This is a genomic window from Bacillus paramycoides, assembly GCF_001884235.1.
Taxonomy (GTDB): domain Bacteria; phylum Bacillota; class Bacilli; order Bacillales; family Bacillaceae_G; genus Bacillus_A; species Bacillus_A paramycoides.
Genome location: NZ_MAOI01000122.1, coordinates 1 through 43,767, shown reverse-complemented (window position 1 = coordinate 43,767; position 43,767 = coordinate 1). Strand labels below are relative to the sequence as shown.

The window sequence follows — 43,767 nt, the reverse complement described above, 5'->3', positions numbered from 1 at the left end:
GTAAAAGCCCGATTGGTGAGGGCTGATAATCAGTGGGGGATGAACAAAACCCCCACTGATTAAAGTTTCACTTTATCAAAAATGAACATTGAATATTCAGTTTATTTGTATTATGATTAACTTATTATCGGATGACAGTGATTAGCCTCTCTGTAAGCCCGGAGTTACTTTTGTTCAATTTAATAGCGGAGCTTCTTTCCACTTGAGCTTCCTTAGCAGGAGGACGAGCCATAAGGATAGAGACAGTAAAATCCAATGTAAATGTGTACATTGTTTTTCTGGCTCTTTTTATTTTTTTTAAAGCAGGAGGAGATTTAAAGAAAGCACTATCAAGTCCAAGGGGTAATGGAATATAGTGCGTGTCCACGCTAATGGAGGGGCTGGTGAATTGTTTGGCTAAAGCGAAAAAGGAGTTACAAAAGGATTTAAAAACTAGGCATATAACAATGATTTCGATCGGCGGGGTTATCGGTGGAGGCTTGTTTGTAGGAAGTGGAACGATTATTCAAGCGTCGGGGCCAGCAGCGATTTTGTCCTATATTATCGGCGCTTTAATGGTTGTGCTCGTGATGCGGATGTTAGGAGAGATGGCAGCGGAAAATCCTGATAGTGGTTCTTTCGCGACTTATGCGAATAAAGCAATTGGACCGTGGGCAGGGTATACGATCGGTTGGTTATATTGGTTTAATTGGGTCATTATTATCGCAATTGAAGCGGTGCTTTTAGGTGTGATGATTAACAATTGGTTTCCTTCGGTTCCAGCATGGATTGCGAGCTTATGTATGATTCTTTTAATGACAATGACGAATGTATATTCAGTAAAATTGTACGGAGAGTTTGAATATTGGTTAGCGTTTATTAAAGTTGTGGCGATTGTTGTGTTTTTAATTTTAGGAGTTTCGATGTTTTTTGGACTTGTTCCAGGAGTGGAGAGACCGAGTCTTGCTATTATTACGGAAAATGGAGGCTTCTTTCCAAATGGGATTGTCCCTGTATTACTGAGCGTAGTGTTTATTTCTTTCTCGTTATCAGGGAGCGAAGTGGCCGCTATTGCAGCCGGGGAATCTGAAAATCCAGAGAAAAATGTTATACGAGCTATTAATAGTGTAGTATGGCGCCTTATGCTTTTCTTTGTCGGGTCGGTAACGATTTTAGTTATGTTTATTCCGTGGACGGATAAGGAGTTATTAAAACTTCCGTATGCAAGTTTATTCAATATGGCAGGAATACCTGCAGCCGCAGAAATTATGAATGGTGTTGTATTTCTATCGTTACTTTCCGTTATGAACTCGGGTATATATACGAGTTCACGTATGCTATTTTCACTTGCTAAAAAAGGTGATGCTCCGGCTAGTTTCTCACGGTTAAATGGTAGAGGGACGCCAGTTATAGCGATATTTGCAAGTATCGTATTTGCATTTATTTGCGCGATGTTGAAATTTATATCTCCTGATAAACTGTTTGCGTTTTTAGCGAATAGTTCAGGTGGTGTAACGATGCTTATGTATATGTTCGTTGCAGTTTCACATATTCGGTTAAGACGAGAAAGGGAAAGAGAAGGGGCTGGAAAGCTAAAAGTGAAAATGTGGTTATTCCCTTATCTCACATATGCAACGCTTTTGATGATTATTACAATATTTGCTTCACAAGCGTTTATAGAAGATATGCGTATGCAATTTTACATGACATTACTAGCTACTACCCTAGTAATAATAAGTTATTTTCTAAGAGTTAGAAAGTTAGATAAGCAAAAGTTGAATGATTTTACGATTATACAAGATGCGGAAGTTAGTTTAGAGAAAGAATAAGAAAAGGGGTATGTTCCATGTTGAAGGAGAAGAAAGATATTACAACTACAAAATCTAGCATATTACATGAAAGAAGAAAAAATGCAGTGCCAGAAGGGCCTTACAATATTACAGAGTTATATGTGCAATCAGCAAAAGGCGCAATTATTACAGATGTAGATGGCAATGAACTAATCGACTTTGCGGGCGGAATTGGTATGCAAAACGTTGGGCATTGTCATCCGAAAGTAGTAAAGGCGATTCAAGAGCAAGTAGAATCTTCTATTCATAGTTGTTTTCATGTAGCGCCGTATGAAAGTTATATTGCATTAGCTGAAAGACTGAATGAATTAACGCCAGGAGATTTTAAGAAAAAAACGATGTTTGCTAATAGCGGAGCTGAAGCAGTGGAAAATGCGGTGAAGATTGCTAGAAAAGCAACTGGAAGAAGTGCTATCGTTTCGTTTGAGCGCGCTTATCATGGGCGTACACTTATGACGATGTCACTTACAAGTAAAGTGAAACCGTACAAGCACGGATTTGGACCGTTTGCACCAGAAGTATATAAATTGCCATATCCGTATTATTACCGTGCTGACGAAGGACTGACGCAAGAAGAAGTAGACGCGCAAATTTTAGCGTACTTTGAGCGTTTTATGTTAGAGGAAGTGGCAAGTGATAATATTGCTGCGATTATTTTGGAACCGCTTCAAGGAGAAGGTGGATTTATCGTTCCGACGACTACGTTCATGCGAGGCGTCCGAAATATTTGCGATAAATATGGAATTGTTATGATTGCGGATGAAATTCAAACAGGTTTCGCTCGTACGGGTAGCTTATTTGCAATGGATCATTTCGGTGTAGCTCCTGATTTAATGACATTTTCAAAATCAGTCGCTGCCGGCATGCCGCTGAGCGCAATAACAGGAAGAGCGGAATTGATGGATGCATCTGGCCCAGGTCAATTAGGTGGTACTTTTTCAGGAAGTCCAGTCGCTTGCGCCGCTGCATTAGCTGTTTTAGATGTAATAGAAGAAGAGAATTTAGTAAAGCGTGCGATAGAAATTGGTGAACGTATGATGGAAGTATTTAATAGTTGGAAAGATAAATATGAAGTAGTTGGTGATGTTAGAGGGATTGGCGCTATGACAGCAATTGAGCTTGTAAAGGATAAAGAAACGAAAGAGCCAGCAACGGAAGAGGTTAAAGCGATTATGAAGGAAACGCATAGTAAAGGGGTCATTACAATAAGCGCTGGTATTTATAGTAATGTACTTCGCTTCTTGCCGCCTCTTGTTATAACAGATGAACAACTTGAAGAAGGGCTTACTATTATTGAAGCTGCTATTGCGAAACTATCAAAATAAAAAAATGGTGGGGGCAGGGGAATGAGGTTTTTCAATTATATAAACGGTGAGTGGAAAGAACCTTCCACGAATGCATACGTTAAAAATTATAATCCGCATAACGGGGAAGTACTAGGTGAATTCCCGTTCAGTTCAGTAGAAGATACACGAGTAGCCATCGCATCAGCGAAAGAAGCTTTTCAAAAATGGCAACGGTTATCGTTTCAAGAAAGAGCAAGTTATTTATGGAAAGCGGCAGCTATTTTGAAAGAAAAGGTAAATGAAATTGGGCAAGATGTAACAAGCGAAGAAGGAAAGACGATTGCTGAAGGAATAGGAGAGACGAAGCGTGCGATTAGCATTCTTGAATATTATGCAGGGGAAGCAAATCAGCCGATAGGTGAGCTCATTCCATCTGCTAATGAAAGTACAATGCTTTACAGTAAACGAGTAGCAGTAGGGCCAGTTGGATTAATTACGCCGTGGAACTTTCCGATTGCGATTCCAGCGTGGAAAATGGCGCCGGCACTTATTTACGGAAACACGATTGTCATTAAGCCGGCTGAAGTTACGCCAAAATCAGTGTACCACCTTGTAAATGCATTTCATGAGGCAGGTATTCCAGCAGGCGTTATAAACTGTGTATTCGGCAAAGGTTCTGAAGTTGGAGCAGAGTTAACGGGGAATCCGGATATACAAGCGGTATCCTTTACTGGTTCTAATCACGTTGGAAACATCATTCAAAAAGCAGCCGTTGAAACTCGGAAAAAAGTACAATTAGAAATGGGCGGGAAAAATCCGTTAGTTGTATTAAAAGATGCTCATATTGAAAAGGCGGTAAATATTGCGATAAAGGGTGCATTTATGTCAACAGGACAAAAGTGTACAGCAACAAGTAGAGTGATAGTGGAAGAGGAAATTTATGAAGCGTTCCGCGATCAACTTTTGCGGAGCACCGAGGCTCTTACAGTTGGGAACCCGTTAGAACCTGATACATTTATGGGCCCATGCGTTTCAAAGGGGCAGCAGCAATCTGTTTTATCGATGATTGAAGTAGGAAAACACGAGGCTTCTTTACTTTATGGAGGCAGCGTGCCGAAAGAAGCAGAATTGCAGCGAGGGTGTTATGTTTTACCGACCATTTTTGAAAATGTAGATCAAGATGCACGCATTGCGAAAGAGGAAATTTTCGGGCCTGTTATATGTTTATTTAAAGTGAAAAGTTATGAGGAAGCCGTTTCTTTAGCGAATGATACTGAATATGGGCTAAGCGCATCTATTTGTACAAATAATTTAAGTTTATCGCAAAGGTTTATTGATGATATGGAAGCTGGAATGGTTCATGTGAATTCAGAAACGGCAGGGGCAGAACCACAAGTTCCGTTTGGCGGAATGAAAAACTCTAGTGCTGGACCGCGTGAACAAGGAAAAGCGGCTAAAGAATTTTATACGAGAATAAAGACAGTATACGTAGATCAAGTATAAGTGATAAAAAACATAGTAACGGAGGATGAAATATGCGTAAAGGGACTTTTTTTATGGCGGGACATTCGAGACTTCCGAAAGGGATGGCTGTTCGCAGTATGTATGAAACATTAACAATTACAATTGAGGCAGATCATAAATACCATGTCATTATTGAAGCGTCATGTACGCTTGCGACAGAGCACGGTAGAGACTTCGTCGCTCAAATTTTGAGAGGACATAGTTTGCGAGATGGTATTGAAGAAATCGTTCAAGATATTACAGATCATTATCAAGGAAAAGCGCAAAATGCTATCGTTAGTGCGGTAAAAGATTTGCATCGCCAATATGTAAGTTATTTAAATGATGAACAGCCTCAAGGTGAGTACGAGGAAACAACTCCATAATAACTGTCTAGTTTATCGTATGTATGTCCATAAACAAGAGCCAGTTGTATTTCCTTTAAAGGGATACGACTGGCTTTTTATATTGAGGAGGAAAGGAACATGAAAAAAATAAGTGAAGTTCAAGTTGTAAAACAAGAGGAGAAAAAAAGAGGGTGTGCGGAAAGTAAAGGGATTTGTAAAATGTGTAAAGTGTGCAGAGAAAAAAGTAAAAAACGAATTGACAGTTAGAATATTTCGAATTATTATTTAATTAATAAGATCCATACGAGAAATTAGCCTTCTCTATATCCGATCTTTCTTTCCTGTTTTACACATATTTTCATATGAACTGTCTATTATTATTGTACTTTAAGAGATTAAAGACACTCGTAATGATAAGCCAGTTGTACGTTTTCACGGTTTTATGTCGTGGATGCGTATGACTGGCTTTTTGCTGTTAGGGCAGTAAGACCGAATCTCGGCATAAAGAAGATAAGGATAACTGTCTGTAAAAAGCGTCAATACGTTCTTCATATTTCATTTAGGGAGGAATTAAAATGTCGATTATTACAGAACAAAATGCAAAGATGAAGTTTGCAAAGAAATATGAGGGATATGAGATTGTTCCTCATCCAGAGCATAAACGTTTATATCATATTGTGTTAAATCAGCAATTGCTTAGGCAGTTTTTTGAAGAGGTAAAAGGGCATTCAGAGCAGTCATTACAATACATTCCGTACTCTCGATTTAATCTTGCGGATGGGATGAGAAAGATTTTTGGGCAATCATTTATGGATAACATTCGCGGAATTATTCATGACCGTGAAACGGGCGGATTTACAATTGGGGTGCAAGGTGAAACGACAGATGCAGCGGACTATGTGAAATTTGCAACGGCATTAACATATTTAATCGGGACGCCGAACTTTGATGCAATGACAGGAACGTATTATGCGAGATTTAATGTGAAAGATACGGATAGTAGTGATTCTTATCTTCGCCAAGCGTACCGTTTATTCACACTTCATACAGACGGTACATTTGTTGATGAACCGACAGATTGGCTTCTTATGATGAAAATTGAAGAGCAAAATGCAGTAGGGGGAGAATCCCGTTTACTACATTTAGACGATTGGGAAGATCTTCAGAAGTTTAGAGATCATTCGCTCGCATCTGTTAAGGTTACGTATAAAGCACCACCAAGTAAAAATGCACAAGAAATCGTCTATCGTGAAACATTTTTTGATGTAAATAACGCACCATGCATTTGTTTTATTGATCAGTTCGCTTATCCGGATAATATTGAACAAGCAAACTATCTGAAAGATTTATCGTATTCTGTTGAAAACTCACCAGCAACGCATGCATTAAAATTACCAGTTGGTGATTTAGTTCTTTTAAACAATTTATTTTGGATGCACGGAAGAGCTGCATTTGAAAAAAATAAAGATTTATATAGAGAACTAATGCGTCAGCGAGGTTGTTTTTCTAAATAAGTTTGTATGGCGGGTCTAAAAAAAGGCCTGCCTTTCATCATATTAAGGGGGAAGTAGGATGTATGACTTTATAATTATTGGCGGAGGAATTGTTGGTCTTTCAACTGGAATGGCTTTAACGAAAAAATTCCCTCGTGCGAAAATCGCGATCATTGAAAAAGAAAAGGAACTTGCACATCATCAAACTGGACATAATAGCGGAGTAATTCATTCTGGAATTTACTATAAACCAGGGAGTTATAAAGCAAAGTTTGCAAAAGAAGGAAATGCAGCTATGGTTCAATTTTGTAAAGAAAATGACATCGCTTATGACATGTGCGGGAAAGTAATTGTCGCTACAGAAAGAGAAGAACTTCCTCTTTTACATAACTTATATGAGAGAGGCTTACAAAACGATTTACATATTTCTAAAATTAGTCAGGAAGAATTAGCTGAAGTTGAGCCACATGTAAAAGGACTTGGCGCAATCCGTGTTCCTTCTTGCGGGATTGCTGATTATAAAGGAGTAAGTTATGCATTTGCTCGCTTAATTCAGGAAAACGGGGGAGAAGTACATTTAGGAACGGCCGCAGAGCAGATTGCTGAGAAAAAAGATGTCGTAACAATTGAGACAAACAAAGGCGTATTCAAAACGAAATTTCTCATTAACTGCGCTGGATTACATAGTGATCGTATTGCGAAAAAGACAGGAATATTAACGGATATGAAGATTGTTCCGTTTCGTGGTGAATATTACGAACTTATCCCAGAAAAACGTCATCTTGTAAAACATTTAATCTATCCAGTCCCAAATCCAGAATTTCCGTTTTTAGGTGTTCATTTCACAAGAATGATAAACGGAGACGTACATGCAGGACCAAATGCAGTATTAAGCTTCAAACGCGAAGGCTATACGAAAACAGACTTCAACATAAAAGACTTCATGGAAACAATGACATACACAGGATTTTGGAAAATGGCGATGCCAAATATGAAAGAAGGCATAAAAGAGATGGTGCGCTCATTTAGTAAACAATCATTCTTAAAAAGCTTACAGCGCTTAATACCAGAACTGACAGAGAAAGATATCGTACCAACCCATGCAGGTGTAAGGGCACAAGCTATTTTATCAAACGGAAATATGGTTGATGACTTCTGCATTATCCCTGGCATAAATTCTTTACATATTTGCAACGCACCATCTCCGGCGGCAACGGCTAGTATAAAAATTGGTGAGGAGATTGCTAAGCAAGTACCGGATGTAGTAGCGGTGAGGGTATGATGGGTCCCCCGAGGTTTCGGGGGATTTTTTTGGTTGGGGTTTGGTGAGTGTGTGGGTGATTGGAGGTTAATAATATCCCACTGTCTACTGTATAAAAAAGTAGACAGTGGGATATAAAATTCTTTACATTTTTCAGAAAAAGTGTAAATAAATTAGCGATCTGTACTTTGGCATAGTACTTGCAATGAAAATAGTATCAACATATAGGGGAGAGATAGAAATGAAGATTAGTAAAATATACACAACAATTGATGCTCACGTAGCTGGGGAACCACTTCGAATTATTACGGGCGGAGTGCCAGAGATAAAAGGAGAAACGCAACTTGAAAGACGCGCATACTGTATGGAACATTTGGATCATCTTCGCGAGGTTCTTATGTATGAACCGAGAGGGCATCACGGCATGTACGGTTGTATCATTACTCCGCCAGCAAGTCCCCATGCTGATTTTGGTGTATTATTTATGCACAATGAAGGCTGGAGTACGATGTGTGGTCACGGAATTATCGCTGTTATTACAGTAGGAATTGAAACTGGTATGTTTGAAGTGACAGGAGAAAAACAAAAATTCATTATAGATAGTCCTGCTGGAGAAGTCATTGCGTACGCAAAATATAACGGGAGCGAAGTAGAGTCGGTATCGTTCGAAAATGTTCCTTCGTTTGTATACAAGAAAGATGTTCCTATCAAAATAGATAACTATGAATTTCAAGTAGATATCGCGTTTGGCGGAGCATTCTACGCAGTTGTAGACAGTAAAGAATTTGGTTTGAAAGTCGATTTCAAAGATTTATCTGCTATTCAAACGTGGGGCGGAAAAATTAAACATTATATTGAAAGTCAAATGGAAGTAAAACATCCACTTGAAGAAGATTTAAAAGGAATATACGGCGTTATTTTCTCAGATGAACCGAAAGGAAAAGATGCCACTTTACGAAATGTAACAATCTTCGCTGACGGGCAAGTAGACCGTTCCCCTTGCGGCACAGGAACTTCCGCAAGAATCGCGACCCTTTTTGAAAAAGATGCCTTACAAAAGGGAGAAATTTTCATCCACGAATGTATCACTGACGGCCAATTTGAAGGAGAAGTATTATCCGTAACAGCGGTCGATAAATATGAAGCAGTCGTTCCGAAAGTGACGGGGCAGGCATTTATTACAGGATTTCATCAGTTTGTAGTAGATCCGAGAGATGTTTTGAAGCGGGGGTTTTTGTTAGCTTAATGTTTTCTTAAGGGAGGGACCTTTGGATGAAGTGGTGGCGAAAACAGAAGTTACCTGTGAAAATTTTGATAGGGGCATTAATCGGTATTGCTTTAGGGGTAGCATTTGGACCGAAAGTAGCGGTTTTAAAACCGATTGGGGATATATTTATTCGTTTATTACAAATGATTATCGTTCCTTTAACTTTTTTAAGCATCGTCTCAGGTATCGCACAACTTGAAAATCCGAAAATGTTAAGGACAATTGGCGGAAGAATTTTCATTTACTACGCTATCACAGTAGTATTAGCGACAAGTATTGGCGTAGTAATCGCTTTTATTATCAACCCTGGTAAAGGAGTAGAAGGTCTTCTTGCGAGTGGACAGAACTTTAAAGAAGAGAAGTTTAGTTTTATAGATAATATTGTGCAATGGTTTCCTTCTAACGTTATTCAAGCAGCTGCAGAAACGAGTATGCTTCAAATTATTATCTTTGCTATTTTTGTCGGCATGGCACTCATTCTTCTTGGCGACCAAGCGAAAGGAATTCGTAAATTAGTGCATGAAGGATCAGGAGTCATGATTAAAATTGCAGAGCTCGTTATTGGATTTGCACCATATGGAATTATGGCGTTAATTGCTCATGTAGTTGGTACATTTGGAGCAGACATGCTTACAGCGGTCGTTAGTTATGTAGTAGCTGATTATTTATCATTGTTACTCATTGTGTCCATTATGTACCCAATTATATTGAAAGTTTTCGGGAAAATAAGCCCAATTCATTTTTACAAACAAGTGAGTCCAGCTATGATCGTAGCTGCTAGTACGACATCAAGTAGCGCAACCCTTCCAGTAACGATGGAAGTAGCGCAAAAAAGACTTCGTATCCCTGAATCGGTAGCTGGTTTCACCATTCCGCTTGGAGCTACTGTTAATATGAACGGACTATCCGCAGCGCTCGGTGTTTTAGCGGTTTTCGCATTGAATGTATACGGTATTCCAATTACATTTGGGCTTATTATGCAAACTGTATTTTTAGGAATCGTCCTTGCAGCGGGCTGTGCCGGAGTAAAAGGTGCAGACGTTATTACTGCGACCATTTTACTTTCTACACTCGGCCTGCCGTTAACAATTATCCCAATCATTGCGGCTGTTTCTCCGCTCGTTGATATGGGCCACACAGTTGTAAATATTACAGGTGATTTAGTAGGGGCACAGGTCGTGAACGAAAATATCACATCTAGTGAGGAGAAGAACTTAGAAAAGGGTGAACAAATATGCTAGTCATAAGCGCGAACGAACAAAGAAACTTAGTAAATATGAACGAAGTCATTGAATACGCGGCGCTTGCTTTAAAAGAGTTTTCCGCAGAAAGAACCATTACACCAATTCGTGCCTCATTACCATTTGCGAACGAGCAAAATACCGCATTAATTATGCCTTCAGTAGCGGAAGGGCTTGAAGCATTTGGATTAAAAGTAGTAACAGTAGCCCCGCAGAATAAAAAGATAGGAAAGAAAACGATAAACGGGATCGTTATGCTATCAGACTTTCAAACGGGAGAACCGCTCGCGCTTTTAGAAGGATCGTACTTAACGATGATCCGAACAGGCGCCTTATCAGGAGTAGCGACAAAACATTTAGCTCGCCATAACGCAAAAAACTTATGCATCATCGGAACAGGTGAACAGGCGAAAGGAATTGCTGAAGCTGTACTAGCCGTTAGGGACATTGAAAAAATCATCCTATACAACCGAACGGAAGAAAAAGCCTATGCATTTGCGCAATATATACAAGAGACATTCAACAAACCGGCTTACGTCTACGCAAGTCCAGATGAAGCAATAAGCGAAGCAGACATCATCGTCACAACAACGAACGCATCCACACCAGTCTTCTCAGAAAAACTACAAAAAGGCGTCCACGTAAACGCCGTCGGATCATTTAGACCGAGTATGCAAGAACTACCATCTCACGCCATCGCTACCGCAAACAAAGTAGTAGTCGAATCAAAAGAAGCAGCGCTAGAAGAAACGGGTGACCTCCAAGTTCCGATTAAAGAAGGTCTATTCAAGGCAAACGACATACACGCCGAACTTGGTCAAATTATAAGCGGGGAAAAGGTCGGACGAGAAAACGATGAAGAGATTACTGTTTTCAAATCGGTGGGCTTGGCGGTAGTAGATATTATAGTTGCGAAGTATTTGTATGAAAAAGCAGTGGAGCGTGGAGTGGGGAATATGATTGAGTTTTGAGGCTGCCTTTTGGTGGTCTTTTTTTGTGTGGGTGTGCGGGTTTGGCTGGATTACGGAATAAAACCTTTGTCATGAAAGTTTAAAATAAATGATGAGAATAGACAAAAGTGCTCGTTTTCCTATGGTATAGTAATCGTATAGATAAGTGGAAGATTAAGGATGGTTTCTACAGTTGAGGGGATTGATTACATATATATCAGGGATGTTTGGGGTTAAATAAAACGTTACATTTCTTCGTACTATTACAGTTGAAGAACTAACATTCTCTTATATAGAGATATACAATTTAGAAAGAGGTTTACAGGATTTGGTTTATATTGAGGTTCCAGAAGCAGAAGATTATTTTTAAATTAAAAGTTTAATGAACTGGCAAGGAGAGAGAAGTATGGCAACAATTGTCTTGAAATATAATCCTTATAAGATTGAAACTGTGGTGACTATTGATGGGGAGCCAATTAAGGGCGATAGTTATTTAGCACAGTTTAGGGATACACGTTTGCAGTTGTGGATTGACCAACTTATGGAGAAGTTAGTAGAAGAATTAAATGAAGATACCTTCTCGCTTACTTTTGAAGGGACGGAATTTGATTTTGAAGATGTGGAAGAAGTATGTACTAAATATAATAAAGAACATAATACGAATATTATAGTGAATTATATTTCATCTGAAAATCATAATAATAAAATTGACGAGTTAGAAAAATTACTTACATACACGCAAGAAGGCCCATTTGAAGAACTTAAAAGCAATGCGATTCAACAAAATGTTGATAAGGCTTTAAGTTCAGAATTTGAAATTGCTGTCGTTGCAACAATGAGCTCGGGAAAATCGACTCTTATTAATGCTCTTTTAGGAATGGAGTTAATGCCTGCAAAAAACGAAGCTTGCACAGCTACTATTGCTACAATTAAAAATACTGAACAGAAAGATCTAGTATTAGGACGCAGTTTAAATCATGAACAAGAAGAAATTGAAGGATGGAAAGAGATCAATTTAGAAATGATGGAGCGCTTTAATAACGATGAAGAAGTATCAGATATTGAGATAAAGATGAATATCCCAAACATTTCTTCAGAGAAAATGAATCTTGTTCTTGTAGATACACCAGGACCGAATAATTCACGCAATAGTTCTCATCAAGATTATACATATCGAATTATTAAAAATGATACAAAACCAATGGTGCTATATATCTTGAATGCAACACAGTTAGGTATTCAAGATGATAATGATTTGTTAAACATAATAGCAGAACAAATGAAGAGCGGCGGGAAACAATCGCAAGATCGCTTTATTTTTGTAATTAACAAAATTGATGAATTTGATATAGAGGCAGGAGAAAGTGTTAGTAAAACCATTCGTACAGTTAGGGAGTACCTTGAAGAACAAGGGATTAAAAATCCTAATATTTTTCCTGCTTCAGCATTGATGGCAAAACTAATTCGAATGGATCAAAATGGTCATCAATTAACTAAAAAACAAAAAAAGGTACTGCGAGATCATGATTTGTTTATTGAGGAAGAAGAATTGAATTTATTAAAGTATGTGCCTTTAAGTAAAAAAAGAAAAGAAAGTCTTAATACGAAAGTGCTTGAAGCGAAAAGAGAAGAAGATACTTATCAAGAGGTATTGCTATATTCAGGTGTTCCAGCAATTGAAGAAGCGATAAATGAATATCTGGAGAAATATGCAGTGACATCTAAAATTACGACAGCTGTCAATTCGTTTAAGGATGTTGTCGAAGCAACAAAAGTAGAAAAAAACTTAACAAACGAGTTAGCTTCTAATGAGCAGAAGTGTGAAGAAATTTATAAGAAAATGAAAACATTAAATGAAGAAATTGATAGGGGGCATAAAGCTCAGCAATTTAAAGAATACGTCCAGTCTAAGCAATTCGGTTATCTTGGTGCTATTAAACAAATTGAAGATAAAATAGAATCGAGATTTGAGGACATGTGTGTAGATTTTCAAGGAGAAGAAAGAATTGAGGAGGAAAAAGCGATTAAACTTGCTTCTAAATTAAAAGAAGCAATCGAATCATTGCAAAATGACATAAAAATAGAGTTAGGGTTAGTTATTGAAAAAACTTTGAAGAATGATGCGCAAGGATTATTAGAAGAGTATGCAAAATATGTACAAGGTTTAACTGAAGTAGGTGCTAATGTATTTAGCGAAGAAGAATTCCAAATCTTATTCTTAGATATTCCAAATGTTGAATTGATAATGGAAGAAGATATATATAGTGATCATGTAAAAGAAAAAGATGGAGTGTTACATAGATTAGGGTTGGATAATATTTTTGAATTAATAGGGATAGACCTTTATAAAAATGCTTCTTCAACAAAAAGATTTGTTAATGTAAAAGATATTATTGAAAAAATAATTGATCCTGTAAAACAGGACTTATATAAAGGTATTTGGAATACAAGAGATTACTTGCAAAAAAAAGAAAAAACTTTAAAAGTGTACTTCAATAAGGAATTAGATAGATTAGAGATTATCTTGGAGAAGAAAGATAAAGAAATTGAAATGCTATCGGTTGATAGTGAAGAGATTAAAAAGAAATTAACGGCAGATAAAGAGAAATATGAATGGCTACAAAAATTGCAAATTCGTTTAAATAATATTTTAGAAATGTAATAAAAAGGAAAGAGGGGAGTGTAGGTAAATGAATGGGGAGTTATCTTTAAAGTATCAAAAGGAACTAGATGTTCGAAACTATGAAGAATTAGAGAGTGGACTTCAGTTAGCAAGTAGTTTTGTACAAAAAAGTTATATAAGCGAATTATCAAGTCATGAGGTTGTACCTGTTGATGTAGACTTGGATAGTGCAATAATAAGACAGCAAATCCGTTTGTTTAAAGTAGGAAAGCTTGTTTATGACAAAAATGAAAATATTATCGATAAGTTATTAAGTGTATATAATGCTGTATTTAATGTAAGAAGTGCAATAATTATGCTTTTGGAAAGTGATGGCGAACAAACGAATTTATATTTAGGTGTCCGAGCAAATTGTGATGAGAAAAGTATTCTTGTTCCGAAAGAAACATTAGAAAAAAGTTTTTTAGGAAATTTTCCTGGTAGTGACATTGAAACCTTAAGAAATCCTCAAATTGAGGAACTATTAAATAAAAGTATTGATTTGAAACATGGTAATTCTCGTGTTATATCTACTGTTTCAGGTATCCCTTCGTTAAAAGATAGTAATAAAGAAAACTTTGTACAGGGCATAGAAAAATTAGTAGATGCGATGAGGGGAGAAACCTTTACTGCGATTTTTATTTCGGACCCTGTTCTACATAAACAAGTAGAACAGATGCAGAATGGCTATGAGCAATTATATTCACAACTTGTTCCGTTTGCGCAATGTGATTTTAACTTTAATATAAATGATAGTCAGGCAATAACAGAGAGTTTAACACTAGGATTTAATGAAACTCTTAATGAGAATCTAACGCAAACGCAAAGTTTTACAAGCGGTAATTCTGAAACAAAAGGTAGTTCTAAAACAAAAGGAAAGACAAAAAGCTTAGCTGGAGTAGCACCAATTATAGGGGCAGGATTGGGAGCAGTAGTAGCTGGATCATTTGGAGCTGCTTTTGGTGGCAGTATTGGTAGTGCGGCAGCAAGTATTATAGGAAGCAAATCTGAAAGCAAAGCTTTCAATGAATCTGATACTAAGAGTCAATCAAAAACGGAAGGTACATCTAGTACAACCGGTAAATCTAATTCTACTTCTACACAAGAGGGGAAATCAGAAACATTATCTATTGGAAATACAAAAGGTATTCAGTTGAATTTTGAAAATAAGGCTGTAACAAATTTACTTGAACAAATCGATGAACAACTAAAGCGAGTAAAAAGTTCAAATGATTTTGGAATGTGGAATACAGCGTGTTATTTTGTAGCACCAAGCCAACAAGTGGCTGAAGTAGCTGCAAGTACGTTTAAAGCGCTTATGCGCGGTGAAAATTCATCTATAGAACATTCGGCAATTAATACATGGACTTCAGAACAAAAAGACAAAGTTTCTGAAGTTGGGCGCTATTTGAAGCAATTAAGGCATCCTATTATCGATATGAAAGTAGAAAATGGATTGGATATGCCCTATGTAACGCCAGGTTCATTGTTGAGTGGTAAAGAAGTAGCGATTATGATGAACTTACCGCGCAAATCTGTAAGTGGTATACCTGTTCTTGAAACGGCGGAATTTGGACGTAATGTATTTTCATATGAAGATACAGAAAACGGTTCAAAAATAAATATAGGTAAAGTTTTTCATATGGGAAAAGTAGAACAAACAAATGTAGAGATAGATGTTCAAAGCTTAGCTATGCATACTTTTGTTACAGGTTCTACCGGTTCAGGAAAATCTAATACAATTTATAGGTTATTACATGAATTGAACCGTAAGCGTATTCCGTTTCTTGTAATTGAACCTGCAAAGGGAGAGTATAAACAAATATTTGGTGGACGTGAAGGTGTCCATGTGTTTGGGACAAACACAAAATTTACGCCATTATTAAAAATCAATCCTTTAAAATTTCCAGATGAGATTCATGTACTTGAACATATAGATCGTTTAGTAGAAATTTTTAATGCATGTTGGCCGATGTATGCGGCGATGCCTGCGGTTTTAAAAGAAGCGATTGAGAGAGTATATGAAGAAAACGGATGGGACCTTGAAACGTCACTTCACATTGAAGGGGAATCAACTTTTCCAACGATGCATGATTTAGTAAAAGTCTTACCAGAAATTATTCATGAATCTGGTTATTCTGATGAGTTGAAAAGTAATTATATAGGTGCATTAGTCACGCGTGTTCGATCATTAACTAATGGATTAGTTGGGCGTATTTTTTCAGGCGAGGAAATTAATAATCAGCAATTATTTGATGAAAACTGTTTGATTGATTTAAGCCGTATTGGTTCATCTGAAACAAAGGCATTATTAATGGGGATTTTATTTATGAGATTGCAGGAGCATCGTATGGCAAATGCGCAAGGGATGAATCAATCATTAAAGCATGTTACTGTTTTAGAAGAAGCTCATCATTTATTGCCTAAAACTTCGAATTCGCAATCACAAGAGGGAAGTAATCTTCAAGGCAAATCAGTTGAAATGATTACGAATGCGATCGCAGAAATACGTACTTACGGTGAAGGGTTTATCATTGCAGATCAATCACCAAATTTACTAGATACATCAGTTATTCGTAATACGAACACAAAGATTATTCTTCGTTTACCTGAAGGAAGTGATCGTCGTGAAGTTGGTCTTGCAGCTAGCTTAAATGAAGATCAAATCAATGAAATACCTAAATTGAAAACAGGGGTTTCAATTGTGTATCAAAATAATTGGCTACAGCCAGTATTATGTGCTTTTGAAAAATATAAAAATGAAAATCCATATGTACATAAAGAGGATGTTAAGTCTTTAAATCAAAGTAAGAAAAATACCGGTGACATTTTAAAAATTCTCTTATCTGGTCGTATTACAGAAAAACTAGATTTAAATAAGAGTGAACAGGAAATTGAAAAATTGCAAAGTTGGCTATCAAATACGAGTTTACCAACTAATCTTAAACAAAATGTGTTCATGGAACTTTCTTCTTTTAAAAACAAAGAAGAGGTCAAATATTGGGAACAAAGTTCATTTGATGAACTTTCTAAAGTGGTTTGGAATTTACTTCATGGGGATAAACTTCAAAAGTATGCGAAAGCAGCTATGTCATTTGATCAATATAACGAAAAACTAAGATTGGCGCTAAAAAGATATGTAGTTTTGGAAGAAAATTATGAATTAGAGCAATCAATAATCCAATGCTTATTGTATCAACATTCCATTGAAAAACCAGCTTTCAAAGATTTTTACTTCAATTGGGTAGAAGATGCTCGGCAAAAGGAGCGATATTTATGATTGAAGCAGTTACACAAACATTTTTAGAAATTCAAAAGCAAGATGTGATGAAAGGGACTACGGATATTCCTTCATTTGCACGGGAAATGACTCCTAAAGAGATACATAGTTATGAAGAGGCGAATAAGCCAATCCGCTATGTAGAGACAAGAAATCAGAGTTTAGAGAACGATTTGCATCCTATTACAGGAGTTCCTTTTGAAAAGAAAATAATTGAGCTACCAAGCGGTGAAGTAGTAGAAGGTGTTTTTCCAGAGTTTCCTGTGACATATGAAGTACAATTAGAGGAACAGCAATACTTAAATAGTGATGCAAGACAATTCAAGACTGCGATCAGAAATTTAGGCCAAGATGTTGAGTATAATCTAGATCTACAAAAGAAATTTACACCTGAACAGCTTGAACAAATTAAATATAGTGAAACACCAGATGGTTATGTGTGGCATCATTCTGAACAACCAGGAGTTTTACAACTCGTAGATAAAGAGTTACATGATAAAAGTGGTCATACAGGTGGACGTAATTTATGGGGCGGAGGAACAGAACATCGATAAACGGTTACTAAGTAAATAGTGAGAGAAGGGGTGAATTATAATATGAATGTAAACTGGATTATGTCCAAGCCGTTAAGGGATGAAAAAGAGGTTAGTCGCTTTGAAAACATGTTAGGGATTGTACTTCCAGAGGATTATAAGGTATGTGTTGATTATAATAACGCTGGTCGTCCCAGACCAAATGTGTTTGATACAGCTCATCGGAAAGAGTTAGTTGCAAAAGCACTACTGTCATTTGACCAATCACATGTAGAGAATATATGGACTACATATGAAAACTTAAAAAATCAGTTACCTAAACTAATTGTTCCATTTATGAGTGATCAATTTGGTAATTATATTTGCTTTGATTATAGGACTTCTAATGAAATAACTGTTGTATTATGGGATCATGAATTAAGCCATCAAAATATAACAGAAGGAATTATATATATAGCTAATAGTTTCTCAGAGTTTGTTGAAGGATTGTATGAATTGAATTAAGTGTAGTGAAGAAGGATGCCAACTTGATAGAAGCAAGTTGGCATTTGTTTTTTAGGGAAGAGAAATTATAAGGATTGAAACTAATTTGATTTAGATTTATTACTAGCTAGTGTATCTCCCGCACTCAACTCCGCCTCAATCTGCGAAGTCTTCGAAGACTCTGCCATACGCCAATACGTGATAAAGCTTATTGCGATACATCCAGCTACATAGAAGTAGAATAATGATTCCAATCCGATACTCTTTAGCCATAATGCGATGAACTCTGCTGTTCCACCGAATATCGCAACTGTTAGTGCATAGGGGAAGCCTACGCCTAATGCGCGAATTTCAGTTGGGAAGAGTTCCGCTTTTACAATTGCGTTAATGGAAGTATAACCAGTAACGATAATGAGACCGACCATCATGAGTAAGAATGCTACGATTGGTTCTGTCGTTTTTTCCAGGAAGAAGAATAGTGGTGCTGTTAGTAACGTTCCGAGAATACCGAAAGCCATTAATAGTGGGCGACGTCCAATTCGGTCGGATAGTAGCCCGGCAATCGGTTGAAGTACTACGAATATAAGTAGTGCGACAAAGTTAATCCAGCTTACAACTTCTTTCGGGAGACCGACTGTGTTTACCATGAATTTTTGTAGATATGTTGTGTACGTATAGAATGCGACAGTGCCGCCTAGTGTTAGGCCGACTACTGTTAATACTGCTTTCGGGTGTTTCATAAGAGCGCGAATAGTTCCAGCACTTTCGCGATTTTTAGATTCCATTTTTGAAAACTGCTCCGATTCATCCATCGTACGGCGAAGCCATAATACAGCTACTGCTCCCATCGCTCCAATAATGAACGGAATACGCCATCCCCAAGCCTTCATATCTGGTTCACTTAGTAATTGCTGAAGAACAATTTGAACACCTAACGCAACCATCTGTCCAGCAACGAGCGTTACATATTGAAAGCTTGAATAAAAACCACGGCGACCACTACTAGCCATCTCAGATAAATAGGTTGCTGAAGTTCCGTACTCTCCGCCGAGTGACAATCCTTGAAGTAAACGGGCAAGAACTAAAATAATTGGGGCCATGACACCAATGCTTTCGTAACTAGGTGTACAGGCAATGATTAAAGAACCACCGGCCATAATCGTAATAGAAAGAGTTAATGCTGCCCGGCGCCCGTGCCGATCGGCATAACGTCCCATTAATAGACTACCGATAGGACGCATTAAAAATCCGACTGCGAAAATAGCCGCTGTGTTTAGCAATTGACTAGTTGGATCCCCTTTAGGAAAGAACTCTGCTGAAAAATATACAGCGAAAGCAGAGTAAACGTACCAGTCGTACCATTCAATTAAATTGCCGACGGAACCTTTGAAAATATTTCCGGTGACTCGGCTAGATTTTACTTGAGCCATAATAATTCCTCCTCTTGCTATAAATAAAATAATATTTATGAAAGCGTGTTCATTGTAGTTGAATTGTACTGTTTTTGAATAGTAATCTCAATATTATGACAATTTTATTCTTTTTGTACTTTATGTACATGACATTTTTATCTTAATAGTTGATTAATATTGAGTTTTGTCATAATAATTGAATAGGAGATTGATATTTTTGAATATTTAATCAAAGGATATGAAGCATGAAAAAATCACGAAAAGTGTCACTACAAACGAAAATATTAGGATTAATCATTACATTAATTTTATTTGTCGTTCTCCTTTTAGCGGGAATATTTGTTTACATTCAGTCTGTTGATACGAAGCGCCAAGTCGAACAATTAGCTCTGCAAACGGCTAAGTCTCTTTCTTTTATGCCAGCTATAAAGGAGGCATTTCAAAATAATGATGGTAAAAGTACCGTTCAATCAATTGCGGAACAAGTTCGTGAGCAAGCGGATGCAGATTATGTAGTTATAGAAGATCGTTATGGGGTTATTTATTCACATTCTAATTCGGAGTTGATTGGTACAAAAAGCAATAATCCATATAACTATGAAGCGCTCACTTTTGGTGGCTATTATACGCTCGAAGGGAAAGGTGCAAGCGGTCCTGCCTTAATGGCAAAGGCGCCAATTATTGTTCATAACGGAGACTATGATCAAGTCGTAGGCGTTGTTACAGTAGAGTTTTTAATAAAAGGTATTGAATCTAACATATTGAACAGAACGAAAGAAATTATACTCTTTTCTTTAGCGGTGTTACTAGTTGGAGTCATTGGCGGCATACTTTTAGCGCGTAGTATTCGGAAAGATACACTAGGCCTAGAACCGAATGAAATTGCAGCGCTATACCGGGAACGAAGCGCAATACTTTTATCTATAAAAGAAGGGATTATCGCTATTGATCAAAACGGTTTTATTACTATGATGAATACGTCGGCAGAAGAGATGCTGCAGGTAAATGATGAATATGTGCATCAGCATATTTCAAAAGTTTTACCGGAATTTAGTATGGAGAGAGTGCTAGAAAACGATCAAGAAATCGCATTTCAAGATAAAGTGTTTATTTTAAACATGACACCGATACTCGAAAATAACAGTACGGTAGGCGTAGTATGTAGTTTTAGAGATAAAACGGAATTGCAGAACTTAGTTAATACGATATCTGAGGTAAGAAAGTACTCAGAGGACTTACGTGCTCAAACACATGAATTTACAAATAAGCTTTTCGTGTTATCGGGCTTACTTCAGTTAGGACATTATAGAGAAGCTATTGAATTTATCCAACAAGAATCTAATATTCATCAAAGTCAAAATCATATTTTATTCCATCAAATTCACGATGCGAAAGTACAAGCTATTTTATTAGGAAAACTCGGAACAGCGTCTGAGAAGAAAATTGATTTTCATATTGAAGGAGATAGTATGCTTCATCCGTTACCAGATCATATAAAAGTTTCACACCTTATTACGATTCTTGGAAACATGATCGATAATGCGTTTGATGCGGTGAGTACGCAAGAGGAAAAGAGTGTTTCATTTTTTATTACGGATATTGGACACGATATTGTGTTTGAAGTGATAGATAGTGGAGAAGGAGTACCAACAGAAAAAATCACGACCATTTTTCAAAAAGGATTTTCAACGAAAGGAAATAATCGTGGTTACGGGCTAGCAAACGTGAAAGAAATGGTAGATCTACTACAAGGAACAATTGAAATTCAGAACGAGAAAAATGGGGGAGCTATTTTTACAATTTACCTTCCGAAAACATTGAGAGAAAGTAAATGACAAACAGGGGGATGGCATATGTTGAAGGTTGCAATTGCAGAAGATGATTTCCGCGTAGCACAAATTCAAGAAGAGTTTTTAGCAAAAATAAAGAACGTAAAAGTGATCGGGAAAGCATTGAACGCAAAAGAAACGATGGAACTACTACAAAAGGAAGAAATCGATTTGCTTCTATTAGATAATTATTTACCAGATGGAATTGGAACCGACTTATTGCCGAAAATTCATGCTGACTTTCCAAACGTTGACGTCATTATAGTTACAGCGGCGAATGAAAACCATATGTTAGAAAAAGCAATTCGAAATGGCGTAAGTAACTATCTTATTAAACCGGTCACGTTAGAAAAATTTGTTCGTACCATTGAGGACTATAAGAGAAAGAAGCAATTATTACATAGTAACAATGAAGTAAATCAAGCACTAATCGATAACTTCTTTGGCACTTCGCAAATACAACATATGAAAAACTTACCGACAGGTGTTGATCCGTTAACACTTCAAAAGGTGAAAGGAATTATACAAGGGTTCGAAGAGGGAATTACAATAGAAGAAATGGGAGAACAAATGGGAGCTTCCAGAACAACCGCAAGAAGATATTTAGAATATTTAGTAGCGACAAACGAATGCACAGTAGAGTACACATACGGCATTATCGGACGACCAGAGCGAAAGTATCGAATAGGACGAGGATTATGAAAAAACGATTATTACTATGTATATGGATTATGACAGGAGTAATAGCTGGTTGTTCTTCGGAAAAACCTCAAACGAATACAGTAAACATAGACAAAGTAGAAATCGTTGCACCGAACGTTCAAGGGGCTGGATGGGACTTAACGGCACGGGCGATGCAGAAAACACTGACAGAAGAAAAAATCTTCACAAAACCAATCACTGTCACAAACAAAGTAGGAGGCAGCGGTGATGTCGGATGGAAATATACGAAACAAAAAGGCGGTCACGTACTTGCGATTAACTCAAGCTTACTCATAACAAATAACCTACTAGGCCACAGTAAACTAACATATAAAGACTTCACACCACTCGCAACACTAGCGTCAGATTGGGAAGTCGTTGTCGTATCAAAAGACTCAAACATAGAAAACGCAAAACAACTAATGGAACAGCTAAAACAAGGCAAGAAAAATTTCAAAATCGGCGTTGCCCCCGGCTTAGGAAACGACGATCACCTATCCTTCGTACAAGTAAGCAAAGCCTTCGGCATGAACCCTGCCGAACTAGAATTCTTCGTCTACGAAAACAAAGAAAAAATCATAAACGCCCTAACGAACAAACAAATCAACGCCGCAACCATGACCCTATCCGAAGCCGAAAAACAATACAAAGCAGGCAAAATAAAAATACTAGCCGTATCCTCCGAAAAACGCTTAGACCGACTACCAGAAACCCCAACATGGAAAGAACAAGGAATCGATGTTGTCTTCCAGCACTGGAAAGGAATTATGGGTCCGAAAGATATGACGGAAGAAGAGATTGTTTATTGGGATGATGTCATTAAGAGGATGGTTGAGAGTGATACTTGGAAGGGGATTTTGAGGGAGAGGGGTTGGGAGAGCTTTTATAAGGGGAGTGGGGAGACGAGGGTGTTTTTGGAGGAGAGTGGTTTGGGATATGGGGGAATGGTGAGGGAATCTGGGATGAAAAAATAAGAGGTAGTAATCATATGGAACCGACGTAAATTTGTTATAAACGAAAATCTCCTTCTCTATTTACATACTAATTATGTAAATAGAAAAGGAGATTATTGGTGATATAAAGATTTTAGATTAAAATAAATTATTTGTTAAGGTTATTGGCGATAACAGAAGCAATATAAGAATTGTTCAACCAATAACACTGCTTTGTAATTTGCTGATCATCAGGTAAAGTTACTTTATCGGCACCGTTGCGGGCTTTTGGTCTAATATGTGTAACACCGTTGAAAGTCATTTTCGGTAAGTTGTTTACTTCAACTTCTTTATCACCACGTTTTTTATATTCAATTTGAATACCCTCATTTATTACTTTATTAACTTCTTCCCATAGTTCACGTATTTCTTTTTCTATTGTGGGGACAGGCATGTTCCAAAGTTGAATACCTTTAAAGTAGAGTTTACGGTTTGGGTTTTCTTTTTTTGTTTGGTTAAATTCAAAAATTACGAACAAAAACTTGGTTTGATAGAAGCGTTCTCGAATTTCGCTTTCTTCCCATGATTCATTTGTCCATTGATGAAAATCAATCGTTTCAAATGACATGCTTTGTTCTGGTTTTCCGTTGGGTTCTAAACGAATTGTCTTGAATTCTATATTGGCCTTCGCAAACTCTTCAATTTTATCGAGTCGAGTTCCTTTAATACCAAGTAAAGAGCTTACTAATAATGGAACAAAGCTCTTGGTTGTAGGTTTGTAGTCGATAGATAATTTTTGAGCGATTTCTTGATCAGTTAGGCCTATGTAATTCTCAAATTTTGAATAAAGGATTTCTTCTAAAGATTTTCCTTTTAGTTCATTTGTTGTTGTAAAACTTACTAGTTCTTCGTTTAGGAGATATCTGCGAACTAGTGCTGTCATATAAGAAGGCTTTAATGAAAAAGCTCTTTGCATTGCTTGAATTTCAGAATACGGTTGTGAACGAAGTGAATTTTTATTGGAACCTTTTGTACAAGCTCCTAAATAGTTTGTATCACCTTCAGATAATTCATGTGCTTTGCCAGCACGAATTTTATTTAAGATGATTTCCCAGTCTTGTTTAATTATTTCTAAATCAGCTTCGGGATAGGTGAATAGAAGGCTTTTTGTAATATGAAAATCTTTACGGTCTACGCCAGGTACCCATTCATAGAACATTAGTAGTAGCTTTTCGTTTTTTTTCCAAAAGCTTGATGTCTCAAAGTGTGTATGAACTTCTTCCATATAGTTGATAATATTTAAGACTAGCCGTTCTTTGGCTGATAATGAACCGTTTTTATTTTGTTTAAATGCAGTTACTTTGAGTTCAATACCAAGGTGTTTAAAGTCAGCTTCTGCGTTTGAATTTACTTCATATCCAAAAAAGCTTTCCTCGATTACTTGGCCTAGTCCGCCTTTTGACTTTGCGTTTGCAAGTCGGTTAGTTGAATCAATTTCACCAAATGTTTTTCCTTCAGCTTCTCGCGCTTTTTGCATTAGTTCTTCTATTGTAGTGTAGTCCATAATAATCTCCTTTCTGTATCCGGTGCTCTGTCGTATGATTTTAAACATTACATATTAAAGTTATGCTATAATAAAAAGCTGTTTCAATTTTATACAAGTAAAATTTATAAGAAGGAAAAGTCAGTTTGTTCTATTAAATAACAGTTATATTGGATCTGTTCAAGTCAGTTTGTTTCGTTTATACTATTGATATAGTAACGAAGTATTTTCTTAACGGTTACAAGCCAAAAAAGAACTGTAAAAAGTACGATTCCTAAAATGTTATAGTTGATCTTTTCCTCACTTTTTATTATAATGAAGCATAGATAAATAAAATACCGAAAGGATGTTCGTGTATTTATGGTGAAAGTAGTAGAACTTTTTGCGGGAGTAGGAGGTTTTAGATTAGGACTAGAAGCAAACGAAAACTTTGAAGTTCTTTGGGGGAATCAGTGGGAACCCTCAACTAAAGCACAACATGCATTTAATTGTTATGCAACTCGCTTTGAAAATAAAGGAATACATGTAAATAGAGATATAACTGAAGCTTGGCCGGAAGTACCTGAGCATGATTTATTAGTAGGGGGATTTCCTTGCCAAGACTATTCTGTAGCACGTACTTTATCAAATGAAAAAGGAATACAAGGGAAAAAAGGTGTTCTTTTTTGGGAGATAATGAACATAGTTAATTCTCGCAAACCAAGATTTGTTTTGTTAGAGAATGTAGATAGATTATTGAAGTCACCAGCAAAACAAAGAGGTCGTGATTTTTCTATTATGCTGGCTAGCTTTAGAGATGCAGGATATGCAGTTGAATGGCGAGTTATTAACGCTGCGGATTATGGAAACTCACAAAGAAGACGAAGAGTATTTATTTTCGCATACTTAAAAGAATCTCATTTCGCATCTGTTCAAAGTGAAATGAAGTCATTAGGGATATTGTGTGAAAAGGGATTTTTCGCTCCGATTTTTAAAGTGCATGAAGCGCCTGAGGAAAACAAAAAAAGAGGGCAATTTGAGTTGCCGGTCGATATTATTGAGGTTTCTGATACATTTAAAGCTGAATACTATAATTCTGGCGTGATGATAGATGGACAAGTATATACCGAAGAAGTAGTTCCGGTAACTGAAAATCCAGAGACTTTAGGTGAGGTTGTTCAGAAAGTATATGATAAATTTGGTCCTGCAGATGAATCATACTATTTGAAAATGGATAAGGTTAACAAAAAGGGAAGAACGGAATTTGAGGAACTTAAGTACCTTAAAGGTCCTAAAAAAGAAGAAAGAGTATCAAAGGCGACGGGCCATAAGTATTTCTACTCTGAGGGAGGAATGGCTTTCCCTGATGATTTAAATAAGCCTGGACGTACAATGTTAACAAGTGAAGGGACATGTAATAGAAGTTCTCATGTAATTGAAGATCCTTATACGAAAAGATTAAGATATTTAACGCCAGCTGAATGTGAGTTGTTAAATGGTTTCCCAATGGACTGGACAAATACAGGTATGCCACAACGAAACAGATACTTTTGTATGGGAAATGCTTTAGTGGTTGATTTGGTGGAGCGAATGGGTCAAAGGATTTTAGAGATTAACAAAGAAGAAGAGAAAATGAAGGACTTTGTGCAGTTGAGTTGGTTTTAGTTGACAGAGCTTGTACAAGCCAATATATAGTTCTATAGGAAAGTAGCTTGATTTTGTATTAATACAAAATCAAGCTACTTTTTTTGAAATAAGATAGATGATTATCAAGATATAAGGATTGTGAAGAATCTATGCAGTTTTTCTTTATTTTGAAATTAATATTAAGTAATTGGTTATTATATTTAATTCTAATCATTAATGTTTTTTATTCCACCAGTGTCTTTATTATTGTGAAGAAAGAAGGGATTAATTGAAATAATCGTTATACAATTGGACAGAATGTTGGAATATACACATTAATTATATGTTTTTTGAATCCACCCATAATTAGCCATTTTTTGATATAATTTTATAAAGTAAGGAAGTATAACATTATGATATTAAAAGGGAAGTTCCTAAATAAAGGGAGATTAGAACCATGAGGAAAGAGTTAACATGGAAGCAGTTAAAAAGAATAATAGAGTTAAATGATGATTTAATGGATTATAGTGAATTACAAATAATGTTGAAAGATAAACCGGGACTTGCTGTTGCTTATATGGATCAAGTCTTTTGCTCCATTTCATTTCAACGAATGCAGCAGTTAGCAATCCAAGCAAGTAGTGAAGAAATCAAAGAATATTATTTTGAATTATCTACAATAGAAACAGCATGGATGCTATTAAAAAGTGAGTTTGGTATTTCCAATAAAGAATTTGATTGTGCTATGGAATACTATGGGTTAAGTAGGAAAAAGTTTGAAAATAATTTTACTGTGCAGGAAGCTCAACAAGGATTAGATTGTATATTATTAATTTCGGAAAAGTTAGTAATTGATGAATCTAAAGCGGAAGATGTTGTTAACCTAGATGTGAGCCAAATGGAGGCGGCTGCTACAATAGATGAAGAATTAAAAAAAGAAATAACGACCGAAACTACCTATTCAACGGACGAGAGTAGGTTTGTTTCACTGTTAGAAGTCTTACAATCTTCCTCGAAGGAATCTGTAGTAAACGCTAACTCATTTGGGCTTCTCCAGAATTATATGCATGTGGAACGGGATATTCAAAAAGAGTTAGAAAAAATATTGATAGAGTTAAAGCAGAAAGAAAATCCGAGTTTAATTCTCTTATGCGGGAGTGTAGGGGACGGTAAGAGTCACTTATTAGCTTATATGAATGAAAATTATTCTGAACTTTTAAAAGGCGTTATGATTCATAATGATTCAACGGAATCGTATGATCCGGATAAAAACTCGTTGGAAACGCTCGAAAAGGTGTTAGCGTCTTTTGAAGAGGGTGGTATTGCTAATAGACATGTTATTATCGCGATTAATCTTGGTATTTTACATAATTTTTATAGTCACCAAAGAAAAAACGGTAGATTCCAAGCTTTATGTAATTTTATAGACAACTGTAGGGTGTTTGATAAGGGACAGGATGTAATGAATCATGATGGTAATTTCCATCTGCTTAATTTTGCTGATACACAGCCATATGTATTAACTGAGGAAGGGCCGAAGTCTCCATTTTTCTTACAGCTCATTAATAAGGTAACAAATCAAGACTATGCAAATCCGTTTTACGCTGCGTGGGTTCAAGACAAAGAAAATGGAGTAATAAGTGCAGCACACTATAACTATTTGTTGTTACAACAACAAGAGGTAAAGGAATCAATTGTTCAGGCACTTATTGAAGCAATGGTAAAGAAAAAAGTATTTATTTCTACTCGTGCATTTTACAATTTTTTATTTGAAATCATGGTACCTACTAAACATGAATTGCTTGTAAATGATTCAGCGATGCTTGTAAACGATATGTTACCAAATTTAATGTATGGTCACCCGGATCGTTCGTCATTATTAACCACTTTAAATGAAATTGATCCGTTAAAAAGAAGGTCGGAAGGAACAGATCAATTGGTTTCAAATCTCATACTGAAAGCAGACGCATTCCAATATGTGAAGGAAGTACTGGGAGAAAAGACCAGCATTGGTGCATGGAAATCCGTTAATAATATGCATCAACAGGGGGCACAAATAGAATTTTCTAGGCTATTTGTACGACAGCATTCCTTATTATTTAAACAGGATTATGATGATGCATACCAAGAGTTTATAGCATATCTATATTCTTTCTATAAAGGGAATGAAGAAGGAATTGGTAAACTTTTTGAGTTGATTGAAAAAGTGATATATGCTTGGAAGGGTTCACCAAAAGATCGTTATGTTTTTGCAGATTCCCCTAACAAAAGTTTTCGGATGGCATTTGAAATTAATATTAATCCAGAAGTGGATGGAAATGTGTTTGGCTTAGCGGATCAACTAAATAAGGTGGAGTGTTTTACACCATCAATGAGGCTTGGGTATAGCCAAAAAGGAAAGACATTTCTATTTGAACTAGATTATAAACTTTATTCACTACTCAAACGAATAAATGAAGGGTATCGCCCTAACCGTCAGGATATACAAGATGCACTTCAATTTTATGAATTCCATGAAAAACTCCTACAATCAGCAGATAAAAAAAATAATGTGCTTCTTGTTCGTACTCATGATGGGACTATTCTTGAAGTGAAGAAGCCACGATTTTCGAAAGCGAAGTTTGAAGTCGGGAGGGTGAATTAAGATGATGTATCAATTAGACTTTGATGAGATTGACAAATTTATAGATAAAAGTGGAAAGTATACCTTCAGGAGACGTTTGGTAACAAGTGTTCTACCACTTCCAACAAGGAAACCAGAACGTGTTAAATTTGATAGGGGTTTTTCCTCTATAACGGGCGGTATAATCCGGAAAATACATGGGAAACCCCTAATTGTTGAGGCAGGCGATACCATTATAGAGGATATTATTTCTAACGGTAAATTTAATGATGAAGAGAGCAAACTCTTATTTACTCATTACTTAGAGGAAGAAATAAAGGACTTGTATCTAGGTAGGGTTACTTCGTTTTATCAGCTAGAACGTATTCCTTTGTCAGAAAATGAAGATGAACGAAAGGGACAAATCGATTTAATTAATTTCTTTTTTGATACGTTTATCAGTAATGAGGTAGCCCATGTGCAAACGATTCTACAAAGACAAGATGATTCGGATTTAATATCAGAGGTATTAGACCTTTCTATATCTGATTCTGTTGTAAAGAACAAAAGTATGGCGACTTACCATAATTTCTTTCCGCATTTAAGGGAACAGTTCATGAAGGATTTAGAGAATTTATCTAAGAATACTAGTTTTTTAGTTAATCATATTTCACTGTTCTTTGTTCACTACACATTCATTGCGATGTCTCAACTTATCCTTCAGACTAATAAGATGACCCGTTTTAGCCAAGATGAATTTTTACCTGTTTATTATATTTTACAATGGGAAACTCCTGCGAATTGGCGAAACAGCTATCGTCAGGGGAATAAAATGTTGATTGGAGAAATGGATGGATTTTTTGCACATGAACATGCCTTGAACATTTTAGGGCTGAATACGTTCTCGAATAAAAAAAATCAGTTCTATCATGATATTCAAAGTCAATTAAAGGAAGCTGGATTCGAAGCTGAACGTGAATATATTCAATCTATTTACAAGTGGCTGGCAGAAGTATACAAAGAAAAAACAAGTATTAATGTTATGGAATACTCGGATGATAAAACGTTAGAGATGGCCTTTGATGATTTGATTTCTGCAATTAAAACAGGGATATCCAATGAAATAAACTCTCGTTATCAAAAAGCATTTCAAGCAATCGTCTCAAAATTCTTTCGAAAGCATGGTGGGTCTCTTGGTACGATTCTTTCCCTGTCTCAAGAACATTTGTTAATGTTGATTGCGGTATCAATTACAGAAGATAGGATAGAATTAAAACAATTGTGGACAGAATTAGAAAAACGTGGGGTTTGGCTTGATTTTCATTCCAAAGAGGAAGTAGTAAAAGTGCTAGATAAATTAAATTACATGGAAAAGAAAAGTGATAGCGGGGATGCTCAATATGTTAAATCAATTTTATAAATATATCGGTAACCAACTTGTTCTATTTTTCGAGAAAGAGGCTTCCAGGAATAAAACGGATCGATACTTTTTATATCTACCAACTGAGGAAGTTATTTCTAATTTATATAATGCACTAAGTGAAAATAAGAACTGTGAATCATTTGATTATCAACATGAAGAAGGATTAAAGCCATACAAAACAATTGCTTTGCGTTTCGGAAAGATTAAATATGTTATTGCCACTACGAGTAACAATACCAATATTGACTTTCTTGTAACCCTTCGAAATAAGATGAGTGAGCAAAAGGGGGACTGGGAAAATACCTCGTTAATTCTACTATGTAATACGGTGAATGATTCCATTCGTGGTGGTAGCCGGGATCTTATTGGAGAAGGATTACCACTACATGTTAATCAAATAGCTGGAAATCTTAATCGGCTATTATTAGAGAGTAAATTAAATCCAATTGAACGGAAAATGGCTAGTCATTACCTAAATAGAAGAAAATCTGAGCATCAGTTAGCAAATTCTTCGTTTCTAGATTTTGAGTATGTTTTAGCACTTGTAAATAAAGGTAACCTGGAACACGAGGATTGTCGCTCGCTGCAATATTTTTATGATTCAAGACTTGAGGACCTTGTAAAGGAACAGGAATCTCATTCTATTGATTCTAATAAATGGAAACAAATAGAAGTTAAGATTGATAAAAGGTTGACAGAAAATAATAGTCACCATGAGGAAATTGAGAGATTACGTTCACTTGGAAATCCAAAGGAAAAATTAGAAGAAACCTATGACAAAGGTGGTAATAAGTTAAATAAAGAAAATTGGTATACCGTCGATTTTTCGGATATAGAGGATTGGAAGGAAGCGACAAAGAAAAAAAAGGCAATCGAATTTTATGCCGAAAAAGTGAAAATAAATGTGGAGTCACAGTCACTTCAATTTTGGAAACGGCCCCAATCAAGTACAGCTGCCGGACGTAGGAACTGGAGCTTTATTATTTTTCATCCTACATACAAAGAAGGCGAAAAAATCGAGATTAATTTGCCATTTGACCGACATACAAAAAAAGAATTTTTAAATTCCACTAGTAAAAAGGTTGCTAGAACGAGCGGGCATTCATTAATAGCTGAGTTGAAACTAGGACAAGATGGAGCGACATTTGGCAGGATAGTTTACAAACATGAAAAGACAGCAAATGGTAACTATTCATTCAATTTTGTTGTTGTCTCTAGCGAGACGCAATTCTTTGAGGCCTTCCAAACATCTTTTCAAGTAGTAGCAACTTCTAAAGCAAAACAATCCATACATCTAACCTTAAGTAATCAAAGCTTGATTTTTGGTGATGGAACTATGGATGTCGATTTAAAAGAACAAGGACAATCTATTTCGATAGAAGATGGTGCTACAATCCGCTTTACGCCAGGATTGTTAGATGAAAATGATAAAAATATCCGATTTTCTATTTTAACCCAACGGTTTGAATTACCGGTCGAAGTAGCTGATAAAGTACTGAAAAATATTCCCATTAATGGAAAGGCAATATGGGAAAGAAAACAGAGTATCCAAAGATCATTATTAACAGACCAAGAGGTAAAACGGGTAGAGATTGATAATCTACCATATGTTACATTTGAAGAAGATCGCCCATTTCTCTTAATGGAGTTTGATTGGCTTAGAAAACGAGTTCGACAGGCTACGATTAAATTTAACACATTGGTACCACAGCAAGTGGAGCTGCCAGAGGAAGTGGAACAAGCATATGACGATTTCTTAGAGGCGATTGAACAAACAGAAACAATTCCATCTTTACTTTATTATACGGGCCTAATTCGTGAAAAAGCAGAAGTCTATGTTAAATCTTATATAAAGGCAATCGAAAACATTCCAGATAAACAAATTATGACAAATGAGGAAAGAGGTTTATTTTATCTAGGAAGTGCAAGAGATGAACAAGTAATATATATGACGCCTTTCTCACCGTTGAATGTAGCTTATCAATTACAGATTACGGAGGAATGTAAAGGTGAAACAATTGACGTCAATATACTGAAGAGATTGAATGCAGTATATACATTGCCTTATATTGTGGCCTATTCAGGAAAATTATTCAAACCTACTATGGATAGTCGATTGCCTGAATGGCATGCCTTTTTACCTAGTGAAAAAGTGACTGTAGGAGAAACCAATACGTATTTGGCTCAAGTTGTAAAGGAAAAACTTGACCAGTTTTGTGATCACTATGATTACTTATTTGCATTAGATTCAAAATCTCCAATGCTACTAAATATTATTAACATCCCTAACGATAGAGAAATATTAAGTGGAATCGTTGAATGGTTGAAAAAGCATATCAAGGAGACGAATAAATTGTCAGAATTACGACCAATCGAAGTAGTCTCCTATAGACAGGATATGGATGGTTATAGTGTATTTGATGAGCTTAACGATATAGGGGATGCAGAAGAAATTTCTAATCGACTTGGCATAAATTTTTCGATGGGTGATTATCTAGCAGAGGATGTTTTATTTACGATTCAGCAGGTTTTACGTTACTCAAAACGGCATATTTCTGAGAAAGTGGAATATAGCCATATCACCTTTTATAAAATGAAAACAGAAGAGGAAGTTGTTAAGCAGTTAGTCAAGGATGCACCAAGTAGCTTAAATCTAAATGGCTTATTTACGACTGTTACATCATCCAAAAGCGATAATGGCGGATATCGGGTAGGTTTTGGAACAGGTGATGGAAGTAATATAAATCAATCCATATTAGAAATGTTTGCAATAAAAATGAATGAACTTGCAGCAAACATGACAGCTAAAGGACAAAACCCCTATACAAAAGGAATTTCCTTGGCAATGCATATTAGTGCAGAAGATGAAGAATATCTATCTTCGATATACAGTCAATCTCACTGGTTGACTTTTATAGATCCCGTATTGGATTTGAAATATTTTCAAGAATCATCAGATAATCTTGTGATTGTTCATTACAGTGATCAGCATTCATCTTCCAATCGCTATGATGCAATTACAGTAACGGATAAATCTAATCAATATTTTAATGTAATTCGTGACTTTTTGAAATCACAAAGGGTAAACGTTTGTGATGAAAATATTGAAGGTGTAATTCGGTTGTTTAACACTTTCAATGGAGAGTGGCTCCTGCGTGCTGTACAAGGACGGGCACATGATAAGCGTGAAAAGATGAGCGTCGTATCTGCGATTAAACAGGCATTACTTTATTTTGAAAAACCAGATGTGCTTTGGGTTCCTATCTCTATGGAGGAGATTGTACGGGTAGCAGGGAGTGTCAAATTAAGCAAGAAAGCTGGTATTTTTTCTGGGAAAACGATTGGAAGACGTGGGAATTGTAGTGATGACTTGCTAATGATGGGGTTAGAACAAACTGAAGATGGATTGAAACTTCATATGTATCCTGTTGAAGTGAAAATAGGTCTAAATGATTCGAGTGTTATTGAAAAGGGGATTAGTCAAGTTAAAGAATTAAAAAATCGATTAGATGAACAATTAATTGGGCAAAATACGTTTGATGCTAAGTTTCTCCGCAATTATTTCACTAGGCTTTTTATCAATAATGCCGCTAAAATGAAATATAACAAAGTATGGCCTGAAAAAGATTACAACCTCACGCCAGATGTTATCAATGATTTACTGAATGATAAGTTTGAAATTGTAAATACGCTACGTGCTGATTATGGACAAGGGCTTCTCATTTCTTTTAAAAAAGGGGCGCGATTGAAGGTAAAAGAGCGACGACATGGAGTTATTATGTTAGAGTTTCCTGAACAAAGTGGATATGATACTTTAGCGAAAACAATGAAGCAGTTGTCCGTGAGTTACGAGGAACAACCTGAAAAAATATATTCTATTCCTAGTAGAATGGATGTGGAAAATGAGATTGCGGCAGAGCACTTAGAATCTTTTAACGAAAACGTGGGAAGTATCGGCCAAAAAGAACTTAATATCAGTAAACTTGAAGATATTCATACTTCTAGTGTAGCAGTCGGAGAAAAAGTTAAAGAGTCTGGTAATACAGTAGAGAAACATTTTTACGATATATCGGCATCAGTGAATATGCACGGGAAATCAGAAACTATTTCGTGTAATCAGCCATTAATAGGAATAGAAAACAATCAAGAAATTTATTGGGAATTTTATGATAGTCAATTATCCAATCGTCACCTCATAATTGGAGGACGTTCTGGACAGGGTAAAACTTATTTTATTCAGTCTTTATTACGAGATTTATCAAGAACTAACCAATCCGCTGTTGTACTTGATTATTCTAGTAGTTATACTCGTGCACAGTTGGATCCAGTATTTTTAGAAGATGTGGGTAATCGATTTAGAGAACGAATTGTGTATCATGAAGGGTTCCCGATAAATCCATTCCTGCGACGTGAAAAGGAAGTTGCTGGGGTTGTTGGGAAAGAAAAGCCGACCGAGGTAGCGCGGCGAGTAGTTGATGTATTCGCAGCTGTTTATAATAGTTTTGGACCACAACAAAAAAGTGCCCTTTATGAGGCTGTAAAGCGTGGTATCGAACGCTATGATGATAAAATGAAAATGGAGCATTTGCTTGAAATTCTGGAAGAATTGGATGGATATGCAAATTCAGTATTATCGTCTATCACTACTCGAATCGTCCAATTCGTTGATATTGATCCGTTTGACTATGAGTCTAGAAATCAATGGGAAGAATACTTTTCTCCAGGAGGAAATATTACAATTATTCAACTAGCTGGATATGACCAGGATGAGATTAAGAGACTTATGACTGAATTCATTCTTTGGGATTTATGGTATTATACGCAAAATGGAACAAAGGATAAACCAATTCCAGTGGTCTTAGATGAGGCGCAGAATCTCGATTTTTCAGATGGCTCACCCTCAGCCAAAATACTTCGCGAAGGACGGAAATTTGGTTGGTCTGCATGGTTTGCTACACAAACCTTTAATAATTTTTCGAAGGATGAGCTTTCTATTCTTGATAATGCAGGGACTAAAGTTTACTTTAACCCGGCAGAAAGTGAAGTGCGCGTATTAGCTAGCCGAATTGGAAATGCTACACCTGAAGAGTTACGGATGTTGCAGAAAGGGCAATGTCTTGTGCTCGGGCAATTTATGCAAAGAAATCAAACATTGAGTAAACCTATGTATCATATTGTGAAGGTGCCACCGATAAATAGTAGATAAAGAAAAAAGGATGGTTCTTTTACTTCATATTAGAAGTAAGAGAACGGTCCTTTTGTTTTAGGAAAATTCATTCTTTGAGGGATGTGGAAGTTGATTCTCACCAAATATATTTTATTTGGTGAATATTATGTGTGTTATAGCCTAGTAAATAAATTTAATCATTATTAGAGTTTATGATAGCGTTATTTCATAGCGTCAAATGTCTATCAATATTACATTAATCAGTACTGAGTATATGTAAATTAGCATTCGTTACTTTTGGGAAAAGATTTATTGATGGATACAAAAAATTGTAAATGGTCTATGGATTAGTCTGAATAAATTGAGAGTGATTAAGCAAATAGTAATTCGTAGGAGGGAATGCATATGATTTTTGAAACAGAGGAACAATTATTAGAATATACAAAAGGAATTATTGGTAAAACGTTTAAAGAAATAGATAAAAAAGGAATTTTACAGCAAGGAAAAAATAATGATAAAGGAAGGTTAGGTAAGGTTGTTGAAACAGGTTTCTATGGTTATGAATTGAATAATCACCCTGAGGCAGATTTTAGTAAACTAGGGATTGAATTAAAGGTATCTGGATTTAATAGACTTAAAGATGAATCCTGGTCCGCAAAGGAACGAATTTCCTTGAGTAGAATTAATTATAATAATATTATTCATGAGGAGTATGAATTTAGTAAGGTAATTTCTAAGAATCGAAAGCTGTTAATTATTTGGTATGAATACATCAGGGATGTACCATATGAGGACTTTGTTATCCATGATTTTCAGTTATACAATATGTCAAGGGATGAAGATATTATTCGAAATGATTTCTATACAATTAAACAAAAGGTGATGGATGGACTTGCTCATAAATTATCAGAAGGAGATTCTGTTATTTTGGGAGCTGCTACAAAAGGACAAAAAGGAGAGACCGCAGAGCAGCCAAATTCTGATGTTTTTGCTCCTACAAGGGCGTTTTCCTTGAAAAATTCATTTTTCCGCGGTATTTTAAAAAATCATGTGGAAGAAAGGTTAATAGTCGAAAAATCTGTGGATTTTGTAGCACCTGAAGAATTTATATGGAAGCAATTAAAACCTTATAAGGGTATGAGCCAATTGGAGATATTAAGCCATTTTAAAAAATATGATCCTACTAAAAGAATACCTTACAATATTAGCAAGATGGTATCAGATAGGGTGGTAGGAAAAGATAAAGAATTACCCGAAAAACATGAAGTGTTTAGCAAATCAAACTTTCTTATAAAAAACATTCCAATTGAAGGGAATAACAGACCAATCGAAAAAGCAACTTTTAGTACGCTTAAACTTTCTGATTTTAGCTCTCCATGGGAAAAATCCGAATGGAAGATATTTTTTGAAGAAGTAACGTTTATATATATTGGCTATTTAGGAGACAGAGATGGTAAAAAATTGGGTAATGGTCACAGGATTTTAGATAGAATTTTTAAGGTTACTTTTACCTTAGAAGAAGTAGAGGAATTTGGAAAAACTTATAACATGATAAAAGAAGCTATTGAAACAAAAGATATTACTAAACTACCTACAGCTTCAAGAAGCCCTAAAAATGAACTTAAGCTTGTTATTGCGCCGAAAGGTAAGATTAAAGGGGTATATGAAAGATTTTTTGATGATAAGAAGGAAACTTGTTTTATGTTAAACAAAGATTTTCTCCATAAAAAATTCAATGAAGCTAAGAAAATGTGTTAGAATGATAAAAGTATTTGTATGAATGAAGAGAATTTTATTTTAAAAGCTAGTTCTTGAATAAAAGCTGTGGGGTTTTTAAGGAAGTTTGCGTATGAAATGAATTTTGAAAATGATTAAAAGTAATAATGCATAAATCCCTGAAACATTGTTTTTTGATGTAACACGGAGTTCTATATATGATTGAGTTCATAGTTTTTAGTCGCCTCAATTAGTAGTCAGGTGATAGGATGTAGAAAAAGTGTACTAAAGTTCTATGGAATTGACTCAGTAGCAACGTTTATTTTGTTAGAAAAGATTGATATTAATAAGAAGAAGCAACAAAGCAGTTTAACAACTAGTTAAACTGCTTTTCCATTATAATAGAAGAAAAATCTAATGGAGGGGAATCCCATGCCAACCTACAACAAACTAATCCGAGACAAAATCCCACAAATAATAAAAAGCAACGGAAAAACACCCACAACAAAAATTCTACCTGAAGACGAATACATAAAAGAAATCTGCAAGAAAACAGAAGAAGAACTAACCGAATACCTAGAAGCAAAAACAAAACCCCACAAACTCGAAGAACTATCCGACCTCCTAGAACTAATAAACGCCCTAGCCGAACATGAAGGCACAACACTAGAAGAAATCAACAAAATCCGTAAAAAGAAAGCAACAGAACGAGGCGGCTTCCAAAACAGAACCTTCCTAATCGAAGTAACCGACAACTAGCCCCTTTCATACCCCTTCCATACCCCTTGCAAGCCCCTACCAAGTAATAAATCACTAAGAAAAAACAAAACAAAAACAACTACAAGAACAAACATCGTAGTAGTAGTCAAAAAAATTTTAAAATAACACGCCAAAAAACCATTCCTCCTTCCTATATATAGTACAAAGAGGAAATTTTCATTTTTGAATGGGGACGGGAGGAACTTTGATGGCGGTGTATCGTAATGTGCAGGTGAATTTTTGGCAGGATGATTTTGTTTTGGATTTGACGCCGGAGGAGCGGTATTTTTATGTGTATTTGTTAACTTGTTCGAAGACGACGCAGTGCGGGATTTTTCCGTTTCCGAAGCGGTTGGCTGAGATGGAGACTGGGTATAACAGGGGGACTGTTGATAAGCTAGTGCAGCGCTTCATTGATTATGGAAAGGTTCTTTATGATGCGGAGACGAAGGAGTTATTTATTTTAAATTGGCTTCGTTATAATCCTGTGACGAATACGAATGTGGAGAAGTGTGTGCTTCGTGAGCTTAAAGGTGTGAAGAATAAGGAGTTTGTACATATGTTTCTTCGTAAGTGCGTAGAGGAGGAGCTGAATGTTCCGATGCTTCTAGCACATTTCGGTATGCCTGGTGATTTGGCTGTTGATATTGATCCTGATCCTGTTTGTGAAGCTGAGGAAGAAGAGGAGGTTACCCAGGAGGAAACGGGAAGTAGAGTGTACACGTTTTATGAGCAACATTTCGGTAGTTTGTCTCCTTATGTGGCAGAGGAACTGAGTGAGTGGATGGTTGATTTGTCGGAGGAGCTTGTGCTTAAGGCTCTTCAAATTGCTTATGAAAATAATAAGCGGACGATTGCTTATGTGAAGGGGATTTTGCGAGATTGGCACGGGAAGGGATTTACGAAAGTTTCTGAGGTTGAGGAGGCGACGTCGAAGTTTCGGCAGAAGGAGTCGCCTGTTAGTACTGGGGAGACGGAGAAGTTTTTGGCGAAGTGTGAAGAGTGGGAGAAGAATGCGCCGTCAGAGGAAGAGTTGCAGCGGTTCTTAACGGAACGCGGGTGGCGACCGTGAGTATTCAAAATGTGGAGGCGGAAAAGACGGTATTAGGTTCTCTTTTAATGGAAGGAGAGCTTATTAAGGAGTGTCGTTTGACGGAGCATTATTTTTCTTTGCCAGTGCATAAGTCTATATTTCGGTTAATGCGAAAAATTGAAGATGAAGGGCAACCAATTGATCTTGTGACGCTCGTTTCCAGGATGAATCCAAATTTTTTGGAGAGTATCGGGGGAATGGAGTATTTTATAGGGTTAATAGAGGGTGTGCCTACGATTGCCAACTTTTCTTATTATGAGGGGCTTGTTCGAGGTGCGTGGAAAATGTATCAGGCTGGCGTTCTCGGGCACAAGATGGGAGAGCGTCTTATTGCGGAGAAGAATGAGAAAATTATTGGTGAGACGATTACGGAACTTTGTGAGTTAGAGGAAAAGGACTACGTATGTGATTTTGATTTGAAGGATGCTTTAGTTGGGTTGTATGAGGAGCTTCATCAAGATACGAAAGAGAATACTGGCATTGAGACTGGTTATAAATCGTTAAATAAGATGACGTGCGGTTTGCAGGAAGGTGATTTTGTCGTTCTTGGTGCACGTCCTTCTATGGGAAAGACGGCGTTTGCGTTAAATATTGCCTTGCATGCGGCGAAGTCTGGATCAGCGGTTGGATTGTTTTCATTAGAGATGAGTAGTAAGCAATTGTTAAAAAGAATGGCGTCTTGCGTAGGGGAAGTGTCAGGAGGCAGGCTAAAAAATCCGAAGCATCGTTTTACGATAGAGGACTGGGAAAAGGTGAGTAAGGCGTTTGCGGAGATTGGGGAATTGCCGCTTGAGATTTATGATAAGGCTGGCATAACGGTGCAGGAGATTTGGATGCAAGCTCGTAAGTTAAAGAGGAAGCATGGCGATAAAAAGCTTTTAGTCATTGTAGATTATTTGCAGCTCATTACGGGCGATTCGAAGTATAGGGGCAATCGATTTCAGGAGATAAGTGAAATTTCACGTAAACTTAAGTTATTAGCTCGTGATTTAAATGTATGTGTAGTAGCGTTGTCGCAATTGTCTCGTTCAGTAGAGTCACGCCAAGATAAGCGCCCGCTTTTATCTGATTTAAGAGAGACAGGACAGATTGAGCAAGATGCGGATGTGATTATGCTTATGTATCGTGAAGATTATTACGATAAGGAAACGGTGCAGAAAGAGATGACGGAGATTCATGTGGCGAAGCATCGGAATGGTCCTGTAGGGAGTTTTAAATTGAGATTTTTGAAGGAGTTTGGGCGGTTTGTGGAAGGTGGATGATAGAGTGAAACTTTAATCAGTGGGGTTTTTTTCCATCTCCACTGATTATTAGTTGAACCAATCGGGCTTTTACGGGCAGTGGATCTCCCAACTAACTTCCTTGCATTCGCCAAATTTTAAGTTGGGAGTCTTACTGCCCGTTAATGCGGGATAAAATAGAAGAAGTAGCTAAGAAAGTAGATGTGAGTTTCTAAAGTGAATAGAAATAATGAAAAAGAACCCAATTTCTCTATTTTATATGGAGAAGTTGGGTTCTTTAGTTTTGAAATAATTATGAGAAATTTCTTATATATTTCTCATATATTCATCATTTTCCTTTCATCCTCTTCTCACGTCTAAGTTTTACACTCATATGTATCAAAGATAAAGGGAGGTAATACATTTTTTACTTATCTCAAAACGAATGATAGATGGTGGTGAACAGATGAAAAAGAATAAACGTAAAAAATTGCGTTGGTTAAAATGGATTTTGATCCTTCCGTTACTTCTGGCATTACTATTGTTTGGATTACATAGTATGAAGTTTGACAGGTGGGATCATGAGAAGCATAAGCAAGCGGCGTATACTGTTTCTCACGATAAAGAAAGAGAAGCTTTCGTTACACAAAAAGAAAAGTTTAATAACTTTGAGCGAAATCAGCATCATGAAAAACACCATGAAAAAGAGTTTGAAGGTTTATTCTTCATACCATTCCTGTTAGCGTTTGGATTTGTTCTTTTCGGCTGGTTCATGCTTCGTAAGTCTGAAGGGAATATGGTTAAAAAGTGGACAGGCATATTGCTCCTAGTTATTGGTTTATTACCGGTCCTTCCGATGCTTGCATTTGTTGCAACGATTGTTTGGGCATATAAAAAATTAAAAGAAAAAAGAATGGCAACTGATATAGATTTATACAGCGACTTTCAAGTACAAAAACAAGTAGATATTTTAGATCAATGGGAACGCAATATTCGTAAGGAGGAGAAGTAATAATGGGTATTTTAAAACGTATTAAAAATATTGTGGTAGCGGATGTGCATCAAACGTTAGATAAGCTAGAAAAACCTACTAATATGTTAAAGCAATATCTTCGCGAAACAGAACAGCAAATTACGAAGGCTGAAAAAGCACTTTCGCATCAATATTATTTAGAAAAGAAATATGAAGCATTAATTTCAGAAACGGATGCTCTTATTGTGAAGAGAACTCGCCAAGCTGAACTTGCAGTATCACGCGAAGAAGATCAAATGGCACAGTTAGCCCTGCAAGAAAAAATTGTGAATGAGAAAAAAGCGGAACTGTATCGTAAGCAGTACGAAATAACAAAAGAGCAAACAGCGACGCTTTATGAACAAATTGATAAACTGCAAAAGAAATATGGAGAGTTGCAATATAAAGAACTAGTTCTTGTTTCGCGGTTAAATGCAGCGCAAGCGATAAAAGAAAGCAACAGAGCGATTGATTCGTTCCATACAGAAAGCTCAGCAAAAGGCTTTGCGCGCATTGAATCTTATGTGCAAAAACTAGAAGCAGAAACAGCTGCTAGTAACTATTTTTACAATTTGAAGTCTCCAAATCAGCAAGAAGTGTTAGATCAAAATTTGCAAGAAGAAGTACAGCGGGAGTTAGAGAAGTTAAAAGAGAATAAATAGTATGTAAAAAAGCCCATTTCATATGGGCTTTTTTTATTGGTGAAATTACTCCTTTTCAAACTGAAAAATATTTCGATTAATGAGTTGATGGAAGTGTTTATCCATTTCTGCCGCAGAAATTTCTCTTCCGTTTTGAAACCACCACGCGCTTAATGATGTGATTACTCCTGAATAAAATTCAATGATTAAATCATTTGGCATCGTATGATTTTTACACAGTTGATTTAATGCTTCCGTTTCCTGCTTTCTTGTCCCATGGCTTAAATAATGTATACGGTTAATAAATTGTTCGTCAGACATTTGCGATTCTAATATTTTTCCGATTTCTTCATGATGCAGAAATTGTTCCATCACTTGAAATGGCTTACTTAATCGATCTAAAAGCGGTATTTCAGCAATCATCTCGCCATATCGTTTAAATCCAAATGCTAATAAAGCATCTTTATCTTCAAAATGCTTGTAAAATGTTGTTCGATGTACCATCGCACGATCACAAATTTGGTTAATCGTGATGGAACTATATTTCTGTTTTGATTGTGTCATTAATTCAAATAAGGAATCCCATAGTAATTTATGTGTACGTCTAATACGTAAATCAAGTTGTTTTTCACTATCGTTCATCTACAATTCTCCTTTTTTGTAGATTAAATATACAATGGCTGAAAATTGATTCTCCCTTTTTAATCTACATATGTATATTATATTACATGTGTTCCGGTGTATATAAAATTTTTTAAGTAAAAAACAGGAGGAGAATTACGAAATGAATATGACAACTAAGAGCCCTACAAGTGGCAAAGTTGATACTTCTAATATGAAACATGCCCCCATTTTAATTGCATTACTTTTAGGGGCAATGGTTGCATTATTAAACGAAACATTACTTGGTAATGCATTAACCGTATTAATGAAAGAATTTGATGTAACAGCTTCAACAATTCAATGGCTTTCTACAGCTTACATGTTAGTTGTTGGGGTTTTAGTGCCGATTACAGCATTACTTCAGCAATGGCTCACAACGAGACAGATGTTCTTGATCGCTATGGTAACATTTTTAGTTGGTACATTAATTGCGGGATTCGCACCGACATTTTCTGTTTTATTAGTCGGCCGTATTGTCCAAGCAGTAGCTACGGGGTTAATTTCACCGTTATTAATGAATACGATTTTAATTATTTGTCCACCTGAAAAACGTGGTGCCACAATGGGCTTAATCGCACTTGTTATGATGTCCGCTCCAGCAATTGGTCCTACATTATCAGGAATAATCGTTGATTCACTTAACTGGCGCTGGTTATTCTACATTGTTATTCCTATCGTAATCATTTCCATTGTAATTGGGATGAAGTACATTCAAAATGTGACAGAGTTAACAAGGCCAAAAGTTGATTATCCATCCATTCTTTTATCGACATTAGGATTCGGTGGTATTGTGTATAGCTTTAGTGCATCAGGTGATTTAGGATGGTCAGATGCGAAAGTGTATTGCTCTTTAATTGTTGGGCTTATATCACTATCCATTTTTGTTGTTCGCCAATTAAAAATAGAGAATCCAATTTTAGAATTACGCGCATTTAAAGTTCCGATGTTTACGTTATCGGTTGGACTAATCGTGATTGTTATGATGTCGCTATTTTCAACGATGACTTTATTACCGATGTTCTTGCAAACAGTTTTACTTGTTACAGCCTTTAAATCAGGAGTAATAATGCTTCCAGGTAGTATTATTAGTGCCATAATGGGACCGATTGCAGGTAAACTATTTGATAAATTTAGTCCGAAAGTTATTATCATTCCCGGCATCGTGTTAGTAGGGATTGCAATGTTCTTATTTAAAGGCCTTACTCCTGACACATCAATGCTACAAATTATTATTATGCATAGCGTATTAATGGTTGGACTCATGTTTGTAATGACAGCACAAACATACGGTTTAAATCAATTAACACCAGATT

At 36.3% G+C, this 43,767-nt stretch carries 31 protein-coding genes; 28 read left to right on the top strand and 3 right to left on the bottom strand.

Annotated features, from left to right (window positions below; all coding sequences use genetic code 11):
• Positions 1 to 383: 383 nt before the first annotated feature.
• The 14 genes from BAU28_RS25250 to BAU28_RS25190 all read left to right on the top strand — a co-directional run bounded on the left by BAU28_RS25250 (position 384) and on the right by BAU28_RS25190 (position 18,156).
• Positions 384 to 1,808, top strand: coding sequence for an amino acid permease (locus BAU28_RS25250; RefSeq protein WP_083594951.1), 1,425 nt, complete (start codon positions 384 to 386; stop codon positions 1,806 to 1,808).
• Between the two features lie 17 nt (positions 1,809 to 1,825).
• Positions 1,826 to 3,154: a 4-aminobutyrate--2-oxoglutarate transaminase gene (gene gabT, locus BAU28_RS25245; RefSeq protein ID WP_071720585.1), complete on the top strand. Its 1,329-nt coding sequence runs from the start codon at positions 1,826 to 1,828 to the stop codon at positions 3,152 to 3,154.
• A gap of 21 nt (positions 3,155 to 3,175) precedes the next feature.
• Positions 3,176 to 4,618, top strand: a complete 1,443-nt coding sequence (locus tag BAU28_RS25240) for an aldehyde dehydrogenase family protein (RefSeq protein WP_071720583.1) — start codon at positions 3,176 to 3,178, stop codon at positions 4,616 to 4,618.
• A 32-nt stretch (positions 4,619 to 4,650) separates the two neighbouring features.
• Complete coding sequence (locus BAU28_RS25235) at positions 4,651 to 5,004, top strand: DUF3870 domain-containing protein (protein WP_002170612.1); 354 nt, start codon at positions 4,651 to 4,653, stop codon at positions 5,002 to 5,004.
• 99 nt (positions 5,005 to 5,103) lie between these two features.
• Positions 5,104 to 5,232: a hypothetical protein gene (locus tag BAU28_RS31350; RefSeq protein WP_276327763.1), complete on the top strand. Its 129-nt coding sequence runs from the start codon at positions 5,104 to 5,106 to the stop codon at positions 5,230 to 5,232.
• A 308-nt stretch (positions 5,233 to 5,540) separates the two neighbouring features.
• Positions 5,541 to 6,479 (top strand): glutarate dioxygenase GlaH, encoded by a 939-nt coding sequence (gene glaH / locus BAU28_RS25230; protein ID WP_071720582.1) that lies wholly within the window; start codon positions 5,541 to 5,543, stop codon positions 6,477 to 6,479.
• Between the two features lie 58 nt (positions 6,480 to 6,537).
• Positions 6,538 to 7,740 carry an L-2-hydroxyglutarate oxidase gene (gene lhgO / locus BAU28_RS25225; RefSeq protein ID WP_071720579.1) on the top strand — a complete coding sequence of 401 codons (1,203 nt, stop codon included), beginning with the start codon at positions 6,538 to 6,540 and terminating at the stop codon, positions 7,738 to 7,740.
• Positions 7,741 to 7,960: 220 nt separating this feature from the next.
• Complete coding sequence (locus BAU28_RS25220) at positions 7,961 to 8,965, top strand: proline racemase family protein (protein ID WP_071720578.1); 1,005 nt, start codon at positions 7,961 to 7,963, stop codon at positions 8,963 to 8,965.
• A 26-nt stretch (positions 8,966 to 8,991) separates the two neighbouring features.
• Entirely contained in the window at positions 8,992 to 10,227 is a 1,236-nt protein-coding gene (locus tag BAU28_RS25215) for a dicarboxylate/amino acid:cation symporter (RefSeq protein ID WP_071720576.1), read from the top strand.
• Complete coding sequence (locus BAU28_RS25210) at positions 10,221 to 11,198, top strand: ornithine cyclodeaminase family protein (protein WP_071720574.1); 978 nt, start codon at positions 10,221 to 10,223, stop codon at positions 11,196 to 11,198. Before BAU28_RS25215 ends, BAU28_RS25210 begins: the two co-directional genes overlap by 7 nt.
• A gap of 385 nt (positions 11,199 to 11,583) precedes the next feature.
• Positions 11,584 to 13,839, top strand: a complete 2,256-nt coding sequence (locus tag BAU28_RS25205) for a dynamin family protein (RefSeq protein WP_071720572.1) — start codon at positions 11,584 to 11,586, stop codon at positions 13,837 to 13,839.
• A gap of 28 nt (positions 13,840 to 13,867) precedes the next feature.
• Complete coding sequence (locus tag BAU28_RS25200) at positions 13,868 to 17,119, top strand: ATP-binding protein (protein WP_071720570.1); 3,252 nt, start codon at positions 13,868 to 13,870, stop codon at positions 17,117 to 17,119.
• Positions 17,116 to 17,673: an HNH endonuclease gene (locus tag BAU28_RS25195; protein WP_165615195.1), complete on the top strand. Its 558-nt coding sequence runs from the start codon at positions 17,116 to 17,118 to the stop codon at positions 17,671 to 17,673. The genes BAU28_RS25200 and BAU28_RS25195 overlap by 4 nt, the downstream gene beginning before the upstream one ends.
• A gap of 42 nt (positions 17,674 to 17,715) precedes the next feature.
• The gene (locus BAU28_RS25190; protein ID WP_071720566.1) at positions 17,716 to 18,156 is read left to right on the top strand and encodes an SMI1/KNR4 family protein; all 441 of its coding nucleotides are present in this window, start codon (positions 17,716 to 17,718) and stop codon (positions 18,154 to 18,156) included.
• A gap of 80 nt (positions 18,157 to 18,236) precedes the next feature.
• On the opposite strand, the gene BAU28_RS25185 is transcribed toward BAU28_RS25190, so the two are convergent.
• On the bottom strand, positions 18,237 to 19,565 hold the full coding sequence (locus tag BAU28_RS25185; RefSeq protein WP_071720565.1) for an MFS transporter: 1,329 nt from the start codon (positions 19,563 to 19,565) through the stop codon (positions 18,237 to 18,239).
• Between the two features lie 227 nt (positions 19,566 to 19,792).
• On the opposite strand from BAU28_RS25185, the gene BAU28_RS25180 reads away from it, so the two are divergent.
• Genes BAU28_RS25180 through BAU28_RS25170 form a run of 3 tightly spaced genes read left to right on the top strand, consistent with a single transcriptional unit; the run spans position 19,793 to position 23,052 of the window.
• Complete coding sequence (locus BAU28_RS25180; RefSeq protein ID WP_071720564.1) at positions 19,793 to 21,382, top strand: ATP-binding protein; 1,590 nt, start codon at positions 19,793 to 19,795, stop codon at positions 21,380 to 21,382.
• Positions 21,383 to 21,400: 18 nt separating this feature from the next.
• Complete coding sequence (locus BAU28_RS25175; protein WP_071720563.1) at positions 21,401 to 22,078, top strand: response regulator; 678 nt, start codon at positions 21,401 to 21,403, stop codon at positions 22,076 to 22,078.
• Positions 22,075 to 23,052, top strand: coding sequence for a tripartite tricarboxylate transporter substrate binding protein (locus tag BAU28_RS25170; RefSeq protein ID WP_071720561.1), 978 nt, complete (start codon positions 22,075 to 22,077; stop codon positions 23,050 to 23,052). Before BAU28_RS25175 ends, BAU28_RS25170 begins: the two co-directional genes overlap by 4 nt.
• A gap of 127 nt (positions 23,053 to 23,179) precedes the next feature.
• Here the strand turns inward: BAU28_RS25170 and BAU28_RS25165 are convergent, their stop codons facing one another.
• On the bottom strand, positions 23,180 to 24,574 hold the full coding sequence (locus BAU28_RS25165; RefSeq protein WP_071720559.1) for a Sau3AI family type II restriction endonuclease: 1,395 nt from the start codon (positions 24,572 to 24,574) through the stop codon (positions 23,180 to 23,182).
• A gap of 339 nt (positions 24,575 to 24,913) precedes the next feature.
• On the opposite strand from BAU28_RS25165, the gene dcm reads away from it, so the two are divergent.
• The 10 genes from dcm (at position 24,914) to BAU28_RS25110 (ending at position 41,812) form a co-directional block, all read left to right on the top strand.
• Complete coding sequence (gene dcm / locus BAU28_RS25160; protein ID WP_071720557.1) at positions 24,914 to 26,197, top strand: DNA (cytosine-5-)-methyltransferase; 1,284 nt, start codon at positions 24,914 to 24,916, stop codon at positions 26,195 to 26,197.
• Between the two features lie 418 nt (positions 26,198 to 26,615).
• Positions 26,616 to 28,802: a DNA phosphorothioation-dependent restriction protein DptF gene (gene dptF, locus BAU28_RS25155; RefSeq protein ID WP_071720555.1), complete on the top strand. Its 2,187-nt coding sequence runs from the start codon at positions 26,616 to 26,618 to the stop codon at positions 28,800 to 28,802.
• A 1-nt stretch (position 28,803) separates the two neighbouring features.
• Positions 28,804 to 30,180: a DNA phosphorothioation-dependent restriction protein DptG gene (gene dptG, locus BAU28_RS25150; RefSeq protein WP_071720553.1), complete on the top strand. Its 1,377-nt coding sequence runs from the start codon at positions 28,804 to 28,806 to the stop codon at positions 30,178 to 30,180.
• Complete coding sequence (gene dptH, locus BAU28_RS25145; RefSeq protein ID WP_071720552.1) at positions 30,161 to 35,389, top strand: DNA phosphorothioation-dependent restriction protein DptH; 5,229 nt, start codon at positions 30,161 to 30,163, stop codon at positions 35,387 to 35,389. Before dptG ends, dptH begins: the two co-directional genes overlap by 20 nt.
• Positions 35,390 to 35,755: 366 nt before the next feature.
• The gene (locus BAU28_RS25140; protein ID WP_244158197.1) at positions 35,756 to 37,108 is read left to right on the top strand and encodes a Sau3AI family type II restriction endonuclease; all 1,353 of its coding nucleotides are present in this window, start codon (positions 35,756 to 35,758) and stop codon (positions 37,106 to 37,108) included.
• A gap of 390 nt (positions 37,109 to 37,498) precedes the next feature.
• Positions 37,499 to 37,825 (top strand): nucleoside triphosphate pyrophosphohydrolase, encoded by a 327-nt coding sequence (locus BAU28_RS25135; RefSeq protein ID WP_071720548.1) that lies wholly within the window; start codon positions 37,499 to 37,501, stop codon positions 37,823 to 37,825.
• 208 nt (positions 37,826 to 38,033) lie between these two features.
• Complete coding sequence (locus tag BAU28_RS25130; protein ID WP_071720547.1) at positions 38,034 to 38,897, top strand: DnaD domain-containing protein; 864 nt, start codon at positions 38,034 to 38,036, stop codon at positions 38,895 to 38,897.
• Positions 38,894 to 40,180, top strand: coding sequence for a replicative DNA helicase (dnaB, locus tag BAU28_RS25125; RefSeq protein WP_071720545.1), 1,287 nt, complete (start codon positions 38,894 to 38,896; stop codon positions 40,178 to 40,180). Before BAU28_RS25130 ends, dnaB begins: the two co-directional genes overlap by 4 nt.
• Before the next feature lie 424 nt (positions 40,181 to 40,604).
• On the top strand, positions 40,605 to 41,150 hold the full coding sequence (locus tag BAU28_RS25115) for a hypothetical protein (RefSeq protein WP_025149494.1): 546 nt from the start codon (positions 40,605 to 40,607) through the stop codon (positions 41,148 to 41,150).
• Positions 41,151 to 41,152: 2 nt separating this feature from the next.
• Positions 41,153 to 41,812: a PspA/IM30 family protein gene (locus tag BAU28_RS25110; protein ID WP_071720543.1), complete on the top strand. Its 660-nt coding sequence runs from the start codon at positions 41,153 to 41,155 to the stop codon at positions 41,810 to 41,812.
• Positions 41,813 to 41,857: 45 nt separating this feature from the next.
• On the opposite strand, the gene BAU28_RS25105 is transcribed toward BAU28_RS25110, so the two are convergent.
• Complete coding sequence (locus BAU28_RS25105; RefSeq protein WP_071720541.1) at positions 41,858 to 42,433, bottom strand: TetR/AcrR family transcriptional regulator; 576 nt, start codon at positions 42,431 to 42,433, stop codon at positions 41,858 to 41,860.
• 142 nt (positions 42,434 to 42,575) lie between these two features.
• On the opposite strand from BAU28_RS25105, the gene BAU28_RS25100 reads away from it, so the two are divergent.
• Positions 42,576 to 43,767 (top strand): DHA2 family efflux MFS transporter permease subunit (locus BAU28_RS25100; protein ID WP_071720539.1); only part of this gene is annotated, 1,192 nt, incomplete at its 3' end.

Excerpts from the sequence above, each read along its gene's own strand:
- BAU28_RS25195 (WP_165615195.1), top strand. The coding sequence starts at position 17,116 with ATGATTGAAGCAGTTACACAAACATTTTTAGAAATTCAAAAGCAAGAT.
- BAU28_RS25175 (WP_071720563.1), top strand. The coding sequence starts at position 21,401 with ATGTTGAAGGTTGCAATTGCAGAAGATGATTTCCGCGTAGCACAAATT.
- BAU28_RS25235 (WP_002170612.1), top strand. The coding sequence starts at position 4,651 with ATGCGTAAAGGGACTTTTTTTATGGCGGGACATTCGAGACTTCCGAAA.
- lhgO (WP_071720579.1), top strand. The coding sequence starts at position 6,538 with ATGTATGACTTTATAATTATTGGCGGAGGAATTGTTGGTCTTTCAACT.
- BAU28_RS25220 (WP_071720578.1), top strand. The coding sequence starts at position 7,961 with ATGAAGATTAGTAAAATATACACAACAATTGATGCTCACGTAGCTGGG.
- BAU28_RS25170 (WP_071720561.1), top strand. The coding sequence starts at position 22,075 with ATGAAAAAACGATTATTACTATGTATATGGATTATGACAGGAGTAATA.
- dptH (WP_071720552.1), top strand. The coding sequence starts at position 30,161 with ATGTTAAATCAATTTTATAAATATATCGGTAACCAACTTGTTCTATTT.
- BAU28_RS31350 (WP_276327763.1), top strand. The coding sequence starts at position 5,104 with ATGAAAAAAATAAGTGAAGTTCAAGTTGTAAAACAAGAGGAGAAAAAA.
- BAU28_RS25165 (WP_071720559.1), bottom strand. The coding sequence starts at position 24,574 with ATGGACTACACTACAATAGAAGAACTAATGCAAAAAGCGCGAGAAGCT.
- BAU28_RS25140 (WP_244158197.1), top strand. The coding sequence starts at position 35,756 with ATGATTTTTGAAACAGAGGAACAATTATTAGAATATACAAAAGGAATT.
- dptG (WP_071720553.1), top strand. The coding sequence starts at position 28,804 with ATGATGTATCAATTAGACTTTGATGAGATTGACAAATTTATAGATAAA.
- gabT (WP_071720585.1), top strand. The coding sequence starts at position 1,826 with ATGTTGAAGGAGAAGAAAGATATTACAACTACAAAATCTAGCATATTA.
- BAU28_RS25200 (WP_071720570.1), top strand. The coding sequence starts at position 13,868 with ATGAATGGGGAGTTATCTTTAAAGTATCAAAAGGAACTAGATGTTCGA.
- BAU28_RS25185 (WP_071720565.1), bottom strand. The coding sequence starts at position 19,565 with ATGGCTCAAGTAAAATCTAGCCGAGTCACCGGAAATATTTTCAAAGGT.
- BAU28_RS25180 (WP_071720564.1), top strand. The coding sequence starts at position 19,793 with ATGAAAAAATCACGAAAAGTGTCACTACAAACGAAAATATTAGGATTA.
- BAU28_RS25110 (WP_071720543.1), top strand. The coding sequence starts at position 41,153 with ATGGGTATTTTAAAACGTATTAAAAATATTGTGGTAGCGGATGTGCAT.
- BAU28_RS25210 (WP_071720574.1), top strand. The coding sequence starts at position 10,221 with ATGCTAGTCATAAGCGCGAACGAACAAAGAAACTTAGTAAATATGAAC.
- BAU28_RS25190 (WP_071720566.1), top strand. The coding sequence starts at position 17,716 with ATGAATGTAAACTGGATTATGTCCAAGCCGTTAAGGGATGAAAAAGAG.
- BAU28_RS25130 (WP_071720547.1), top strand. The coding sequence starts at position 38,034 with ATGGCGGTGTATCGTAATGTGCAGGTGAATTTTTGGCAGGATGATTTT.
- BAU28_RS25105 (WP_071720541.1), bottom strand. The coding sequence starts at position 42,433 with ATGAACGATAGTGAAAAACAACTTGATTTACGTATTAGACGTACACAT.
- BAU28_RS25115 (WP_025149494.1), top strand. The coding sequence starts at position 40,605 with ATGAAAAAGAATAAACGTAAAAAATTGCGTTGGTTAAAATGGATTTTG.
- glaH (WP_071720582.1), top strand. The coding sequence starts at position 5,541 with ATGTCGATTATTACAGAACAAAATGCAAAGATGAAGTTTGCAAAGAAA.
- BAU28_RS25135 (WP_071720548.1), top strand. The coding sequence starts at position 37,499 with ATGCCAACCTACAACAAACTAATCCGAGACAAAATCCCACAAATAATA.
- BAU28_RS25205 (WP_071720572.1), top strand. The coding sequence starts at position 11,584 with ATGGCAACAATTGTCTTGAAATATAATCCTTATAAGATTGAAACTGTG.
- BAU28_RS25215 (WP_071720576.1), top strand. The coding sequence starts at position 8,992 with ATGAAGTGGTGGCGAAAACAGAAGTTACCTGTGAAAATTTTGATAGGG.
- dptF (WP_071720555.1), top strand. The coding sequence starts at position 26,616 with ATGAGGAAAGAGTTAACATGGAAGCAGTTAAAAAGAATAATAGAGTTA.
- BAU28_RS25240 (WP_071720583.1), top strand. The coding sequence starts at position 3,176 with ATGAGGTTTTTCAATTATATAAACGGTGAGTGGAAAGAACCTTCCACG.
- dcm (WP_071720557.1), top strand. The coding sequence starts at position 24,914 with ATGGTGAAAGTAGTAGAACTTTTTGCGGGAGTAGGAGGTTTTAGATTA.